Consider the following 57,671-nt stretch of genomic DNA (forward strand, 5'->3'; position numbering starts at 1 on the left):
CCTCGTCAATATCATTGATGCTTTTAGTGATATTGTGATGCAATATGATGAAAATGCACTTGAAAAAGTCTTTCATCATAATGCTAAACAATTCTATCGTTTATGATTGAACAAGATTAAAGTGGTATTTCCAAATGCCACTTTAATCTCATCATTCACTCAAGCATCAAGTTTCAATCAAATTGTGCAAGAAAGGCTTGAATGGCATGTCGAGCAATTTCAGCATCTTCAAATGATTTTACTCCTGATATACCTACCGCACCCACTACATGATCTTGATATAAAATCGGTTCTCCGCCCTCGAGCATGCCTAAACCTGCATTCATGGATAAAAATCCGAATTGACCATTTTTGATCATGTTTTCATAAGCGCTAGAAGGTCTACGACTCAGTGCTGAGCATTTGGCTTTTTCTTGACAAAAATTTGCTGACATTGCCGATGCACCATCCATGCGCTTCATTGCCAATAAATTTCCAGTTTCATCGACAATAGCTATACTGACATTGAACTGATGTTCTACAGCGTATTGTTGTGCTTTGTTCAATAAAAATTCTGCATCAGATAGCGTTAAATAATGTTTAGTTTGCATATTTTCGTCCATAATTATCGTATTTAAAATTTAAAAAAACCCATAGTACAAAGGCTATGGGCTTTTATTCTAAATGAAGCTTTACGAAAAATGACTGCTCATTCTGCTCATTTATTACCGCAATCTACATGGGGTAAAATTGAGTTATCGCTTCATTTCAGCAAAGGTTTCTTTGGCAGCTTGAAGGGTAAAAGCAATATCCTCATCACTATGTGCAGCAGAGATAAATCCAGCTTCAAATGCCGAAGGTGCAAGATTTACACCTCGGTTTAACATACCGTGGAAAAATTTACGGAAAGCATCAATATCACATTTCAAAATATGATCAAAACTGGTAATTTCTGTTTGATCTGTAAAGTAAATTCCAAATAATCCCCCTGCTTGTTGGGTAAAGAATGGAATTCCTGCTTCATCAGCAGCAGCTTGCAAGCCTTGCAGTAATTTATCTAGTTTTGCTGTTAAATCCGTATAGAAGTTGGCTTGGCGAAGTGTTTCAAACATTTTTACGCCCGCGCGCATTGCCAATGGATTACCCGACAAAGTACCTGCTTGATAAACACCACCTAAAGGTGCAATACATTCCATAATTTCACGTTTACCACCAAATGCACCTACAGGTAAACCAGCACCAATAATTTTACCCAAAGTGGTTAAGTCTGGTTTTACATTGTAATACGCCTGAGCACCACCAAGCGCAACACGGAAACCCGTCATGACTTCATCAATGATAAATACAGATTGATATTGATCACATTGTTCGCGGATAGTTTCTAAAAAGCCTTTTACGGGCTTAACCAGATTCATATTCCCTGCTACAGGTTCAACAATTACACCTGCGATTTCATGACCATACTTCGCAAAACACGCTTTAACTGCCTCAATATCGTTATATGGCAAAGTGACAGTATGCTTGGCAAAGTCCGCAGGTACTCCTTTTGAGGTTGGTTCACCCATGGTCAACATCCCCGAACCTGCTTTTACCAAGAGCGAGTCTGAATGTCCGTGATAGCAACCTTCAAATTTAACAATCATGTCACGTCCAGTATAGCCACGTGCTAATCGAATAGCGGTCATGGTCGCTTCTGTACCAGAATTGGTCATACGAACTAATTCAATGGATGGCATGATTTCACAAATTAAATCTGCAAGTGTAGTTTCATGAACAGTGGGTGCACCAAAACTTAAACCATCAACTGCTGCTTCTTGGACAGCTTGGATAATATCAGGATGTGCATGCCCCAAAATCATCGGACCCCAAGAACCAACGTAATCTACATAACGCTTACCATCGACATCATACAAATAAGCCCCTTTGGCCTTTTCGATGAATATTGGCGTACCACCGACGCCATTAAACGCACGTACGGGAGAGTTCACGCCCCCCGGAATATGTTTACTGGCTTGTTTAAACAATTGTTCTTGCTTGGCAGATAACGTCATGAGATTACTCGACTAAAAAACAAATTACAAAGATAAGCTTAGGCTTTGTGAGCAGTAAATAAATCTGCCCATTCTTGGGTACGTACAGTGACACCAGATAAAGTGCGTCCTAATATATCACTAATTACAGCACAAAGGTCGGCGCCGGCTTCGATCACAGGTGCTGAATTTTCAACAGTCAAACCACCAATCGCACAGATTGGTACATCAAATTTAGCTTTGGCTTGTTTTAAGGTATCGAGACCAATATTTCCAGCTTCTGGTTTAGTATTTGTCGCGTAGATTGCCCCAAAAGCAACATAGTTTGCACCATCTGCAATTGCTTGTTCGGCAAGTTCGATCGAATTGTTACAGCTTCGCCCTACGAGGACCCCTTTCGGTAAACGAGCTACCGCTTCAACGATTGAACCATCACCTTGACCTAAGTGTACACCCACACCATATTTAATCGCAGCGTCTAAATCGTCATTTATCACAAAAGGTACTTTGTATTGTGCGCACATGGATTTCATGTACTCAATTTCATAGTCCTGATCTTGTTTTGGCACTTTCTTGCGACGATATTGCAGAACAGCAACCTCATAGGTTGCCATTGCACCTTCTAATTTTGCTAATAAAAGTTCAATTGGATCATCATTGGTGATGAGATAAAGACCGCGCATGAGTTACTCGATTCATAATACACTTTTCAATTTGTACTTTAATGAATAATAAGATCAGAAGCTATACTGATGTTTTACAAGTGTTTATGTTTTTTGAAACAATTAACCGAATAAGCTGAATACAACAGCCTAAAATAACATTGCCATTTCTTTTTTAGTTTAGCTGGCTTGTGCTGGCTATTCTTCGATGAAATGCTCAGATCAATGTTATGTCACTGTTTCAGGTCAGTTTACACATCATAGATCTGAGTTTATTGTATGTTTAATCTACGCTAAAGTTTTTGAATCTAACAAAATCTATATTGGCACTCTTATGAAAGTAAGCTCAAGAAGTGACATGAATCAACTGTCAATTTTATCCAAACGGCGATCCTTCAAACTTAGATTGCCTCGTAAAATATCGGAGAGCATACGCCAATCTGAAATAAAGCTATATAAAGGTTGCTTAAAGCTGGCAGGCTTATTTTTTTCGAAAACGAAATGTCCCACCCAAGCACAGGCATAACCTGAAACTAATCCATATAGCACGTATTTGGCTTTACGTTGGCGAATTGCTTGAGTGAAGAAATAAATACCAATGCTACTTCCCGCTGCATGTAAACGGCGACTCATAATGTTGCGGTGTTCTGTTAGATAAAAACGATAAAACTCCGAATAGTTTTTAATTGGAAGTTCAAATTTAGGGTATTGCTCTAATTCCGATTTAGGCTCTACTTGGGCATTCATGTTCAATCATCCTGTTTTATTTTTAGTCAGCTTAGTTTATTTTATGCTGCATTAAAAGCCAAATTAAATATAGTGTGTTAATTGTGCATTCTTGTGGAAAGGATACGTTCCATCAGCATTTTACCAGCAATTTTGCGTTACAATGTCGAATTAAACATGAAGAAAAAGTTAAGTCTTCAATCAACACGATCATTTTTAGGATTTTCACATGCTTGAAGTTGAATTAAAGTTTCAAATTTCCGAAGCTCGTCGCAATGCAATACTCAAAGCAATAGACCCTAAAAAATCTGAGATCATTCACCTACAAGCAAAATACTACGATACCCCTGATCGTCAACTTTCTCAACAAGGCGCTGCACTTCGCCAACGTTTAGAAGGCACACGCTGGATACAGACTTTAAAAGCGGCAACCAAAAATCATTTAGAACGCTTTGAAGACAATATTGATTTAGGTGAACGATCAGAAACACCAAGTTTAGATCTCAAAATTTACGAAAATAAGCCTGAAGTACTCGCCATACTTAAAAATGCTTTAGGTGATAAAATCCAAGACTTACAATTACAGTTCGAAACTGATATTCAGCGCACCACCCGAGTAATCACTTTTGAAGATGCTGAAATTGAAATCAGTTTAGATATCGGTGAAGTCAGAACTGAAACAGCAAAGCAAGACATTCATGAAGTTGAATTTGAATTAAAAAGCGGTTCAATTCAATCACTTTTAGCTTTTAGCTTTGAATGGGTTAAAAAATACCAACTTTGGTTAGATGTCCGCAGTAAAGCTGAATTTGGAAACCTGTTGCTGCTTGGTCACAAAGTTAGTTCCGCAACACTTGCAAAAGAGCCTCATTTAAATAAGAAAGACACTGCTGATAAAAACTTACGTGGGCTGATTGCCAATCAACTACAACATTTACTACCTAATATTGCCGCAATTTCCGCACAAGTCGCTGAACCTGAACATATTCTTCAAGCTCAAACTGCCCTCCACCACCTCCATTTAACCTTATCATTATTTAAAGATTGGACAGACAGCAAAACAGAAAAATGGGCACACCAACTTTCCGCTTTTGAGAGTCATTTTAAAAATTTACAACATTTTGAACATATGCAACGCACGTTAGGGGCTTTACTACAAAATCCAAAAACGGCTGAGAGCCTAGATAAAGACATTTTATATGCCAATGAAAAGTTAATTAATCTCGTCAAATCTACTCAAAATGTTCAACACTACCTAGAATTATTAATGTTTAGTTTGGGGCAATCAGAAAAGTCCCAAGCACATGATTTGAAATGGTTTGCACAAAATACTCTGCAACATCAGTACAAACAGCTCCAAGAGAGTTTGAATGGTGCTGATCTTTCGGATCTTGAAAGTCTTGAAGCATTGGCACAGCATTTAAATGAACTGAAGTTTAGTTTTCCAATTTTAACCCAGATCTATGATGTTAAAAATTTGCAGAAATACGGTAAATCTTTGAACGATGCTCAACAAGCCTGTGAGCAATATCAAGTATTGGCATCCTCCTCTTCTTATTTACAACAAACTGACTTAGACGCAAGCGATTGGTTTGCTTTAGGATGGCTGACTGCCAAGCAAGAGGTATATGCTGAAAAATTACTCGAAGCCACGGAGCAGTTCTTAGTCAGTCGTAAATTCTTAAAATAATAACTGTAAAGAGATGATTTTTAAAATAAAAATCATCTCTTTACATATTTCAACCAAGAATAAAACACAGTATAAATCTTCAACTGAGCATTTGATTTGTAATCATTTTTTAAAAATTCTCAAAAATACGATTGATCAGATTAGAATCATTTTGATACTAGCGAAAATGAGAAGATTAAGATGTTTGAAATCGAATTAAAATTCCAGATTCCGCAAGAAAAGCAAGATGCTCTCATTAAAGCATTTCAAAGAAAAAATGATCGCAGCTTACATCTACAAGCAAAGTATTACGACACTCCATCTTTTATATTATCAGAACATTCTATTTCGCTTCGTCAACGGCTTGAAAATGATCAATGGGTGCAAACTCTGAAACTTCCAACGGAACAAAAGCTTAAACGTGCTGAGTTTGAACATGTTTTAGCAACAGATGAAACTGAGTTAGATCTTGAAGTTTATTTAAAAAATAAACAGATTGATAAAAGTATTCAAACATTATTAGAACAAAATAAAAGTTTGCTTGAAATTCAGTTTCAAACAGACATTGAAAGAAGATTAAGCGTTTTCCATTTTCAAAATAGTCAAATTGAAGTCAGTTATGACCAAGGACAAATTTTTACCCAAGACGATCGTTTAACTTTGCATGAACTTGAATTTGAACTTAAACAAGGCACAGTACAAGATCTGATTTCTTTTATATTGCCCCGTGTGAAACGCTATGGCTTGTGGTTGGATGTCAGAAGCAAAGCACAACAAGGTTTTCAATTGGCACAAAGCATCCAAGACAATCCTGTAGAATTTCAAACATCTTTACAGCTAGATGCAAAAGACACAGCTGAAATAGTGTTAAAAAAGATGTTCAATAACTGCCTTAATCATTTGCTTCCCAACAGCACGGCGATTGCTTCGGGTAACTTTAACTCCAAGCATGTCCATCAGGCACGTGTCGCTATCCGCCGTTTACGTAGTGCAATTAAAACCTTTTCTGGTTGGTCTTTGCATATTGACCCAACCTGGCAAACGCAATTAACAGAATTGTTTAGACAGCTTGGTTCAACACGAGATTTAGATGTGATTCGTGAAGAACTCTTACCTCAGCTAGAAGCGGTAGGTGCTCCAAAATTTAAGTTGCCTGAATCAGAAACTACAGATAAACAGAAATTAACTAAACTATTTAGGTCATTTAATTTTAACTATTTAATTCTTTCATTGATTCAATTCATCGAACAAGATTCAACTGAAAAAACAAAAACCTCAGCACACAAATTAGCATTAAAGAAAATCAGTAAATTACATCAAAAAATTCAATTAGACGCTCAAAACTACTTAAACCTAGACATAGAAGCACGACACAAAACACGTAAGAATTTAAAACGTTTGCGCTATAGCCTAGAATTTGTTTCATCCTTGTGTGATAAAAAAGCTGTTAAAAAATACTTAAAATCAATAAAACCTGCTCAAGAGAGTTTAGGTCTATACAATGATTTTATTGTAGCAGAAGAGATTTTAACAAAATTAGTCAAAACAGAACCGCAAGTTTGGTTTGCTTTGGGATGGATTGCCGCAGAAAAACAACATGTTTTACAACAGTCTCAGCAAGACTTACTCGACTTTGCTCAAATAAGTACATTGCAGTAAGGAGCTTCCAGAAAAGCCAAATGCTAAATGAGTGCTAGCATAAATTGAGAAATTCCTTTTTAACGAGTAATACATTAAAAATTCTCATCATTTTGCTCTATTCATAGTGTTTAAGTCTGCTCATAGAGCATGATTTCTTGGATAACAATTGCTTCATCACTACAGCTAAATTTAATATTCATCTGTCCAAAACGCATCCCATAAATTCTTTGCGCATCGTCTTGATAGGCTGGACGTGGATCCAATGCCAATACTGACTCAAGTTCAGCAATATATTGCTGATCAATTTTTGCTTGTTGTAATAAACCTGTTCTAGATTGACATGCATGTTCTGACCAACGTACTTGTTTAACAACAGGTCGATCTTGTGCATAACCGCTTTGCGCATCCAACACAGCGTCAGAATACTGGATATAAGGTTTGATATCTAAAATGGGTGTACCATTTAATAAGTCACTTCCTGTCACATAAACACGCACAGTATTGCCCACTTTTTTGACCTGTTTAAGTTGAACAACCGACAATCCAACAGGTGCTGGACGATACATACTGCGTGTAGCAAATACCCCTATTTTCTTATTGCCACCTAATCGTGGCGGACGGACTTGGGGTCGAAATTTATCCAGTTGTTGCTGATTTTTATTGTCATGAAACTGCCAGATCAGCCATAAATGGCTAAATTCTTCAATTCCATCAAATGCCTCCATAACATTATAAGGGGCGAGCATTTCAATAAAAGATTCGACCTGAACCAAATTCGGTTGCCGAGGAATCCCAAATTTTTCCACATAAGGTGAACGCATAATACCAATAATTGGAAGACTCAACTCCGTCATAATCATTTTTTCTGATAAGCTCAATTAAATATATTCAGTTTATCGAGAATGATTTTAGATTAGAATAGCAAGCTGTTCTAATTTGATAATTTATTGAGACCTTTAATGGCTGCTTTCAACGTCGAAAAGATTACTCACGTACACCACTGGAATGACACTTTATTCAGTTTTAAGACCACACGTGATACTGCATTACGTTTTAAAAATGGTCAATTTGTGATGATTGGTCTTGAAGTCAATGGTAAGCCTTTAATGCGCGCATATTCGATTGCTAGCGCTAACTACGAAGAAGAATTAGAGTTTTTCTCAATCAAAGTACCTGATGGTCCTTTGACGTCTATTTTACAAAAAGTAAAAGTTGGCGATGAAATCTTGGTTTCGAAAAAACCGACTGGAACTTTAGTCCTTGACGATTTAAATCCAGGTAAGAATCTTTACCTTCTTTCTTCTGGGACTGGACTTGCACCATTCTTATCAACCATTCGTGACCCTGAAACTTACGAACGCTTTGAAAAAGTGATTGTTGTCCACGGAACACGTTTTATTTCTGAATTGGCATATCAAGATCTTATTCTCAATGAACTTCCAAACAATGAGTTCTTTGAAGAATTAGGCATCAAAGATAAATTGGTTTACTACCCAACAGTAACGCGTGAAGACTTTCATACACAAGGTCGTGTAACGACTGCAATTGAAACGGGCGCTTTATTTGAAAAAATCGGTTTACCACGTTTTAATCCAGAAACTGACCGTGCAATGTTATGCGGTAGCCCAGCATTTCTTGATGATGTTGTGGCACTATTGGATCAACATGGTCTTAAAGAATCACCAAAAATGGGTGTATTGGGCGACTACGTAATCGAACGTGCATTTGTTGAAAAATAAGTTTTAATCGTTAAAGATTAAAATGATAAACCGAGGTCAACGTGTACTGAACCCCAAATCTTGGACAGTTTAGTTAACGCTGGATTGAGTTCTGAATTGAACAGGGCTCAATCCTTTTAGTTTAATTTGTATTCTCTCATGATTATAGTAATGGATGTAGTCATGAATTTGTTGCTCTAAGACTTCAATGCTTTCTGGTTTCTCTAGATAAATCGTCTCTGATTTTAATGTACCAAAGAAACTCTCCATCAAAGCATTGTCCCAACAATTCCCTTTTCTACTCATACTTTGCTTAATCTTATTCGCTTTAAGCGTACTCCTAAATTGGCTCATTTGATAATGCCAGCCTTGATCTGAATGAAGCATAAGCTTGTGTTTTCGTGAGTTTGGTAAATGACTTATGGCTTGATCAAGCATATCTTTAACAAGTTGAAATACTGGGCGTCTTGAAAGTGTATAGCTCACAATCTCATTGTTATAGCAGTCTAAAATCGGAGATAAATATAACTTCGTATCAGCAACTTTAAATTCGGTTATATCTGTCAGCCAACGCTTATTGGGTCGCTTCGCTTCAAAGTTACGTTTGAGTTTATTTTTGACTATTTTATTGGATGTACCTTTGTAGGCATTGTACTTTTTACGCCGAATCAATGAAATTAAACCAAAGCCTCTCATCAACCTAGCAATCAATTTATGGTTATGATGAAGACCTTGTTGCTTCAAGGCTAAAGTGATTCGTCTATAACCATATCTACCTTTATGCTGATCATAAATTTGGCAAATTCGTTGCTTGAGCTCTGCATATTTATCTACGGCATTTAGCTTGGCTTTATGATAGTAGAAACTACTCCTCGATAACTCAGCAATATCTAAAAGCAATGGCAAAGCAAACTCAGTACTCATCTGATCAATCAACCTTGCTTGTTGTCCTTTTTGGGTGGATTCAGCAAGGCGTCGAGCTTTTTTAAGTAAGCATTCTCAGCGCGTAAATAGAGTAGTTCATGCTGAAGCTCAGCAGTTGTTTTTTCATGATCAGGTTTATCAACAATATATTTATGTTTATTTTTAGACATGGGTGCTCTTCCTTTAGACTTTGGTTCTAGTCCAAGCATACCATCGGTTTGATAGATTTTACGCCATACACTGATCAAACTCGGGGAAGAAATACCAAAACGAAGAGCTGTATCAGATAAACTTAATCGCTCATCCTGCATAGTTGTTAATACTTTATATTTAAATTCAGCTGTATAAATTGTCTTATTCTGTTTTGGTTTTATTGCATCAATTCCACCTAAGTTGAATTGAGCCAACCATTTAGAGACATCCTTATCACTAATCGAAAAATGCTTGGCTGTTGATAAACTAGAATGGCCTTGAGCATAATAAGCAATGACTGCTTGTTTAAACTTTAAATTGTATTTCATAAAAATACCCTATAAGTTGTGTCCAACTTATAGGGTTCAGTTCAACGCCTCGGTTTTTTAATGATTAATGAATATAAATCAACACAGCCTGATTTCTGAGTGCCGCTTCTTGATAGAATTGTTTTAAGTCTTTAAAATACGGCAAAATATACTGTAACCCTTCCTCACTGTCTTCATCCCACATATTTGGATAAATATCAGCTTGGTCCAAGGCTTCAATATCATATTGCTTTGAAAACTGATGATCACTGACCTGCTCTACTGCGTTCGCAACTTGCTTCACTTGCTCCGCTGTTAAGTATCTGGCTGGACCGATTCCTAAATCCTCACCAATCTCTTTACCACCGAAAAACACCATTGCTAAAGGACCTTGTCCTCCATAAGCATCACCATTTAAGATAAAATGAATGGAATGCCATGTCTTATCCAAATCCAAAGTTTGTGATTGTTGATCTTTTTGATCACCATAAACATAAGCTTCAAGTAAATTTGGTGACTGAATAAAGTCTTCTAATTGTTGCGTTGAAATACTCAATAAATTGCCGATCATTGACATTGTTTTCACTCTTTTTTCATTATTCTTCGAATTTATAAATCAAAAAACCATATAAGTATAGGGTCTGTGAACAGACCCTATACTTTACTCAAACTAATTTTTAATTTAGGCGATCAATTTATACCTTTCTGAGCTTGCCCATATTGATCAGCCATGACTTCAACCAATTGCTCTGGTTTAATATATTTTTTAATCGCAGCATCAACATCAGCCTTAGTCAGCTTGGCAAATTCTTGATCACGTAAACCACGACTATCCATTTTTTTATTGCGTTCAAGTTGGCTGTTAAGCATACGATGAATGATCCGCTCATCTTCCAATGAGGTTACACGCTGCTTCATAATATTGGCTTTTGCCGCTTCCAACTCTTGACTGGTCACGCCAGTAGTGAGTAAATCCTGCAATACCTTACGAACCACTTGTGATACTTCAGCAGATTTTCCTGCGGTGTAATTGGCTTCGATCGATAAAGCTCCAGCATCATTGAAAGAATCTAAGTTAAGTTGACTGCCAAAACCGTAAACCAAGGCATTCTTCTCACGCAATTCCTGTCCTAAACGAGAAGATAACTGGGAATCGCCAAGAATATAACTAAACACAATTAATGCGGCTGCATCTTTATTGTCTACACCTACAGGTAAAGTCTGTAATGCCTGATAACTACCAAATTCACGTTGTTCTGACAGTGCATGCACTTTTTGTGCTTTGTAAGTATTAAATTCAGTCGATAAGCGTTGGTATGGTTGTTTACCCGTCCAATTTCCAAACTGTTGATTAAGTAACTTTTGCATAGCTTTGGCATCATATTGTCCTGTCACAGAAATGAAGCCGTGATCCATTGCAAAATACTTTTTATACAGGTCAATCACCTGTTGATTGGTCGCTGCCTGAATCTGCTGTTTTGCCAATTCAGGTTCAAAATGATAACGCAAATCTCCTGGTTGATAGGTTTCCAATAGACGCGCTATTGTTAAAGAGGAAACCGTTTCTGGCTCAGTATAGGGACGGTCTAAACTCGAAAGACTCTGTAATTTAATCAGATCAAATTGTGATTGTTCAAATTTAGGATTTTTCATTACAGAAACGATATATTTGAAGAAATCTTCAAATTTTTCTTTTTTCGCTGAAATTTGAATAGTTATCCCATTATCAATGGCTGCTGCAGTTGCATCACCGCCTGCCTCAATGGTTTTATCTGCAATATTCTGTAAGCTATATTGCTCGGATGCGCGCAACAATAAATAAGCCATAAAATCTAAAATTTGCGATTTATTTTTTAAAGCCTCTGCTGTACCAAAATTCACCTCAATTGTCGCATAGGTTTTATCATCACGTGTCGAGGTTGGGAACAAAGCATATTGCATTCCATTTTTCAATGTTCCGCGTTGAATCTTTTTCTCTGTCGCCTCTAAGTACTGTTTTGACTGTTGAACGTACTGAGCAACTTCAGCTTGGTAAACACTGACATCTTTCAATGGTTCAACTGCTGCTGCCTGCTGATCAAGTGTTTTCGGTTTTTCAGTTGCTTGTTTTTGTTCTAAAGCTTTTTTCTGATCTTCTGGTGTAGGTTGAATATCACCATGGAAACGATGTTGTTGGGTGAAGAACGACTTTAAAGTTGAATTGGTTTCATTCACTGTCAAATTTTGAATGCGTTGTTGATCTTTAAAATATTGCGCCCAATCACCATGAGAAGTCACCACATAGTCACTTAACATGCCTCCTACAGCAGTTGCACTGCTCATTAGGTTATCGTGTGCATTCTGAATTAAGTTTTTAACGCGTTTTAACTCGACATCATTAAAGCTTGGGTTCTGCTCCACACCAGAAATCAAGGATTGATCAATTTTTTTAGCGTCATGATTCGGTGCATAAATTGCCCCCATAAACACCAAATTAAAATCATCATCTAACCATGTTGTTGACTGAACGTTGGTCGCTATACCTGTTTCCACCATACTTGAGTAGAGATGACCGCTCGGTTGCAAAGTATAGAGATAAGGAGCAAGTGCGAGTGCTGGTTGAATTTTCTCATTCTTACCATTCATATAAATATTAAATTTGGCAAGATCGCTGCCTTTTTTCACAGTGAAATCACGATTTTTAATTTTTGCAGAATCTAATAATGGCACTTGAGCTTGTTGCGGGGTTTGACGTGCAGAAATCGGGCTGAAATTTTTATCAATCGCTTTTAAAACTTCTACCTTATCAAATTTACCTGAAATCACCATGACCGCATTATTCGGTGCATACCAATCTTTATAGAATTTATTTAATTCACTCATTTTAATCGATTGCAGTTCAGATAAGTCACCAATAGGTAAACGTCCTAAAGATTGATTACCATAAGCTGCTTTCCACATCTGATCCATTAATACAGCAAAAGGCTGATCCATGCGCACTTCACGTTCACGCATGACAATATTAATTTCAGATGGAACAAATTTTTCTTGGAGTACCAATTTATCCATACGCTGTGATTCTAAGTAGATCACTTCATTTAAGATATTTTGGTCTGGGCGAATAATATTGGTATATTTGGTTGAGTAATAATCTGTGCTGGCATTGGTCATCAACGTGTATTGATCTAAACGGCGTTGAAACTCTTCACCTTTCACATCTTGCGTGCCTTTAAAAGCCAAATGCTCAAGTAAATGAGCCAAACCACCTTTACCCTGTGGATCATTTAAAGAACCCGTTAAATATACGGTGTTCATAAACACTTTATTTTCTTTGTCGTTTGGCGCAAGTAAAACCCGAAAGCCATTCTCTAGCTTATATTCTTCAATATTATGATCAGATTTAACCAGAACAGTTTGAGCCAATGTTGACGCACTGAAACCAAGAATACAGAGAGAGAATGTGAGTTTTTTCAACCGCATAAGCATAAAAGAATCCAGAATTTTTTAAATTTTAAACATTTATAAGTGAGACATCTTAAAAAATCCTGAACATAATTTATAGTTAAGTTTTGAAAAAATAGCCGTTTATTTCAACGGCATTTGTAAGCATTTCTGAATAAATATAGTCAAACCGCCTGATTATTCATACAAGTGATTTGGATGATTCATTTATTTTGTACTTTTGAATCATAAACAGTTTTGCTATCACGAGGCTACATGGATGTCGCCATGTTGAGCGGGGGTATTAGGATGTACCCCTCGCTCAACGGAAGATTTTTGTTACTTTTCATCTCCGAAAAGTAAAGGATCGCCTACGCAAAATAATTTAAACTTTAGAGCTAAAGCGTGGCAGTGCAAGCTTTATATCATCAAACAATATATTGATCGCTTTAATTTTATTGATCAAGAGAAATGATATTCAACTGGATGAATTTTTCAACAGATTGACTATACAATTCAGTCTATTTAAATCACGATCTCAGCTTGCATGTAGAGTTGAGCATAACCTGAAATCTCAATACGATTATCTGCTTGAAGATTGCAAAATAATGTTCCACCACGCTCAGAAGCCTGATAACCGATTAATTGATTTTTTGCTAATTTTTCAGCCCATAATGGCGCTAAACCCGTATGCATAGACCCTGTCACAGGATCTTCATTGATTCCTTTGTGTGGAGCGAAATAGCGAGCAACATAATCATATTGATCAGAAGCGGCAGTGATGGTCACATCAAAACCACCCGAACTTGCTGTCAATGCTGTACTCACACTGTATTCCTCTGCAATACGTGTAATGTTGACCAAATTTGCTTGAGCATCAATCACATCTTGTGCCGAATCACAGACCAAAATATAAGCCTGAGCATTTAAATACACTTCTTTAAAAGGCTTATCAATCACATGATTGAGTAATTCAGGATATTCCGTAACTTTTTGCGGTCTGCGTATTGGAAAGTTCATTTGAATCTTGCCATCATCGGCTTGTTGAATGGTAAAAATACCTAAGTCTTTCACATGAAAACGAATTGTTTTGGCTGACGTATAGTCTTTAAATAAAACAAATGCTGATGCTAATGTTGCATGTCCACAAAAGTCCACTTCAACTTTTGGCGTAAACCAACGAATCTGATAATTTTCATCGTCGATTCTTTTTACAAATGCCGTTTCTGCCAAATTATTTTCCAAGGCAATATTCTGCATCAAGGCATGATCAAGCCATTCGTCTAAAACTAAAACTGCCGCAGGATTTCCTTTAAATAATTGTTGTGTAAAAGCATCAACTTGGTACATTTTCATCACAGAGACTCCTTATTTTCACACATTCTAAGTCAAGCAAAAAAATGATTACAGATACAATATAAGCATAAAAATGGGTACAGAATATAGATATTTAATTCATGAAACTTTTCATTCACAAAACGAGCATTTTCATTATAGTATTTCAGGTGAATAATTTTTTTATCCCAAAAAATAGGCAATAATAATGAAGAATAATCAAATGAAGAATCCCCAAACAATGTGTAAAAGCAGCGTAATCACCTGTTGCTTACTCTTTTCTCCTTGGGCAAGTGCATCCAATACCACTTGGATTGCAGGAACAACACATAAAGGAAAAGTTACTGTTCCCATCGAAAATGGTCCAAATGTGGTTTGGAAATGTGATGGTTCTGTTTGTCGAATGACTGGTCCATGGGGCAATCAACTATCGCTTGACTCATGTCAAAGCTTGGTCTCCCGTATTGGAAAAATTAATTTTTACAAAAATAGCGCGGGTAAAATTTGGACAAAAAAATCTAAAGAATTGGCAGAATGTAATAAAGCATCGCGATAGCGTACTCTAAAATTAACACCATAAATTTACAAGAGACGATGACTCCATATTCTTTATCACTTCTTTCTAAGCATCAATGCATTAAATCGGAGTTATATTTTATGTGTATATCCCTCTTCAGTATAGGCAATTGATCGAATCCATTGAGTGTATTGAGAAATTTAAACTTTCATATATGGGATAAATGTATGAAGCAATCTCGTTATTTAGATGAGTTAAACATACTTTTGAATCAATCAAAATTCGAACAAGTCGAAGTGTATCTAAAAGCACACTCAAATTTACCAGGACCTCGCGCAAATTTAGAACTGAGCTATAGCTTTGCCAGATACTTTGCAAATATTTCAATATCTCAAAGCTTATGGGAATTTTTAGAGCAGTTATTAAATACATCAACTGACGGTAATTCGCGCGAAACAATTTTACCTTTCAGTGCTTTACTCGGATTATCTCAGAGTTATTTTTCTCAAGACACAACTCATCAAAAAATCATTTTAAATCAAATTCAAACCATGATGAATGATTCACGTTGGAGACTTCGAGAAGCCGCAGCAATGGCGTGCCAAATTATTGGGGAGCAAGATTTTTCAACTGTCAAAAACTGGTTCGAACAGATATATCCTGATTCTAGTCTGCTAGAAAAAAGAGGAATTTTAGTCGCTCTTGCTCACCCTCCTCTCTTAACAACCGCAGCTAACACTGTATATTGTTTAAATCTATGTGAACAAATCTTTAACGATATTTTTCCGTCTGATCATCAAACAATAGATCAATCAGAAGCCTTTAAAACATTGAAGAAAAGTTTGGAATACGTACTCAGTGTATTTGTTGCTGCAGATCCTTTACTCGGCTTTGATTTGCTTGCAAAGCTTGCTGAGAGAAAGCATCAGCAGATCAATAAAATTCTTAAAGCAAATTTATCAAAAAGTCGATTAACTAAAAAATATATGCTTAAAATCAATAAAATATACGAAATGATGGATCAATAAATAAAAAACACCTAAATAAAATTTAGGTGTTTTTAATGCTCAGACAATCGAGAAAAATGATCAGCTATGTTGCAAATCTTCTTGCTCATCTGAAAGTAAAATAGATTGGTCCGTTTGTCCCATCAATTGACTGGTTACCACACCAGCAGTCATTGAGCCATCGACATTTAAAGCCGTACGTCCCATATCAATCAAAGGTTCTATTGAGATTAACAACGCCACTAAAGTGACGGGTAGCCCCATAATGGGTAATACAATCAGCGCTGCAAAAGTTGCACCACCACCGACACCTGCAACACCAATTGAACTGAGTGTTACCACGCAGACCAAAGTCAAAATCCAAACAGGATCAAGTGGGTTAATCCCAACAGTCGGTGCAACCATGACCGCAAGCATTGCTGGATATAAACCTGCACAGCCATTTTGTCCGATGGTCGTACCAAACGATGCTGAAAAACTGGCAATTGACTCAGGTATCCCTAAACGGCGTGTTTGTGCTTCAATATTTAAAGGAATACTGGCTGCACTTGAACGACTGGTAAAAGCAAAAGTCAGTACAGGTAAAACCTTTTTAAAGAAACGAATCGGGTTAACACCAGTGAATAATAAGATCAGTGCATGTACCCCAAACATGATGGCTAAGCCCAGATAAGAAGCAACAAGGAAACCACCTAGATTGACGATATCCGCTGCATTCGAGCTTGCCACCACTTTTGTAATTAATGCAAATACACCATAAGGCGTAAGCGTCATGACCAAGCGAACCAGTTTCATGACCCAAGCTTGTAAAGTATCAATTGCACTGACAATACGTTGCCCTTTTTCAGCATCATCTCTAATGAGATTTAAACCAGCCAAGCCCAATAAGGTTGCAAAAATAACCACACTAATAATTGAAGTTGGGTGAGCTCCCGTCAATTCTGCAAATGGATTGGTCGGCAAAAATGATAAAATGAAATCTGGCACATTTAAGTCAGTGACTTTACCAATATAATCCGTTTGAATTGCTTCAAGTCGTGCTGTTTCTTGTGTACCTTGTACTAAACCTGCCGCACTTAAACCAAAAAGATTGGTGACAAAAACACCAACCAATGCTGCAATAAATGTGGTAATCAACAATGTACCAATACTTATTACACTAATTTTACCCAGTGATGAAGCATTGTGTAGTTTGATCACAGCACTCAATATTGAAACTAAAACCAATGGCATTACCACCATCTGCAATAGTTTCACATAACCATTACCAACAATGTTAAACCATTGAATAGATTCAGTTAAAATTGCTGAATTTGTACCATAAACCCAATGTAATCCAAGCCCAAATACAACACCCAAACACAAACCTGCAAACACTTTTTTAGCCAGACTCCAATCGGTCTTTCTGGTTTGCATTAACAGTATGATTAAGGCAATGAATATGACAATATTCAAAATGAGCGTATAGTTCATTCGAGTTCCAATAGTTTTGATCGTTTTATTATAAACTTATTGTGAAATATCCAATAGCCTTTAGCACTTTTAGCGATTTAACTGATATTTTTTTGTTGCTCATAATCAACAATAAAAACATCATCTTATTTGCTTCATATGAATTTCATATAAGCATGTGCAAATAATGAATAAGTCCCCAATATAGGTTGTAATATGAATCAACATCTCCAAGCTGTTGAGCTTTCAAAAGCATATCGTCTGCTAAATCATGGTCCAACCGTACTGGTGTCTACGCAGTATGAACATGAGCAGAATGTCATGGCTGCTGCATGGGCATGTGCATTGGAATTAGTGCCTGCTAAAGTTAGTGTTGTTTTAGACAAAAGCACAAAAACACGATTATTAATTGAAAAATCAGGTTATTTCATTTTACAAGTTCCTACCTTAAAACAACTAAAACTGGTGCAACAACTGGGTTCAATCAGTCAATTTAACGATCCAGAAAAACTATCACATTGTGAGACCCCCTTATTCAAGTTTGAAGGTTTTGATCTGCCTGCAGTGGAAGGCTGTGCGGCTTGGCTGATCTGTGAATTGATCCCAGAACCACACTATCAGCAGGAACATGATTTATTTATTGGCAAGGTAATCGCGGCTTATGCAGACGACCGAGTTTTCCGCAATGGGCACTGGTATTATCATGAAGTAGATGCTGAGTGGAAAAGTCTGCATCATGTTGCAGGTGGGCATTATTACACCATTGGTGACCCTGTCGATGCCAACCTCATTCAACCCTAATTTTTATTGCAACCAGAGCCTGAGTGTTTAAGGTATTCGGTTGGGTTCAGTGTTGTCTTTATATTGTTTTTTTACCAATTGATGGATTATTCCCAAACTAAATATTGATTATTTATTGTCATTTTTTTCAATTCGCCTTATGGTGAATTGAGTGAAAAATGGATGATATGTAAGTGAACAGGACTGTTTCAAATAAACTTCAATTGAGTGTCTTTCTCTGTCTAAGTACCTGTTTAGCGATTGGTATATTGCGATTTTCCTATACTGCATTATTGCCCACTACCCGACTCGCCTACCACTGGGATAGTAGCTTTGCCAGTATATTGGGAAGTGCTAATTTACTCGGTTATCTCATCGGTGCATTTTGGTCGATGAAACTTCCCCACACAGCCAATTTGCCTCGTTATCTTGTACTTGCATCCTGTGCAGGTGCAATCAGCTTACTCAGTTGTGCATTTTCAGGTTTTTCTGAACTATGGTATGTATTCTGGCGAATCATCTCAGGCATTAGTGGTGGCTTAATCATGATTCTTGCACCCAGTATTGTGGCGCATTGTTGTCGAGCTGATGAACGCTTGAGTATCAATTTTATTGGTTTTAGTGGTATTGGGATTGGTGTACTTTCAGCCACCTTGTTTTTACCCTATCTAGATCAAATCAGTACCCAATCAGCTTGGATGATTTTGTTTGGGTTTTCAGCACTGATTTGCCTAATAAATGCCTATCTTTTACACGGGTTTAAAGATTATTTACACCAAACAAGTACCCATAACAATTCTATCAGCTCGATGGATGGTATTTATCTGAGTGTGTTAATCGTATATGCATGTAGTGCTTTTGCTTATGTGCCACACTCATTATTTTGGATTGATTATCTAAAAAACACTTTACACCTCAACCTCTACCTGATTAATTTCAACTGGATTCTTTATGGTTCAGGCAGTGCTTTGGGGGCGATCAGTGCTTACTTATTGGCACGAAAATTTGGAAATTTTACTGCCTTAAAAATATTATATAGTATCTATGTCGTTGCAATTTTGGTCGCAGTCTTTTCTATTCATCCGATCTTTACTTATATTTCCTCATTTTTTACAGGGCTTCTCAATCCAGCTGTGGTGTTCTTAACCTCCTATACGATTCTCAATCTTTATCATACAGCCTATAAAAATTTATGGAGTATCGCAACGCTAGGATTTGCCATTACTCAACTGATTGGTGGTTTATGTTTTAGCGCATTGCAACACTGGGGTGTTTCATATTATCAACAATTCATACTCGCTTCAGGGGTGCTGTTGATAGGTACACTACAATTTTTTATCTATACCCGAATGAAGTTTAAATCGCAGGCATAAAATACGATTTTTAGAAGGATGATGACTTAATATTGAACGTATCATCCTACGTTTAGGCCATTCGCTGCGCATGCAGAACCAAATCTATTCATATTTTACCGTTTGGCATACAAATTGCTCATCTAAACCATTGATGAAAAATTCATGAAGGGTTTCATATGAGCACTGAAATTAACAAAATCAAACCTGAAGATGAAGTTTTAAGTTTAGGAAAAAACCTGACTTTTGGTCTACAACATGTACTCACCATGTATGGTGGTTTAATCGCTGCCCCATTGGTAGTAGGGACAGCCATTGGTTTAAATACAGCCGAAATTGCACTATTAATTACTGCCTCGATTCTTGTTGGTGGTTTAGCTACGTTGTTACAAACATTAGGAGTGAAATGGTTTGGTGCAAAACTGCCCATAGTACAGGGCACTTCATTTGCTGCCGTGGCAAGTATGATTGCAATTGGTACTACAGGCGGTAATATTCAAACAATTTTTGGTGCAGCCATTGTCAGTTCTATTTTTGGTTTGTTGATTGCTCCATTTTTCTCAAAAATTGTGCGTTTCTTTCCACCGATTGTCACAGGTTCCATCATTACAATTATCGGAATTTCACTGTTACCCGTTGCTATTCGTTGGATTATGGGAGGAAATCCCAAAGCACCCTCATGGGGTTCATTAGAAAATATTGGAATTGCAGCATTCACACTCACGATCCTACTTTTGGTCAGCCGTTTTGGTACAGCAACCATGGCACGTCTGGCAGTATTGATTGCGATTATCGTCGGTGCGATATTCACCATCTTTTTAGGCGTTGCCGACTTTTCTAAAGTCACTCAAGGTGAGCTGTTTGCTTTGCCACATTTGTTCGCCTTTGGTCTTCCTACTTTTGAAATGTCTGCTATCTTGACCATGTGTATTGTCAGTATTGTGATCCTGACTGAAACTACTGCCAGCCTATTGGCGATTGGTGAAATTGTAGATACAAAAATGGACAGTCCCCGTCTCGCAAATGGTTTAAGAGCCGATATGCTTTCTTCAGCGATTGCCCCCTTATTCGGTTCATTTATGCAATGTGCTTTTGTACAAAATGTTGGCTTGGTCGCTATCTCAGGTGTGAAAAGTCGTTTTGTTGTTGCAACAGGTGGAGCAATTTTAGTGGTTTTGGGTTTATTGCCTATTTTTGGTCGTATTGTCGCAGCGATTCCGATGCCTGTTCTGGGTGGAGCGGGTATCGTTTTATTTGGTAGTGTTGCTGCAAGTGGGATTCGTACACTTTCTAAAGTCGATTATCAAATCCAGTCCAATTTAATCATTGTGGCAGTTTCAATTTGTGCGGGTTTAATTCCGTTGATTAGTCCAGAGTTTTTCAATGCATTCCCAAAAGTATTACAAACCCTATTTCACTCGGGGATTACCACGACCTGTATTACAGCAGTCATGCTGAATATCTTCTTTAATCATCTGTCCTTTGGTAAAAGCTCGGTGAAAGCTCCAGTTAAGACTGTACAAACAGTGACGCATTAATTTATAAAAACAGAGCTTCTATTGAAGCTCTGTTTTTATATCAATAACTACATTTAATCATTAAAAGATTATTTTGTGATTGGCATATGCTTTTTAATAAAAGCAACCAATTCAGCGTTCTTTGCAACAATTGCTCCTGTATGATTTTGGTCATCTACCAGCAAGAACGTCACATCTGTACCCATATTTTTTAAGTCTTGCTGTAATTTTTCAGTCACTTGATAAGGTACTGCCATATCTAATTTACCCTGAATAATCATCACAGGTGTATTAATTTTCTTGGTTGCAGGCTGATTGTCTACTAAGAATTTTTTTACTGTTGAATTTTCTTGGAAGTTATCAATAAGCCCTGGATAATCTAGAACAGTTTTACCGCTATTCGTGTTCAAATATTCACGAATATCTGTAATAAATTTACCCTTCAAATCTTCGAGACATGAACCATTTTCACCCGTTGTGCCCTCTGCCAATTCTACAATCAACTTAGAACGATCTTTGAATACTTCTCGGTAATTAAAACGAGGCTCATAAGCAGTGATTCCTACAGTTGTATAAGCAGCATAAGCCAATAATTCTGCATAGACATCGATTGCTGTCTCGACTTTGCCAGCGAGAAGAAGGTTCCGAATTGCTTGTGGTGCAACGACAGAAATGATATAGCCTAAACTTGAAGCAGGTGCACCTGCTACTGCGCCTCTATAATTGGTATCACTATTAGAAAGTTCTGCTGTCCCTAAAGAAGCATGACCACCTTGAGACTGCCCCACGGACATCCATTGACCATTGATCTGACTACCATAATGATCTTTATAGGCTTTTACCGCATAAATCGCTGAATTTGCTTCGCTCTTTAAATTCAAATATGGGTGCATACCCGGTGTTCCTAAGCCCTCATAGTCAGGTGCAACCACCACATAGCCTTCTTTTAATAAGCTTTGTGCCATATTTTTAAAACGTGGGTTAAAGCCATTCTTACTCGGCGCACAGCTATCACCTACACCTACCGTCCCATGTTCCCACACCACGACTTTCCAACCTTCCGCAGGTCTTGTTGTTTTAGGCACAAAAACCATGGCTGTGGCTTTTTTAGTTTCCCCTAAAACATTCGGCATATTATAGGTCATGACTTTGACTGAGGATGCTTCACTCATACTGTCTAAATTATATGAACTTTCCGATACATAACTTTTATTACTATTCCAATTATCCCAGTTGTCATCATCATTACATGCGCTTAAAAATAAAGCTGAACCACAAGTAATAGCCAATAGTGTCCGTTTAAATAATACTTTCATTACCCATTCCTCAAATTTTTCTTTTTTGAACAGCTCCGTGTTCCCCTCTAATTAAACATAAAAAAAAGCATCTTGCTAGAATGCTTTTAACCAAAGAGTAAAATAATATAGAAATACAAATAATTAATTTTAATTTATGTGATTTATCACACTTTAAATCAAACTCAATCAGCTTTAACCAAATCAAATGAGTGCAATAAAAATGCCTGCAAAAATAATCAGTCCAACCCAACGATTGTGTCTAAATGCCCAGAAACATCTTTGTGGATCACGATCTTTGGTTTTACTCCACTGATAAATAAAGTCTCCTGAAACCAATAACAATGCAATCAGTCCTATTGGGATCAGAATATTTTCCAAATACAGCGCTGCACCAATCAACACCACACTGCTCAACTGCAATAATGAAATAATTTCTATATCATAGCGACCAAACAGGATAGCTGTAGATTTCACCCCAATTTTTAAATCATATTCTCGATCTGTAATGGCATATTGCGTATCATAGGCTACGGTCCAAGCGAGATTGCCAAAATAAAGTAACCAACATGTCCAGCCTAAAGGTTTGCCCATTGCAGTAAAAGACATGGGAATTCCCCATGAAAATGCCATTCCCAACACCACTTGGGGTAAATGGGTATAACGCTTCATGAATGGATAAATAAATGCCAGAAGCAAACCTGCTAACGCACAATAAAATGTTGCAATCGGTAAAAAAAATAAAGTGCAGGCGCTTGCAGCCACCAACCCGATAAAAACCCAAACTGCTTCTTTTGCCGAAATTACACCCGTTGCAAGAGGACGGTTTTTAGTGCGTTCAACGTGGGCATCGACTTTACGATCTGCAAAGTCATTGATTGCACAACCAGCCGCACGCATAAAAATTGTCCCTAAGACCATCGCAACCAAAGTAACAATATCCGGGATTCCTTCCGCAGCAATCCATAATGCCCACATGGTTGGCCAAAATACCAGCTCTGTTCCGATAGGTTTATCAAAACGACATAGATAATAATATGCTTCTAACCGTTGTTTCCATGTGGTTTGTTGCTCTATTGCCATGACAGTCCTTCAGTACACTATTTTGAAATATGCTGTTGTTGTAAAAATTGTTCAAAAGCAGGTAAAAAAGTTTCTTGAACTATAAATTTACAACCATGCCAAGTATAACAACTTTGGCGTGTCCAACCTTCTGCTAATTTTAAAACACGTCTTTCACATAAAGGATTGGTTCTTTGGAACAAAAACTTTCCAATTGGTTTGGTTCGGATGTGTTTAAACAAACGTGCTTTGCTGTGAATACTTAAAATAGGAAAGATACTTTTTGCTTTAACCCAAGGTTGTGCATCACAACCATATAAATAGCTTTCTCGCACCCATGAGGTATGTTGGTGAGGCATTGACATCCATTGACTGTCTAACAATGTCATTCTTTGATAGTGCTCTTGGATAGGCTGGACTTTGAAAATACCACCTGCCGCATCTGTCAATTGCTGGGTCAGGGAACCTTGTGCAAACAACCATGTTTTTAATTCAGGAGGAAATTTATGATCCCGTATTGCGCATGATTGTTTCAATGTTCACCCCTTCCATTTTTTGGATGACTCAGTGTAACCGAAATTTTTAACTTTGTTTGAGCTGATCTTTAAAATGTTCAGAATTAGTTGAAAAATCAATAAAAATTAAATCCACTCGAAAAGAACTTAATTTTCAATAAATCTCTTGATCAGTGATAAAGCATCACAAACATTGGGCTTTTTTAGTACGACTTAACTATTTTCGTTTTGATTTATCTTGATTTCTGCTACATTTTATAAATTAAAATCAATTGTAATGATTTCAGGACAAGCATAAATGAATATAAAAACTGCGCTAAAATTTAGCTTACTGTGTCTGCCTTCGACTTATAGCTTTGCACTCAACTTATCCAGTTCTCCAATCCAACAAGTCACCCTATACCCAACATTGGCAAAAATCGAACGAACCATTCCTGTGCAAGCTGGGGAACAGTTGGTGAGCTTGAGTGGACTAGCTGCCAATTTCAATATCGACCAACTGCAATATCAAAGTAGTAATATCGAAGTGAATGCAGTTTCTCACACTGACAGTGCATTAGATAAGCCTGCTGGCAATGAGTCTTCACAGTTACGCGACCATATCGACGCGATTAAAAAGAAAATTTCAGAACAAAATTCAATTATTCAAGCTGCTGAACTACAGAATAAATTCTTGGGCAATGTGACCGAAGGTTCTGCACCCAAAGTCCGTAAGCAAGCTTATGAAGCGTTTATCGCCATTGATCAAGCCAAGATCGAAAAAGAAAAGCTTGAACAACGTTTAGATGAGTTGGAACAAGATTTAAGCGCCATTGGTGACAGTGAGTTTAATCAAAGAACCCTTAAATTTTATGTCAATGCACCACAACGGGGTGAAATCAAAATCAGTTATATGGTGCCTTATGCACGTTGGCAACCGATTTATAAAGCTGAATTGGATACCCAGACGAAGCAAATTAAGCTCACACGTATGGCAATGATTGCTCAAAAAACAGGTGAAGACTGGAATAATGTGAAGCTGGCACTGTCTACGGCAACACCGCAAAACTATGTTCAACAAGTTCAACCACAACAATGGTGGGTAAATTATTTTGAGCCAGAACCTGTTGTACGCCCTATTTATGCTATTGCTCCTGCACCAATGGCTGAAATGAGCTATGACCGAAAAGAAAAAAGTGTCAAAAAAGCGCCCCAGTTTCCACAATTCCAAGCAGCCGATCTAAACTTTAGTACTGAATTTCGATCAGAAACCAAAGCCTCAATTCCAAGTAGCCAACAGCAAATATTCTTACCTTTAAGCACAGAACAATATGCAGCAAAACTCTCAGTGTGGGCGATTCCTAAAAATAGTACCCAGGCAACGATTAATGCTGAGATTGCAAAATTGGATCAGAATTGGCCTTCAGGTACAGTGAAACTCTATCGTGACGGCGACTATATCGGACAAAGAGCTTGGAACAACAGTGTAGATGAAAACTTACAAATGAGTTTTGGAACCGATGATCAAATCCAAATCAAAGTCACTGATTTGTCCGACAAGAAAAACCCTGTCAAAGGGACACAGTCAGAAACTACACAGAAACAGCAATATTCTGTGCAAAACTTACATAACTATCCAATTCAAGTGACTATTTTTGAATCTGAGCCACAAAGTCAAAATGGAAAACTGACCACTCACTCAACTTATAGCATTCCCCCAACGGCGACCCAATGGAATGGACAACCGAATATCAACTTATGGCAAGTGGATTTAAATCCAAAGCAAAGTTATAAGTTGGACGTACAACACCAGTTTAAATATCCAAGTAAAGGTAGAACCTCTGGTTTTTAATATTCTCTTCTCCACCATAAATAATGAAGCCCAGTCATCACTGGGCTTTGATTTGCAACATGCTCATCCGGCATAGACTAAAGATAGTCACCCTCACGTTCAGGCTGATACAATACTTTTTCAATTTTAACTTTCATTAAGTGTCCATCAGGTTGCGGCCACTCGATTTCTTGCCCTTCAGCCAAACCTAAAATAGCGGCGCCAACAGGAGCAATGACATTGACCTGCCCTTTATCACCACGGAAATCATGTGGATAAACCAGTGTAATTTCAGTTGCTTCAGTTGATGGTGCAATCGTGATCAGCACCTTTGCATTCATGGTCACAACATTTGCTGGAATGGCATCAGGTGCAACCACTTCTGCACGTGCCAATTCTTCTTCTAAATGCTGCATGGTGATCGTCAACTTTGACTGATGTTCTAACATCGTTTCCAAACGATGCAAATCCTGTTCTGAAATAATAATATTGGGTTTAGTCATGTACCGAATTCCTTTGCACTATTGCATTACCACAAGCGTATTGATAAAGCCGATCTTACAGTTATACATCAATTCGCTTGCCAACTAAATTGACAAAGCAAGATATAAACTGAAATCCATAGCTTTTCATCACCGATTTCTTTTATAACAGATATTTAGTCGTATATTACCGCTTTTTATTCAACCATAAAAAAAGCCTCCTTGAGAGGAGGCTTTCTCAAGTCAATGCTTATTTTGCATAAACTGGGAATTTAGCACATACCGCTTCAACTTTAGCTTGTACTGCTTTGATTACCGCTTCATCACCTTTAGCGTCTAGGATATCAGCAATCCAACCTGCCAAATCACGCACTTCCGCTTCACCAAAACCACGAGTGGTTACAGCAGGTGTACCGATACGGATACCTGAAGTAACAAATGGAGAACGTGGATCATTTGGTACAGCATTTTTATTCACTGTAATATGCGCTGCGCCTAACCATGCGTCAGCATCTTTACCTGTCACATCTTGTTTAATCAACGATAACAAGAATAAATGGTTTTCTGTACCACCAGAAACAACATCATAACCACGTGAAATCAACACTTCAGCCATCGCTTTAGCATTAACAACCACTTGTTTTTGATATTCTTTATATTCAGGTGTCATTGCTTCTTTAAAGCAAATTGCTTTTGCCGCAACAGCATGAACCAAAGGACCACCTTGGTTACCTGGGAATACAGCTGATTGAAGTTTTTTCTCAATCTCTTCATTTGCTTTAGCAAGGATCAAACCAGAACGTGGACCACGTAAAGTTTTATGCGTAGTCGTCGTTGTTACATCCGCAATTTGTACTGGGCTTGGATATACACCAGCAGCCACTAAACCAGCAACGTGCGCCATATCAACAAATAAATATGCACCAACTTTATCCGCGATATCACGGAAACGTTGCCAATCAACAATTTGGCTATACGCAGAGAAACCAGCAACGATCATACGAGGCTTGTGTTCTACAGCCAAACGTTCAACTTCTTCGTAGTCAATTTCACCAGTTTCAGGGTTTAAACCATATTGCACTGCATTATAAGTTTTACCTGAAAAGCTTACTTTTGCACCGTGGGTCAAGTGACCGCCATGCGCTAAGCTCATTCCTAAAACAGTATCGCCTGGGTTTAAAAGTGCAAGATAGACTGCTGAGTTTGCTTGAGAACCCGCATGAGGTTGTACGTTAGCGTAGTCAGCACCAAATAATGCTTTAGCACGATCGATCGCCAATTGTTCGATCACGTCTACATATTCACAACCGCCATAATAGCGTTTACCAGGATAACCTTCGGCATATTTGTTAGTGAGTTTTGATCCTTGTGCTTCCATTACTGCAGGTGAGCAATAGTTTTCAGATGCAATTAACTCAATGTGTGCTTCTTGACGGGCATCTTCTTGAGAAATTGCTTGAGCGATTTCTGGATCAAATTCAGAAATAGAGATATTGGCGAACATTAGCGAGGTCCTATGAATTAGGGCTTTTAAGCCGTGCTAAGATTGCGCGTATTGTAGCATGAAGTTTGTAATTAAACAGAATGAAGTTTGCTCTGTTTTAAATAAAAATAGCTAATGTATCGTACATTAGCTATTTTTTTGATAATGGCAGTTTAAAGCGTTATTTTGCTGCAAACATAGCTTTGACATCTGCAACAATATTATCAATATTTAAAACATACGCAGAACTATGATCCCAAGTAGGTTCAGGGATATAGCGAACCTGTGTACCAAATGCTTTTGCGGTAGCATATAAAGTATCTGTCGCAATTTTGGGTACAGTAGTATCCGCCCCCCCCTGATAAATTACTACAGGTGTTTTGACTTGAACTTGTAGTGGTTGTGAGTCTTCATTTAAAAATTTTTGTACAGGCGCTAGGGTCATAAATCCGTCAGTTGTTCTTGGATAATTCTTTAATGAACCATTGCTACCAACATATTGCATCATAGCCCCTGCAAATTGAGTTCCAAGATCACAGCTTGATTCTGCATTTCTTGCAATTGCATCCGTCGGTACTTTAAATACTTGGCTATAGTCTAAAGTAGGGTTTGTATTGCGTAAGCCCGCAGCAATTAATGCAGTAAAGGTATCTAAAGATGCATAAACAGGTATCTGCTGAGTTGGTGTAGCATTTTCAACTGAAAGATTTCCAACACTTAAAATTAATTTCAATTGTGAAGCTGGTGCAACAGCGACGGTTCCTTTATAGTCTAGGTTTGCACGCGCCGCATATTGCGCAGCGCCTAATGCTGCTTGACCACCTTGAGAATGTCCAACTGTGACCCACTGATTAGACGCTTTACTGCCTAGCCAACTCCGTGTCGCCACTACCGCATCAGTAATCGAATAAGCTTCACTTTTTAAATTTAAAAATGGGTGTAATTCTTTACCACCAGGCTCGCCCAAGCCTTCGTAATCAGGTGCGACCACCACGTAGCCTGCTGCAAGAAACTTAGAAATCATGCCTTTAATATGGTCATTCATCACATTACGACTTGGTGCACATACATCTGCAACTCCTGTTGTCCCATGTGCCCAAACCACGATTGGCCAACCACCTGCTGGTGCTACAGTTTTCGGTGTAAAGACCAGTGAGGTTGCTTGAACTTCGGTACCATTAATACCTTTCATTTTATAGGTCATCACGACACTATCCGTTGCCACAGCAGAAAAGTCAGTTGCAGTATATGCGCTTGGTGTTCCCACAACAGGATTGGCAATCGTGTTGACATCTGTATTATCTGGAGAAGCTCCAGATGAACTCCCTCCACCACCGTTATTACATGCTGTTAAAGCGATCCCAGAACTTATAATTAAAACTGTTAGTAAATTCTTTTTCATGTGATTTATCCTTAAACACAATTTTTTAAATATTTTATATCACTTATTACACATAAGTATTTCATGAATACGTCAAAAAAATATGTTAGGCAAGTCTTTTGCTCATTATTTTTAAGGGATGAATCAACTGAATAAATCATCAATAATGGCATCAAACCACACAAGGCATCATGTTTATTGTTAACACATTGAACAATATATAGAAATCTAAACTGCCAAGAAATGGCTATTTATTGTTTATAAAATTAATATCAAAGTAGCTTAAAGATTCGTTTAAAATTTCAATTTAATCTTACTTCAACGACGCTAACTTTTTCTCAGAATAAGATTCAACAGCATATCGCCAATCTGTTGAAAAATGCATATCGCAACATATAATTTCTTGATCAATAAAATCAATGCAATAAAGATCGTTTTGAATGATGTGAAGCTTTCCTAACCAAACTGTTATGCTGTACATCTAAAACCTAAATAAATTTACCTAGATGATGCTTCACTTTGTCTGACCCATTTTTTGTTTAACCGTATTCTTGCGATGCAAAAAAGGTAGTGCTTTGTTTTTTGCTCATATACGCATATAACCTCACTCAACATGGCAACATCCATGTCACCTCGCGATAGCAAGACTATCGATGATGCAAAAGTACAGAATAAATGAATCACAAAAATTTTATAAAATTTGCATAAGAAACAAAAAATTAACTCAGCATAAATGATTAAAATGAAAAATCACTGGTATGAATACTCAAGAAATGTTGAATGCATACCCTATTGATTTAAATATTTAAAAAAAATTTGACTACAGGACAATGAGAGATAGATTGACTCAATCTTTTCGCAAACTAACTATTTCACAAACTAAAAACTATAAAAGTCATTGCTAAAAACCTGAGGATTTCCCTCTGCCTTTGCATATATTAGATGAAACAGGATGCTAACAACGTTATTGCTGAATGAAGATGCTAATCATGTTGCATTAGATAAATAAAGCAAGTTGAGTTATTCATAAGCTACCACTGTTCGATTGAACAGTGGCAAAATTTAAAAACGATACTGGTCAATATTTAAGGATTAGTTTGATAGCAGTGTTTTAATATCCGCCAATAAGTTTCCGTTTTTAGCATTTACAGTATAAGCGGTACTATGGTCCCATTTTGGATCGGTTCGATAATCAATTTTTGTGGTTAATGCTCGTGCTTGCGCCACTAATGCGTCTGTTGCCTGAGGCAACACCAATGTATCTGCACCACCTTGATAAATAATAATTGGTGTTTTAACCAAGACTTGAAGAGGTTGTGAATCTTTCTCCAAAAATTGTTTGACGATCGGATCATCCATATAGCCCACATTTCGACGTGGATAATCTTTTATACTGAAGTTATTTTTATAAGCGTATTCCCCTATTCCTCGCGTAAATGCAAGTCCTAGATTAAGCACACATATAGACTCTGCTTGTTCTGCAATTTTATCGGTAGGAGACTTAAAGACCTGACTATACACACCGCTTACACCATAAGTAGCCTTAATACTTGCTGCAATTAACGAAGTAAACCCATCTGTAGCAACATAACCTAAGACTTTACGTTCGTATTCCGGGTTTGTTTCACCATTTTCATCCAGCATATTATCAGGTAACCCTTCTAATTTAAATTGAATTAAAGTGTCAATCATTTTTAAATTAGACGCTGGTGCAATTGCCACTGCACCTTTATAGTCCATATTGGCACGTGCTGCATATTGTGCTGCACCCAATGCCGCTTGCCCTCCTTGTGAATGCCCCACTACTGCCCATTTATTAGAGACCTTATCACGTAACCAACTTTTGGTTGCTACCACTGCATCCGTAATTGAATAAGCCTCACTTTTGACATTGAGAAAAGGATGGAGTTCTTTATCGCCAGGCTCACCCAAACCTTCATAATCAGGTGCGACAACCACATAACCTTCTTTAACAAAACTATCAATCATGTCTTTAATCGTTGGATCACCTGGACCAAAAATACCTTGTATCGTCAATTTATTAACACTCGGTGCACAAATATCTGCGACACCCGTTGTACCATGCGCCCACACTACGATTGGCCAGCCCCCTACAGGCGGTGCTGTTTTAGGTGTAAAAACTAAGCTGGTTGCGAGTGTCTCGGTTCCTTTGATGCCTTTCATTTTATAAGTCATCACCACACTTTCTGCAGCATTTGGTGGTGCATCATCTTTAATATATTTATATGCAGCAGGTGTTCCCACCACAGGGTTTTGAATATTATTGATGTCTACATTTGATGTGGTTGATGGATCTCCATCATCATTGTCATCTCCTCCACATGCCGTCAAAAATACAACTGAGCTTGCTAATAATATCGAAAGCGTATTTCTTTTCATTTTATTCATCCTTGTTGTCTATCTTGTTTTAATGCTTCAATGTGAATAACTCCAATTTATCCACACCGATCATTCGATTACCTAGCTTTTGGCGGGGTATTCTTTTTAAATTATCCTAAATCGAATAATTAAGATAATCTACAATATAATTATCTTATTAAAATAAATTTGCAAGTGATATTCGATAGTTATTTATTTTGATATTCATTGGAAAATATTTAAAAAAGTAGATAAAATCGATTTTAAACTAAAAAATGAGGTATGCTTCACTGTATTCAATAGAATTTATAATCTTTACCATAAAAATATCAACAAACCCAAATATTAAGATGTTCTTATAAATTTTTAAGTAAATGATGATAGCCAGTCTCAACTAGATATAATTTATATTTTAATCATGCAACCACCATACAAGGACAGAACTGCTTGAGAGTTAAACAAAAACAAATCAAAACTGACTTTCAAATAACTTTAAATTGTATTCAATGCTTAAAAAAGCTAGGGTATTCAAAAGCTCCTGGTCAAAGCGGTGAAGGAATAAAAGATGCAAGCTATTATTTTAGATACAGAAACACATACACTCAATGGTCTACCTATTGAAATTGCTTATGCACCTATTCAGATTGAAGCAGGAAAACTTAGTTTAGATCGTAAGCAAATATTTGATCAGCTTTACAGCATAGGCAATGAGAAAATCTCTTTTGCCTCTATGGCGGTTCACCATATTTTAGAAGCAGATATTGCAGGACAACCCAACTTTTCGGACTTCGAGCTTCCTAAAGAAACCACATATATCATTGGTCATAATATTGATTATGATATTCGTGCCATTGAACAATGCGGTGTGGATACTTCAAAAATCAAAGCTATTTGTACGCTGGCACTGGCTCGTTTAGTTTGGCCAGATGCTGAAGCCCATAATATTTCTGCGCTGATTTATATGATCAGTAAAGGCAGTGAAAAAGCACGTGAAATGCTGAAAAGTGCGCATCGCGCAGATGCAGATATTATTTTAACAGCCAATATTTTAATGCACATTATTCATCATTTAAAAATTCAGACTTTAGAAGAACTCTATGAAGCCTCTGAAGATGCACGTATACCAAGAACGATCAACTTTGGTAAACACCGCGGTACTGCAATTTCAGAATTACCCTCAGACTATGTGCAATGGTTATTACGCCAGGAAGACCTAGACCCTTATTTACGTAAAGCCTTAGAGAATGCAAACCTAATCACACTTTAACCTTGTGATTTGTAACAAGAAAGTCATATTAGTGTAATTTTCATTCTTTATCCTTGGGTCAATTTATTGGGGGAATAACTTGACTCATGGATCAATATTTTAAAACTGACTTGGGAATTCAGGCATTAAAACAGCGGTCATTTCAACTGAATGCGCGTCAAAGACAGTTATTACTCCTGATTGGTACTGATGATTTTAAAATCTTGAACAGTGCTTTAAAACAACGCTTGGCGACCCCTGAACTGATTCAACAATTAGAAGAACTTGGTTTGATTTTTCAGGATAATGCGCCATCCGTAGATAAAAAAAATAATACCCCCCTATCAAAAGTGACAAATTCAGTTGCATTAGACACAAACCAACAACCAACTTTGGCTCAAACAGCAAAAAGTCAATCTTCAAAAGAAAATATTATTTCCTCAATTAGCATCAGTGAAAAATTAACAGAAGTATCCTCACCCGACAATCTCCACACCAATGAGCCAACCCATGATTTAAAGCCAGAACTAGAAACACCAGCACAGAAGGAAAATAAACTCGAACATATCCATATCAGTTTTGATGAGATCAAACAAAAAATGGCACATCTATTACAAACTCATTGTGGACTCATGACTAAACAATTAGTGATACAGATCCAGCAAGCAAAATCTATCCGTGATATTAAATTTTGCCAAATGCAATGGATTACCGCATTACAAGAATCCAGAATTTCGCCACTTGAACTAAATCAAACCATGCAACAAATTAATTATTCTTTACAACATCTACAATCATCATAGTTTAAAAGCCTTACAAGCGTGAGACTTAGCATTTAGATTTAACCCCCTTAGAATGACACAATTAAGTGTTTTAACGTCATTCTAAGTTTTTTAATCTAAACAGATTAATATTTTTTAAAAGATGGATAATAATCAGATTTGGCAGATCATCGCCCTTGAAGATGATCATTATTTATCGGAACAAAAGCTGAATTTAGAATTAAAATCTGCTTTGCTCACAGAATTCCTTCAACACTTACACATTGAATTTCAACATTATGATGTAGAAATACAACATTTCCACGTCTAAAATCAAATGTCTTATATCACCTAACTTCACCAGCATATTTCATTGATATTAATGATGAATTAACTTCAGTCCATATGTCTTATTATATCTTTTTACAAAATCAAATTGTCTATTTTTACATCAGGCTATACAATAAACACTCAGCTAACTTGTTCAAATAATTACACAATTATGACTACTTATATTACCAAATCGACCAATCAAACAGCATTAGCACTTTCAAATTTTCATTCAACTTTTGAACAGTGTTTGACGGCTGTTTCTAATATTAAGCATAAAATAGATTTACGAATCAAAGATGATCCAATGTCCTCACAACATGTGTTGGTACAAAGTTATCAATCTGGATCACTCAAAGGTGATTTAAGAATTGAAAAACGCGCTGTTGTTCAAGCCAATCGAGACCGCTTAGCCCTTTATCATTTAGTTGCTGTTGTTCTTGATCATTTTAAAACTGCTTGATTTTTTTAGTAGAAACTTGGTTATTGCTGTTCAGCTTTAGACGTTTTAATGTTTAGCTATAATAAAAATGTGTTGGATAAATACCTCCAACACATTTTTTTAATTGTCACATCATTGGTCTAGTTAAAAATTAACTCACCTGTTCAATGATGCGATAAATACTATCACTTTCTTTACTCTCAAACAGTAATTCAATACTCGGCAATATCTTTTCGCCATCTACCACAATATGATCTATCTTTTGGAACAAGGATAAATTTTCAGCATCTTCATGCTCTTGCAATTTGTTTAACCATGCCATTGCATTTAATTCGTTGCTATATTGATCCTTCACCTTGACTGTAATCATTTCAGACATTTTCCTATCCTCTTTTTTATATACTGTTTTTCTTATAGCATGACATTGAATAAAATTTCTTGTGAAGTTGTTAGATTTTATGGCAATGTTAAAGCATTGCAACTTATGAATATTTTTCAGTTATAAAACAATCAATTACTTTGAATATTTTATGTAAATTCTGCCTATCTTAATTATTTCATCAGATTTCAAAATGAAAAAGCTCACATTCCTGTGAGCTTTTTGATGTTGGAAAGCTAGTGCTTATTTTTTATTTGAACTGGAGTCACAAATTCAATAAGCCGTCATTGATCTGTCCAACTACTTCGTAGCATCTTATCGATCTACTGTAGTTATAATATAGGCAGAACTTTGACCATCTGCAAGAAGCAGTAACATTATTCAACCTAATTACAGCGATTTTAAAATTGAATTATTTTAAAAACAGCAGATAATAGTTAAGCCTAAATTGATGATCAATTTTTCAATCTTTAAAGAATAATGGCTGCTAAGCACTAAAATGAAATTAAACTTTGAAAGTGCTTTAAAATGATCATTTTTCCGAATTAAAAATTCAGATAAAAAGTATAAAATTTTTTGAAAATAAATCATTTATATGAAAAATTATGCGGTTTGAATATAAATGATCAGAAATTTACACGATCAATTATCACTTAGTATGTTTTCTTTATCGGATGAAAATTTGAGTTATGGCGATAATGTACTATATTCATTGTCTTTGAACTTCTTTACATTTTACCAATATTACCTAAAGTTATCGTACAGCTACATTTATAGTGCAATTATGTTCTGAGTCTTTTGCATTACGAAAATTTAATTGGTGCTTGAAACACTGACAATACGCTCTAGACTGAGTATATTTTATTTTTTCAGGAATATTTACACCCAAACATTCAGATTCAATATGCCCCATTTGTGATAAAGGAAACTCACCTTTAAGTATTAATCCGACTGCGCCAAATACAATCAACATCACAAAAATTATCAATATTATATAAGTTCTCATTATTCTGAATTTTCATCTTTTTATAACTCAATAAAAATTAAGCAGATCTGTCAACAAGACTGTACTGCTCAATCATCATCGACCGTCTCATAAAACATACGATTTATTATTTTTTTACAACAGAGGATTTAGTGGCATATTCAACCCCATGTTTTTCTAAATATTCACGAATTAATTGGCGAACAACTTGAGAAGGTTTTAAGTCTTGACGGTTACATAATTCTTCAAATGCTTCTTTTTTATTTGGATCGATTAAAATTGTTAACCTTGCCGTTTTATTTTCCATACCCCATTTCCTTAAATTTCTTAGAAATAGAATTGTAATAATATTTAGAAGATTTTCAATGATAATTTTTTATCTCGCCAACCTTACAAGATAAGACATATACATATGATTTATAACACTTTATTTTAATAATTTTAATATTTAAATGATAAATCGATCATAATTTTTTGTGAATATTATCAAATATTTTAATTTTAAAGCTAAAATTTACACAAAAGGCTATCACAACAACGCGAAGTAATAGCCAAGTCTCTATTTTTAAGAGAAATCTAATTCTTTTTCAAAAATTCTAAGTTCGTGTCTAGCCATTGCTAAATTAGATTTTTGACGATCCAATACTAAATATAAAAATAAATCACTGTTTTTCTCTAGCGGTCTAAGTAAATGATACTGTTTACCTAAAGTAATCAAAATATCATCAATAGTATCTTTCAAGTTCAACGCATCAGCAGTTTTCATTTTCGCACGTAAAACCTCAGTATTCCCCGCAGCTGCAAGCTCCAAATCAATGCCTGTTCCTTGTGCTGCCAATGAAAGACCACTTGTACAATCAACAAGTGCTGAAGCTGTAAATCCGTCAATATCTGCTAATGGTGTTAAGTCAATTTTAGCCATTTATATATACCTTTTATTAAGTAAAAACCGTATGAGCCATCTGAGGAGTCTGGCTCATGTTTAAAAGTATCATAGAATTATAATAAAATATTATTTTATGATAATAATATGTGATTTTTTTAGTCTAATTAAAAAAAAGACAATATTTCTTTTCAGAAGGCATTTCTGATTTACTTTAAAATTCACATGTGAATCGACACGATTCATATAAATAAAGATGATTTGGAAAATAAATTTAATTTTTCTTATAAAAATATTAAAAAAATATTGACAAAAAATAATTTAAATATAAAAACTTATGTGTTTATCATTTTCTTTGCAGCATACTTGGGTAGATGTTTTATGTATAACTTGCTCCACATATATGCTTTATGTATTACAGCACTTTTCATTAAAATGTTTGCGATATCATGTTATCAAGGTTATTTCCGTATTAAAAATAAGGCTTTTAAAAATAAAGAAGATGCACAATATCTAAACATGAATGCCCATCCCGAAGAACTTCCGCAAGTGGTGAGAGCAAGTCAAGCGTGGGCTAACGATTTAGAAAATATTCCTGTGTTTTGGGTACTTGGTGGCATTTGTATCGCCTTGAATTTGAACACAACATTGATAGCATGGACGTTTAGTGTTTTTACCATTGCACGTATTGCTCATACAATAACCTGGCGAATTCAAACATGAGGTGCGACAGTTTGAAAAGTCTTATGATAATCAACAAGCTGAGCAAATTTCTCTAATGGTGTAAGCCAATCTAACGCTTTTCTAGGACGAGTATTCAGTGACATGGCAACTTGATTTAAATAATGCTGATCTGCCTGATTTAAATCAATCCCTTTAGGTAAATATTGCCTAATTAAACCATTCATATTTTCGCATGTGCCTTTTTGCCAGGGTGAATGTGGGTCACAGAAATATACATCTATGCCTAAATCTTCTTCAAGTATTTTATGTTCTGCCATCTCGCGTCCACGGTCATAGGTCAACGTTTTACGCAGTTCTGCAGGTAAATATTTCAGAGCTTCAGTTAAAGCCTTGCGCACTGATTCTGCCTTTGCATCAGGTAATGTTGCCAAGATACAGAGCCGTGTATTTCGTTCAATAAGTGTTGCTATCGAACTTTTATTGTCTTTACCTTTAATTAAATCAGCTTCCCAATGACCCGGTATTTTTCTTTCTTGAACTTCGGCTGGGCGCTCATGAATAGTTTTAATATCCTGTAATATAGAATCTTTTTTAGGTTCACCGTTAGCTTTTCGCTTTTTATTTTCATGACGCAGACAGGATAATAAGTCTTTTTTCAACTCACCCTTTGGTAATGCGCGTATCGTTGAATAAATCGTTGTATGGCTTACATTCATTGTTTGATCCAAATCAGGAAATGTCTTTAAACGCTTTGCTATTTGCTGAGGAGACCATAAACAACGGATCGCTTCAACAATAAATTTCCAGAGGATTGAATCGATTTTGAGTTTTCTGTGACCACGTCTACGTCTAGCGAAGGTGTTATCAGAAGCATATCGAGCTTGATAAACGTCATTGATGCTATTTCTTTTAAGCTCACGATAGATCGTACTAGGATGTCTTTTAATGAGTTCAGCAAATTTTCTGGCTGAAAAGCCTTCTTTTCTTGACTCAAGCATTAATGCAGTACGATCTTCAAAGTTAAGATGATGGTATGACAATTTTATATACTCCATAAACCCTTTAAATTAATTAGGTGGTTTATGTCGCACTTCAAGTTTTACTCTGCCCCTATTTAGTAGGAATACAGCCTTGGAGAACGATCTCTTATATAACTGGTATCGTTTGCCTATTTATTTTAACCTTTATTATTATACTGGCTTGTTTATGACTGATCTAAGTGTAGGATGCTTCTAAATCAATCGCCAACAACATATTATGGTTGTGATAACGATCACAATATAACTATTTATTTGATGCAGATAAATGCAAGATATGGTGCAATTTATAATTAAATTGAAAAATAAAGTGCTTGATATAATATAAAAGCTAAACTGTTATATAAATGCAGATTGACATTAAACTCATGCAAAATTTAGAATGATCAAAATATATCATCCCACTATCCAACAAAAATGTGATCTAACTAAACCCACACATACTAAAAATATATTCTTATTGCGATTTATCTTAATAAAAGTAGATGTGACACAACCCCGTACTGTATCGCTATTTTAAGTATAAACATAAACAACACTTATGCACTGTCACGCAAGCCCAATATACATCATCGTAATACACCTGGATCTGAGAACATAACCACGACGTAAAGAAAGCAAGAGAATTGGTTAGGAGATAGACTTAACTCATCCTGATGGTTGGTGACCTTATCCAAATGTTATTTTCAAATGCTCAGCTTTATATAATCAGAAAAATATCCAGCCTCAATCTGCATAATTTTAGCTGGAAAATTGGTCATGCTAAATGCTTCGACACTACATATTGCATCGGTCAATAAAGTTACCAACAAAGATAAATCTCTAAATAGCAACAATCTTACAGCAATCCAATACCACTTTATACTCACACCCCCATATTTTATTATCTAATTTGCCAGGCTTGGATATTTTCCTGTTTTTTATCAAATGCTTATTTATCTCAACTTAGCGTTCATTTTTTATTGTTTCTTCATCCTGAAAAATAGCTTCTATAGATAAACCAAAGAGTCTTGCTATTTTAAAGGCTAAAGGGAGACTTGGATCATAACGCTCTTTTTCGATAGCATTGATAGTTTGACGTGAAACACCAAGTAATTCCGCAATTTGTTGTTGCGACCAACCTTGCTTCATTCTTAATTCAGATAAAATATTTTTCATCGATAACGCCAACTTCCAATTGCGATCCCCATTCCCCACAATGTTGCCATTAATGGCCAAACAAAAAACATCGATAGTAAAGGAAATCCAATATTTTCTAAAAAGCCATAGCTAAATGTGATGAGCGCAGTACCAACAAAGGCGATTCCAAAAGCTTGTAGTTGAATTCGATGTTGCATTTCATCTAATTGCGATAACTGTCTAATCACGCTCCAACATACGAATACGCAAGGAATGACGGGCAATAAAGTTACAATCATTTGTGTTGAATCATCAAGTTGATTATTTTTTAAATATCTTAGAGAAAAAACCAACACAACAATATACAGCAAGATAGATAAAACCAATTCAAAAAGGTGTCTAAATTTATTCATAGCGCACTCATGTAAAGTAAACTTTACACAAGCATAATTAATTTCAAATTAAATGTAAAGGATACTTTACATCAATGATGATTGATGTGAGTAAACTAATTAAAAGCATCGTACGCCTGATCTACTCTTTTTGAAGTAACCCAATTCAATAAAAATATATTTTTTTATTTAAAATCAAATATATAAATTATATTTAAACTTTATAGCAATGATTTTAGATCGTCTAAGATATTTAAAGTGAAAAAAATTATGGGGTATCATAAAAAACCCCACCAAAAGGTGGGGCAATTTATATCCAAGCTTATTTAACTTCTTTCACCGAAAAAGACTGATCTTTTGCAAGTTCAATTGTTGCTTCCTCACCTTTGGAATGAATTGACACACCATTTTCACCTTCTAGACGCATACCACTGCCAGCTGGAACTTCTTTAAGTGAATAGTTATGCCCTTCACTATCTGTCAAAGTTGCTGTAGCAAAATTATCAGTTGTTTGAAGTGTGAATTGCTTTTTATCTTCAGTTTCATATTTCACTGTTTTTTGGTTCGACTCATTGCTGTCTACCTGAGCAACAGGACTACTTGCTTCTCCTGTTGAGGCATTGGTTTTTTCTTTGTCTTTTGCATTACATCCAACTAAAAAAACAGCAGTTAAAATAGAGGAAATTAATAATATTTTTTTCATGATTAATCTCAGTAGAAATAAGAAGTTTAAGTTCTACCACAGGACTTGAAGCTCATCCAACCAGCGATTGCGAATTCACTACTGGTTCCGTACAGAAATCATAAACATTATTTATAATACTATACATTTCATATTTTATTTTTAACTATTTATATGCTAACCAGCCATAGATTTTAAATTAAGATTTATTTGAATAATAAATTAATGCAATGATTGCGATGAACACGATGCTGATTTGGAGAAGCAAAGAAAACATCAATTTTCCTAGGAAAATACAAAAATTTTCATTGAATTTAAAAGTTGTAGCTTCATCACTTAACATCGATATTGCTAATTTTTCCGCATTTACGGCATTCTTTTATGTAGCTTATATTAGGATATTCAAAAACATGAATACAAAGCAATTGTCTAATTCGCAACATCATAAAAATATGCCTTAAAAAAAGCCCACATGATTGGATAATGTGGGCAACTATATGAAAAGCTTCTATTAGGTAAAGCTTGAAACTACAAAGTAATTTCTGGCTCAAATTTTAAGGCAAAAACAATCAAGAACATTGGCATTAAATGACAATTTTTAAAATTTTCTTTTAAATCAACACTTAATATTAAAAATACTAAACAATGATTAAATACTATAAATGTTCAATAATTAATGGACGATACTTAAAAGATTAAAGGTGCACATTGAAACATCTGAGATTAAAAAATACGGAGATAAACAAATTTTTAAATTTATTGTGAATAGTTCAAAATCACGCTATAAAATTACTTCTTATTATCCAACAAGCCCCTTAAATCAGAGACTTGATGGAATAGATAGTTACAACTGAGGTTGAATGTCCTTCTCATCATTCTTGTCGTTTTTGCTTGTCTTGGTCAGATTTTTTGTCTTGGTTTTATCAGCGCCATTTTTATGTGACTGATAATAACAACCAATTGCGATCCCAGTGCCTAATAATGCTGCAGTCTTAAACATAACATTCCTCGTACTGAATAAAAAAGGTCTAATAGGAATAACATCAAATTAAAACCTGTGTATTTCAACATGTTAGTTGTGAAAGAATATGTGAAATTTTATAACATTAGATTTCAAAAATCATTTTAATTTTAATATTTTTCAATTGGTTAGAATTTATTTAATTTATAAACTGTTAACAGAACTGTCACACTTTGGACTATTTTCATTTGAATCATTAATTAATCAGCATGTCCCTAAAAAACAATCCATAAAAAAGCCCATCCTCAGATGAGCCCTTTACTTAGATTACACTATTTTAAAACCCACATCCCTGATGGAATATTTCCAAAGAGATGTACTAACAATGTAAGAACAACAAACATAAATATGAAAAAAGCGATGTTTATTGATTTATATATCATATGATCACCCTCATTTTATTGTTGTTCTTTTTTTATACACTAATAACATAAAATTTACAAACTTTTTCAAAAAAAACCCTATATTAAAAAGATTTATATAGTTATACCTTTTCGGGCTAACAATCAGCAATCTTGTTGATTTTTCATTTTATTAAACCAATAAACACCAACATACATTTACTCATTGTAGCTCTTGATAGAACGTTCATTTCATGATTTCATTGTGTAACCATTTTAAATAATTTGCTTTGTCATGAAATTGAGGAGACTGGTTTACATTCAAAGCAACTTCTTTCCCATCAACTAAAATTACATAATTTTTTGCCATCTGTGAACGCTCATCATCAGGTCGCGCAAGAATAAAAAAATATTTTAGAAACAGGGTATTATAAAGTATATTATCCATGATTGATTTAAGATCATTTAACTGTCTATTTTTCTTTGTGAATTTCTGATGATCATCTTTTTCAGGAAAATGCTGACTTGCCTTAAACGCTTCATATTTTTCATCTTATTCATTAATATTCATATTATTTATCACCAAAATTTTATTCCTACTTTAAATGAATGCAGTCAACCTGTTCTACATTCACCATAAACATGTTTTTATAACTACTTTGTATCAACCTGCGATCCGTTCCATAAGTATGAAGAATTAAACATTAAATTCGTTTCATACTTTTCTTGAGCAAATCAATCATCATATATTCATTTCAAATTTTTCATTCATTTATCCTTATTTTAAAGACTATGAATAAAATCACTTAGACTCATTAAAATTCTCCTTATTTATTAAATTCTTACAGTAATTAATATGATCATTGTCTTTTTTATTATGCACCATTTTCATACACGAACAAAAGTGCTCAGATCGTCCATACTGGATATCATCTGGAACATCAATTCCATAACATTTCGCATCAATTTGATTCAATTTAGGTGCAACAATCCATTTTCCAGAATAAAAAGGATAGCCAAAGCCACCAATAACAATCATCAACAGAACAATAATTGGAAAGTTATTTTTAATATATTGAATCATTTTTAAAAATCTTTAAGGTCTAAAATCCAATTCTACAAAAAAATGATTATTCAACCAAATCAATACACTTTAATGGTACTTTTTAAATTTTGTCAGCAAATAAAAGATATTGTCATGATAAAATATTTTAGAAAGTTGCTCAATCGTCGTTAGGAAATTATTTCATGAAATTTATAGTAGTTTTATCTACTTTTACTGTTTTACTTTCAGGCTGTACGGCAATGAGTATTGAGCAATGCAAAACTGCAAACTGGTTTAATGTTGGTGAAAAAGATGGTTCAGCTGGTTCCAACCCACATCTAGATCAATACTACTCTGCTTGCCAAAAAGCAAATATCATTCCAAATCAGAATTTATATGAAAAAGGCTACCAAAAAGGTTTGAGTGCTTATTGTCAACCTGAAAACATTTTCTATGAAGCCTTAGATGGTCGTGGTAATTATCGAATTTGTCCTATAGAAAAGCGTGAATCTCTTCGTAGTTATTATCAAGTCGCAAGTCAGTACTTTTCTGCAAATTCAGATTTTAATAAATCACAAAATGATATGAATTATTACCTTGAAAGATTGGAGTATAAAAACCTTTCTGATAAAGATCGCGATAGCTATAAACAGAAATTATATGATCTCCGTATCAATAGCAGCCAAGTGCAATCTCGTTATCAAACAGCTCTGCGAAATTTAGAACGCTTCAAGGCTGAACATGATCTTGATTAGATTGAAACAAATACTTTATATAAACCTATGTTATAGATGTAATTTTCATGTTTTTTAAATAACATTTGAATAAAAATTTGTATTTGATTGATGCTAAATACGGTCTAGGATTATGCAATTATTTTAAAGCGATCTATACAAAATTGAAACTACTCGAAAATCTACTTATTTTTCGTTCTCGATTTTAAGCGATCTATAAGGCTGTGACCAAAAAACAAGTCGTGAGCAAAAAATATGATGAGATTTAAAATTATTTTGCTATAAAAAAAGCCTCACATTTCTATGAGGCTTACCTTAATTTTGCGCTGATTAAGGTTTTTTGTTATTTATTTTTAGTAAAATAACTATTTAAATTTAATTTAAAATATCTAGTATGTCAATGATATTTACTGGCTCAAACCAAAGTTTAAAGTTAAAATCTATTAGCAAGTGAATGTCTCACTTTGTTCAACTACATTCTTGCTTATATGAAAATATGAAAAAAATCTTCTGGTAGGTGAGGTCGAAGTCCTATTCCCTCACCTAATATATTCACTTTTAGTTATATATTGAATTATTATGGAAGATTCAACCTACGGCAATCTTGATAAATAATCTTACATTGAGATTCTGGAAAACCATCAGCACGACATGCGTCTACAACTTTCTTGCGTCCTAATGCCTTTCTGCTCCCAGGAACGAGTACTGGAATAACATCTTTCACTTCACCAGCTGTTGTACGTGCTCGATAAAGTCTATTGGTTCCTTCAGCCTGTCCGACTGTCGCACAATGATTATCATCATAAGTAAACCAAATTTGACAACCTGTACCCCCTTTTTTTTCACAATCTTGTAGCGCTTTCTCTTCTAACTTTCCTCGGAAAATTTTTGCCGTTGCGACACCAATGACTCCATTTGTTCCTGCTGCAACATAACCTTCTGTCGTTGGTGAACGATAGCTTGGCTGGGCATATCCACCTCCACCACCATAATTTGGAATCGGTGCACAGCCTTGTACACCCTGACCACCTACTGGATAATAGCCAGGAGAACAGTTACCTTCAGCCTTAGCAACGCTAGAAATAATAGAAAGTACTGAAAGACAAATTAAGGCGATAAAAAAGTGTATGTTCTGTTGTCTATAGTGTTTCATCATGATTGGCACATCCATGTTTGTGAATTATTTTGTGAAAAGTCTATCATTTATCGGTGATATTTTAATCATTTTAAATCTTAAAATAATTCATTGCGAAACTCAAATTTCGAGTCAACATCTATTATTTTTCTATTTGAGGTATATGTCTTAGACAATCCTATCTATGTATCTAAGACATTAAATTTTCTAAATATTTTTTATAAAATTGATATTTAACAATGCTTAACAAACAAAACCAAATTATAGCTTTTATGGAGTGAAAGCGCCTTGCTGATATGCTGGGAAAGTATTTTGATCAATTTTGTGATATAAGGCATACCCATTTATCTTTTTTCCTCTATGAGGTTTTATATGAAAAATACACCATCATCTGATGATCTAGAATCAACAGCATTGGGTTGGAAATTCATTGTTATTGTTGGTATTTTAACTTCTATCTTTTTTACTTTCCTGTATCTGGCGATGTCTAGCGAACCAGACTATATGCCAAGTCAGAAGCAGAAACAAACCTCCATACAACATAAAAACAGCACATCATAATCTTTTGAGCAATCAACTAGAACTTTATCAAGTGAATTATAGAGTATTCATTTTTTATTGTTGATGCTTGGTTGAATAAAAAACTCGCTAAATTAAACCGCATCCGAAAGTTGGACACTTTTAATCTAAATTTGGAGGGTGCCTTTTTATGACCAAATATTCTTAAAAATAACGCTGAGATGTCCTATCAACAATCGTCGTTACCGAAACGGCTTCATCATCTTGAGGCTCCGCTTGTAATAGTTTCGTTGCGGTAAAAGCAAAAGTTACCATCAACAAAATAAACATGGACAACGAAAAAAAACCATTTTTTTACCTATATCACATGATTGACAATGATTTTTTTCAATCATTGTGGATCTATTGCACCTTTTACAAAAATTTTGACTCATCGCCCTACGACAATCCTGTTACACAAGACTCTTTTAACATATCAATATTAGTTGATTTCGAGTAAAAATTACTGAATTGTTATTTTAAATAAAGAACCTCCTCTTTGTTGATCTACTTCAAATAAGGAATCTATATTTTAAATAATCAAAGAGTAGGTTGCGGAATCGGAATGTCTTTTGATATTTTCTTGGCATTATTCAAATTCAGATCACAACGAGAGTGCCCCCACTTCACTATGATACCCTTTTCAAGCATAAATTTTTCTTCACAATAACGCCCTGGATGAACAAATGTTTCATAAGAAATTATTTTTCCTCCATTTGTTAAGGTATAGCTTTTATCTGGTAATCCCCATTTTTTAATTAGTTTTTCTTCTGACGAACCAACCCATGATTGCATTAGATCATTGAGTGTTTCATAGCGCTGTGTACTGAGACTTGCACAAGCTAGAAGTGATTGGCTGATTACAATAATTAAAAGTATTTTCTTCATTATTCATGCCTAAAATCATAATATAGATCAATGCTATATGATTAAACCATTTTTACAAAGATTAAAAGTTAAACTATTTCTTATTTCATTAAACTCAGCATGATTAACTTTCGCACCACTCTTTACTCTAATACTTAAAAAAGTGAGCAGTGCAGATCGCTAAAAAACTAAACATTTTACGGTACATTTTTATTCGATTTTACAGCATGCCCCCAAATGTACCCTTATTATGAAGGTATACAGAGGAACAAACTGCGACAATAAGAATGCCTAGGTGCTTTTAATATAAAGGGTTTTGAGACAAATTGGAATAAGGAGGAACAGCAAGATGGTACGCCCAGCGGGTACTTCGGAAAGTTTAGGATTTTCTTATTATTCCTCATTATTATCTATTTTTTCTTTTCTTATTAATCAGTTATCTTGATTATAATAAGTCAATATTTGTTTTTATCTTATTATTCCTTATGATTGTGCGTAAAGGCATTACGCCAAATTTACGCCACGAACCTTCTGGAAATAATAATGGCCTCATTTAGACAAAGAGGTGATGCTTGGCGTGTTGAGATTAGTGTCAATGGTACTCGGGAAAGTGCGACATTTGATACAAAGACTCAAGCACGCGCATGGGCATCTAAACGAGAAACTGAACTAAGAGAACAAGCGCTCGGGAAACTCCCCGATTATACACTTAAGCAAGCTGTTGAGCGATATATAAGCGAGGTTAGTCCAAAAAAGAAATCTCATTTACGTGAAGCTAATCGTTTAACTGCATTTTTACGCATGTATCCAGCTTTATGTAAAAAGCCTATAGCGAAAATTACAACTGATGATTTAGTCAAATGGCGTGATGATCGATTAAAGCAGATTCAAGGATCATCTGTAAGACGTGATGCAAATGTACTTTCATCTTTGTTTAAGATTGCACGTAAAGAGTGGAAATGGATCCATGAATCGCCAATGGCTGATTTAACTATGCCGCCTCAAGCTAAGCATAGAGATAGGCGTGTTTCTGATGAAGAGGTTAGAAGATTGGTTTTAGCTTCGGGATGGGATGAATCAACACCTAACAACTTTACCCAACAAGTGATAATTGCATTTTTATTTGCTTTAGAAACAGCAATGCGTGCCAGTGAGATAAAAGGCTTAACTTGGGATCGGGTATTTTTATTTGATCGTTATGTGGCGCTGCTTGAAACCAAGAACGGAACAAAGCGAAATGTACCCCTTTCTAAGCGTGCTATAGAGTTAATTGGATATCTCAAGGGAATTGATAGTAAACGCGTATTTACTATCAATGATGCTAGTTTTGATACTTTATGGCGAAAACTAAGAAACCGATGTGAAATTGAGGATCTACATTTTCATGATTCACGGCATGAAGCCTGCACAAGACTTGCACGAAAAATTGAAGTATTAGATTTGGCGCGTATGATTGGACACAAAGACCTTAAAAGCTTAATGATTTACTACAACCCTACCGCTACAGAAATTGCAAATAGGCTAGATTGATATATGAATTCATCAATTGATTATATAATTAACTCTAATATTTATTAACAATAACAACCAATTAAAAAGGGAAATTGGATGCTAAGCAGAGCTTTTGAAGTTCATGATAGTAAAAATGAAAACTTTATAGGGCATTTATTACTTACCATTAATGAGAAAGTTGAAGTTAGTGTTACCTACAAAGATTTTTATTTAGAAATTAATAGTTACTTTTATGAAAACCTAAAAGCACCAAGTCTAAAAAATTTTTATGCTTCTTACCGTGTTAGTTTAATCAATGAAAATGATCAAAATTATGCCAATATTTCATATTTAAATCCACCTGAAGGTGGAGATATAATACTATTTGATGGTATGAGAGGCTTTAGGATAGGTTCTCTTATCATGTACATAAAAATTCAATGGCTTAAAAATTTAAGTGCTGATTATAAAGTTAAGGGTATTTTTTTTCGTCCAGATGGTGACCCTGAAATTGCTAAACAATTTTATAAAAATTTTGGCGTGAGAATTGATGGTTTACCTTTCAAAATTTCTAATTTATGCCTCCATGATTCATGGAAAAAAAATATATTTGAGATTGATCTTAGTAAAATTGATAGTATTATTCAGAATTTAGTAAATGAATTAAATTTTATTAATTCTAAAATCAAATATTTAAGAGAAATGAATTTCGAGAGTAATGATAAATATAATAAGATTAACATCTTGAATTTTTGGATTTGCAGAAACTTTTATGCTGACTTATCAAATTCTCCAATAAGCTTTGATTATGCATATCTAAGTAAAGTTGATTTAGAAACCAAAACAGAACTATTAAGTAAATACTATTACGAAAAAATTGCTATAAATCAAATTTTAGAAGATAAGAAAATGGAGCATCAAAAACAAATAAAGCGCTGGGATTTTTCCCATATCCCACACAGATTCTTACAGGCAATTATCAATATATTTAATATGTTACTCCCTTACACTATACTATTAGTATTTTTATATCTTATATATAAGTATCTATTTTAAAATTTGGTAACAAGCAACATTAATGAAGCTCGTTACCATGTTATTACATTTCAGTAACTTTTGTTGCAGTCACGCCACTCAAGGCTGGTAAATCATAACGAAAATCTGCTGGTCTACTTGCTTTCCCATACCAACGGAATTCCTGAAAATCAGCATCATTGTATAGGGCATACGACACGGCATTACTCTGATTACCACCAATGCAAACCAATTTGCCAGTCTTACTATCACGCCCTGCTACAAAGCAAACGTGACCACCTCCACTTCGGGTTTTAATAGCAACACAGCCATATCAGGATTGTTGAATTATGTTGTTTTCCAACAATTTCACGTAAACCAATATGTTTTTTGGCTTCAACCATCCAATCTAAATCATTTTTATTTATAACTGATGCTGAGATAAGCGTATTAACACTTGATAAGTTTAATTGTGGTTCATGTAATTCTGGCTGTTTCTTCAAGCGCGCCAAAATCATTGCCACACCAACAAAAGCACCAACATATTCTTTCCAATTTTCAGGAATAGAATTTTTAAAATCTTCTGGAATTAAATTCCACACAGTTAAAAAATGCTCAGAGAATAAACTTAAAGCAAAAAAAATGGCGCTTAATGCGCCAATTTGTACAGATTTAAGTTTGTATGACTGTTTCCAGTTATCGATTAATTTCATTGTCTACCTTCTTTTCAATTAAATTACTCACAAAATGAGTTCCCATATAGCCAATACATGAGGCTAATCCTACCGCGACAATTTGAGGAATATTAAACCACTCAAGGAAAGTCCATACGCCAACTGCAAAGAGACCACACATGATTGACTCTGCAAAATCCCCCTTACCAGCTTTCTTTTTTGTTCGTAAATAAGCCATAACGAACCCCATAAAAAATGAAGTAACTGCCGTCCCAAAAGTACCAATTAACTCTTGGACCCATTTCCAAAATTCCATGCCACCCCCTGATTTGGGCAATAAAAAACACCCTTTCGGGTGCTTGTAGTCATATAAGTTACGTTTCAGTTGTTGCTTGTGTTATACGTGTAGAATAATTCCAAGCTGTTTCTTTCCATACATCACGCGCTGCAACTCTCACATAATATGTAGTAGTTGATTGAAGTTTATTTATAGTGCAAGCATTCTCAGTACCCGTCCAACTTGCCGTCATTATTTCAGGATCAAAATTGGCATTTGTACTTACCCAAACCTGATAGTCTTTTAGATCTGGTGCTTCACTTGGAATCCATGTGACTGTGATCGAATCCTTGGTAGACGATGTATAAACATTTAACAATTGGCTTGGAATTGGATTGCTTATGTTTAACTCAGCAAAGGAACTTATCACTTCTCCATTTTTACTTGCAACACGAATTGTATATGAACGCTGTACACCATCTATTTTAGCCTCCTCCATTGAGTAGCTATAATCAGTGTTCGTCGTATCTACAGTTCTAAGTAATGTACCACCAGACAAGATTTGGACAATATAACCAGAAGCGCCTGCAGTATTTTGCCATTGAACTTTAAAACTTGTCCCAACAAATGTCGACTGCAAAGATAAACCTTTAACACCTGAAGGTGTCCCACCACTAATTGTATGGCTGTAAGCTGTAACTTCATCTAAAGATTGCTCTTTTTGTTCAAGACCATTAAAACTAGTAAATTTTAAGTATGCCTGTTTACCAATAAGGTTTTGATTAAATTCATATTCAAAAATAGCTCGATCGATACGCACAAATGGTTCACCAGCTAAATGATACTGAGCATTAGTAAATCTGCCACGATGTAAACCACTTAATGTATATAACCCAGAACCATTTAATGTAGCTTCTTCATAATTAAAGTATTCATCACCCACTTTACACAAAGTTGCATCAATTTGAGCTTCCGCAGCGGTACCACTAAATATTTGACTGGAAGTATTCAACTGGACTTGTAGAGCAGTATCACTTTGATTAATGCCTGTTGTTAATGCTCCATATCGAGCTGAACCATATATGGTACCAATTCGTTCATAAGTTGTATTGTCGAGGCTTACCCAAACATTACAACCACCCCAATTGCTGCCACCTGAGGCTGCTACCCAAATTTGATTTAATCCATTGGTTAAATCTAAAGGAGGCTCAAAAATTACAGGTGCATTTACATTACCTGGTTCTTCATTTCCACCTTGATACCCATTGGATGACTGCAGATCATACTCAACTGCGGATCTTGAACCGATTGCCAACTCCTCTGCAGTAATTGTCAGCATGCCGTCTTCATCTTCTTCAACACGTGTAATGCGCACTAAGAATTTATCTAAACCTAGTGATTCATCTGTGATTGTTACAATATCCATCGGTTCTAACCGACAGTACTTCCAGCCAAGATTAAATTCATACTCATTACGAACATATAAAAGCCGTTGCAAACGTAACTGAACTGCATGCCGTGCGATTTTTGGCTCACAAAACATTTCCAATTTAACCGGATCTTCGGTGCGTAGACCGTACATTTCAATGTTTGCTTGGTCTTTCGCCTCTACAGTTTCAGTATTATATTGATTGAAGCGATTTACATATTCAATCTGAGTGTGGTTGAAAGCATCCGTATCACGACTACGGCGAACACGTACCGGTTCATCTTCACCAATAAAATCATCATCAGTTAAATGATATACAGGTTCTAAATTAGGTGTGAATATATGGCCATTACCAGAAATAGCAGAATCTCCGAATGATTTAATTTTTAAACCATCTGGACTTGGTACCACCGCACAATTAACAGCTTCAACAACTTCATTAATAATTTCATGTGCTTCACGTTGCTCCGTTAAAGCTGGACTAATGAGCAAATTAGCCGCAGCGCAGTAGGTCCTGAACTCTGATAGATCATGCATATTCAAATATGGCGATGCGCCATAGCGGGGATTCGTAATTAAATCCTCTATCACATCTGCTGGATTCGCATCATGAATCATATCTGAAAAAGTAATATCACTAATGACTTCAAAGTTATGATTTGCAAGGCTAGCGCTACCTCCTAATTCATAATTTGCACACGCTACATATCCAAGGAAAGGATAGTTTATGGCTTCATCGGGATGTTTGCTCTGCAAATATCCCCAAATAGGATTTCCATCACCATTAAAAAGTTCAAAGCCAATCTGATCAATAGGCGTTAATTGGACTCCATTTTCAGTTTTGGTAACAATTTGCTCTTTATCACGCCAAATGATGCCAATTGATCTAATTTTGTTTTCACAAAGTCCAAGCATTAAGGAAGCATAATATGTGAAAGTGGTATTTTTAGTTTTTGAGCTACCCCCTTTCCCACCTGACTTTGTTGTTGTGGTTTTAGCGATGGAATGAAAATCACCATACCAAAACATATTTGCAGCCATACGATTTTTACCGTAAACCAAAGGCTGACAAAGCCCATAAGCAGATTGCTGTACACGCATTGAATTAATACGTGTATCAGATGTACTCATGGTAGAACCACCAAATAATCCACCCATATTATTCTTTTAGCCTCTTCATACGATAAAAGCCCGCAACACGGCGGGCTAAACTTCCTTTTGTACCATCTTGAATGACAACGCCAATACCAAGATAAGAGTGGATTATTGTTGGCCATTCAACAACAATGGCACCATGACTTACGCATTTACCAATTTTATAAAGAACTATGTCACCTGGTTGTGGTTCATCAACTTCAAAACACACACTTTTGATATGTTCTAAATACCGCTCTCCCATCTGGTGCATATGCCAATCAGGTGGGTAAGGTCGTGGATCTAAGTGGTCCATCAGTCCTACTTTTTCATACACTTCACAGATCAGCGTTCCACAGTCTACACCAACACCTTTTACACGACCCTGATGATGGTATGGGGTACCAAGCCAAGTCATCGCTTCGTCAATAGCCGCTATATTTTTAGATAACATTAGCTAACCATCCTGCAACAACTTCAGCATATTGGTCACGACCAACTTGATCGTAATGCACCCAATCATTAATCGTCCCAACTTGAACATCACTATCTACTGATAATGCTTGGTTATTTACTATTGGATACCCCATATCCCTGTTCATATGCATATAAACCGGAATAACTTCTAGATTTGAATGTGATGATTTAAGTTCATCGACTTTTTTTAAACACAATTCAATCCAAGTTGCAGTATCAGCACAAAACGTATTAAATCCGTTTTCAGTTGCTGACCATGCGGGACAAGGTACTATTCCAATGGGAACATTAGGCAAAACCTTATGAATTTGCTTTACCATAATTTCCAAACCAAGCTGCATAAAGCGCATTACTTCATCACGAGAATAAGCACTGCGATCAAGATTTATGTCATTAGTAGAAAGCGCAATTGTAATAAAATCAGGCGTTGCAACGTTATGCTGAGTCTTATACCAGTCAAAATCGAAAATGTAGAAATTTCCAGTTTTATCGGTATCTTCAGCATATGACAGTTCTTTTTGAGCACCAGTAAAGCGGAAACACCATGTCGGATGATCTGTTTTATCTTGAGTTGTCGCTAATTTTAAAAACGGATTTTCAAATTTAGCTGTACGAGTTTTTCCACCCTCACTTCGAGTATGAATGATGCCGCCTGATTCATTGTCTTTCCCAATAAATTCTCGATAATTCCACCATCCGCGCCCCTCGCTAGGCACTTCATTCGGGCTTTCAGTAGACCAAAAAGTCCCGACTGGTGTGACAGTGGCTCCCAAGCTTTCAAGCTTATTTTTAAGTGTCGATGGTGTCCCTACTTGCGTTAATGAATCGCCAAAACACAACATATTGAAGTTTCGATTTAGCTTAGATTGTGGCGCTTTACTTACTGCAATATTTTTCCAAAAACGCTTATCAGCTACACTTGCATGCGCGTAAACGAATTGAATCGTATTTGATAAATCTTGAGGATTCAGAATAGTTTGCTGTAAAACAGGTACATAACGCTTGATTGTTTCAACGTGATTTGTATCAATCCAAGTGCGAACTTTTTCTAAACCCTTTCTTGGATTTGAAAAGACTGAATCTTTGTAAAGCGGTAATGCTCTGTTTTCAATAAAAAAAAGCTTATTTGGCAATAAAGCTCTTTGATTTAATTCATTAAAATCAGCTGAATCATTACTATCATCAACTATAGATCCGCTTACATTCACGATTGTGATTTTATTTTTAAAGTCACCAAAACCATAGAATTTATAGTTGTAAACGTATCCAAGCAATACTTCTTGATTTCCCAAATTTTGAGGTCTTGTCTGTGACAAATTAAATTTTAAATCACTGATTATTAAAGATAAATATCGAACGTAGGCAGGGTTGAGTACGTCAAAAATTGCATTTTTTGAAGAGTCAATTGAGATAAATCCGCCATTACAGAACAAAAATCCAGAATGTAAAATTTCAAGCTTGGCTGTACTAAAATCAATTTTTAATCTTAGATCATCAGACATAAAAGCAGGTTCGGAAGATAAATGACGACTATCAACTTTCCCAGAAATTTTAAAACTCTGAGTACCTTCTTGCAGAAATGCATTATTTAGCGAAGTTGTAAAAATATAATCTCCAACAACTTTTGCAATTACAATATGAGATGGCGATAAAACATCAGTATCAGTCAACGCTTTAACTTCATTTGTGGTTTTATCATAAACAATTGCTGTTAGATCACCAGAATAGCTAATATCAGCAACCAGCCAACCTCTATATTCTGATGAATATAAAGTAAAAGTACCTGAAATTTTTTTATTTTCTTTATTTATTAAAAGTGCTCCACCTACAATCTCACCATCTGCAGCATATTTTAGGTCAGCAATACTACCTTTATATGTTTCAATCCCATTAGCGATGATAGTTGGTTGCTTTGGACCGTTTGAAAAAGTCATCCATTTCCGTTGCCATAAAACACCGAGTAATAAATATTCCGATGAGTTTTTTTCTAAGCTATTAAAAATTTTAAACTGCTTGGTTTGCTTATTTATACAAATTTTACGCAAACCCAAAGGATATTCTTCGTCTTCTGGCTCTAAAACTAGACTTTGTCCGACTGGAATACCATCAATATAAACAGAACCGTTTGCTACAAGCCCCCCACCACCATTTAGTCTATTATTTATAAAATCAATTACAATATTTGTATCAATAACTAAATTTTGATTTGCAACTTCTAGATCGAGTGTCTCTATTAGTTGAGCATATGCTTGTTTGAATTGACTCTCAGTCACAGTGGTGCCGATGAATTTTTCAATTTCTGGAATTGACATGAGCTTAGCCTCATTAAAAAACCCAGCAAAGCTGGGTCATGTATATAACTATTAAACTGAAGTTTCAGGTACTGGTATGAAAGGAGAACCGCGAAACATGGCTTTGTTGTTAAATCTGTTCACACAGGTTTCAAGTCGTTTATCGCACCCTGGATAAACTTTGATGCGCTCTCCTGTTTCTGGTACAGAGAGCAAAGGCAATGTAAGCAGTAAAGTGCCAGTCTCATGTAATCGAATTGTTCTCTTTAGACCAGCATTTTCACCGTCTAGAAACTCCACCACACCTTGTGTGAACCAACCTTGTGGCTGAGTGACATTACACAATATTCTTGATTGAGTACTGTTTGCATCTATTACAGTACTTACAGCATGTGCACTTCTATTTAAGCCACAAGCACTATCGAACAGCGTATTGGAACAACTTGGTTGATATAAATTACGTGGCATTTGCACACTTAAATCATCTAGATCAGAGGCAACATTAAAATGAATTACATTGCGATCAAATTCAGGCTCAATAATCCGCCCTTCAAACAATAATAATGCCTCTGCACTCGTATCGGTTGGTGTATTGATATCCATAAAAATACGCTCTAATTTAAATCGTGCACCATCCATTTGACCATTGTGAAACGCTTGGGCAACCGGGATTAAATTAAACTTATTTTCATCTGTAGATTCGATTGATACGGATAAGTTATCAACTTCAACACCCAACGATAGATTAAACCCCTCACGGCTAATGATAGGACCATCTGCAAAATAGGTATTGCCAACTACATTTAGATCATAATCGTAATTTGTGAAACGATGTATTTGATTTTGGACAGTTGTAATTGTGTATAGATCAGCCATAAGAAACTGATCTGCATCCAATAAAGCGATTAACTTATCTGAAGCTGCTCTCATATTTTCTTTCCTAATGATCCAACCATCTCAACCTTGGATGCTTTCCAAAGTTTTGACAAGAAATTTGTATATTGCTGTTCATCATCTTTGAAACGACAACGATAAAAATAAGTGCCTGATACAGAAATTTTTTGTCCCTCGTCCAAAGGCTCTGAAAGCACAAATTTTCCGTCTTTTGTAATTCCGACTGTATCAGCACTCCACATGGGCTTTTGATCAGCTGAAGCCCACATTGTTTTTGATTCAACCTGATTCCACATATCAGGATTCGATGGCTGCGTAGATTCGAGAGTATTTCCTACAGCAACTTGGCTAGAACCCTGAGTTTTATATAGTTGAAAAGTCGTCGAAGCACCATCACCTACAAACGTGCAATTAAATTCATTATCATCAGGTGCTTTATATAGAAATGAATCAAAAGCACCACGGCGAGCCTCGAAAAAGCTTTGTAAAATCTGCAATTCTTTACGACCTTTGTTTTCACGCAGAAAAGCATAAGACATTGTAAATTCATACTTTGGCACAGCTTGATAACTTGCTCGAAGCTCACGACCATTGACAGAGGTCATAATTTTGGTATTAAAAATGGGAGTCTTTGTAAGCTCCCATTCTAGTCCTGGTAATTCAGGAAATAATTCATCTGACATGTAAACTCCTTATTTGCCAAAATTACGGTTATACCCTTTCAATCCACCAGCCAATTCACGACCATGTTTGCGCATAAACCGCTTAATGTCTTTAGAATCCCATGCTTGAATATTGACCTGTGGCATCGCACCCATATCACCTGCATAAGCGGGCTGCTGAGCCATAGAGCCATCACCCATGACAGATTTACCCAATGCACGTATGGTATTGGCATGTTGTTTAGGTAAAACCATCTCTTCCTCATGTAGTTGGGTCATAGGATTTACACCTGAAGGAATATCGTAACCTCCTCGAGCAGATGCAACCTTGCCAACAATCGCCGACACTCCAGCGAATGCGGCAATACCTGCTGCAACACCCAATGCAGGTCCAACAATTGGAATTGCTGAAAGTGCCGCCCAAGCTGCTGCCATAGCTTCCCATGCCGACATCATGATGGATTTGATAACTTCCATGAGTTTTAAGCCTAATCGAGCAAATACACCTGTAGAAGTTGCTGCGGTTTTCATACCCTCACCAGCAACTACAGCTGTAGTTTGAGCTGCTTGACCAGACACTTCTGCCGCAGTTTCAGCCTTTATAAATCCGAACTTCAAAGCTAACCGTCGCGCTAAACCGATTCCATACTCTTTTAAAGGTGCTGTAACGGTCTTTTGAATAAACTCCATTGCAAGCTCTGAAAATACAGCATTCATAGCATTACGCCATGTTAAAGTGCCATTCATCATGGCTTGCATGCCCTGATCCCAGAGGTTTGACATTCTTGAAGTCAAGCCACCAAACTTCTTCTCAAAGTCTTTCATTTGAGCATCACTTATTAGATTTGGTGCTCCAATGTCATTAACTGCTTTTTGATTGTCTAATTCAGCTATATTATTGCTGATTGTTGCTTGCCCTGCTCCCTTGCCTGATATTGACGATTGTTGGTTCTCTAGATCCAATCGAGCCAGCAACCCATCACGCTTAATCTGGTAAAGCTGATCTTCTAATTGTTTTTCAAGTTGAACTTTTTCAACATTAGAAATACGA

At 35.8% G+C, this 57,671-nt stretch carries 55 protein-coding genes and 1 pseudogene (2 of these 56 only partly in view); 18 read left to right on the top strand and 38 right to left on the bottom strand.

What is annotated here, in order from left to right:
- Positions 1–106 carry the 3' end of an amidohydrolase family protein gene (locus tag F938_RS05410; protein WP_005030082.1) on the top strand. Its footprint begins 959 nt before the window's first position, so the window shows 106 of its 1,065 coding nt (coding positions 960–1,065); the start codon falls outside the window, past its left edge; it ends in the stop codon at positions 104–106.
- Positions 107–173: 67 nt separating this feature from the next.
- Here F938_RS05410 and F938_RS05415 read toward each other — a convergent pair whose 3' ends face one another.
- From F938_RS05415 to F938_RS05430, 4 genes are all read right to left on the bottom strand, one after another.
- A complete protein-coding gene (locus tag F938_RS05415; RefSeq protein WP_005030085.1) occupies positions 174–590 on the bottom strand; it encodes a GlcG/HbpS family heme-binding protein in 417 nt (138 codons plus the stop codon).
- A gap of 144 nt (positions 591–734) precedes the next feature.
- Positions 735–2,030, bottom strand: a complete 1,296-nt coding sequence (hemL, locus tag F938_RS05420) for a glutamate-1-semialdehyde 2,1-aminomutase (protein WP_005030087.1) — start codon at positions 2,028–2,030, stop codon at positions 735–737.
- Positions 2,031–2,068: 38 nt separating this feature from the next.
- Positions 2,069–2,692, bottom strand: a complete 624-nt coding sequence (gene thiE / locus F938_RS05425; RefSeq protein ID WP_005030089.1) for a thiamine phosphate synthase — start codon at positions 2,690–2,692, stop codon at positions 2,069–2,071.
- 342 nt (positions 2,693–3,034) lie between these two features.
- A complete protein-coding gene (locus F938_RS05430; protein WP_004831545.1) occupies positions 3,035–3,418 on the bottom strand; it encodes an Mpo1-like protein in 384 nt (127 codons plus the stop codon).
- 208 nt (positions 3,419–3,626) lie between these two features.
- On the opposite strand from F938_RS05430, the gene F938_RS05435 reads away from it, so the two are divergent.
- Both F938_RS05435 and F938_RS05440 read left to right on the top strand, forming a co-directional pair.
- Entirely contained in the window at positions 3,627–5,087 is a 1,461-nt protein-coding gene (locus F938_RS05435; RefSeq protein WP_005030091.1) for a CYTH domain-containing protein, read from the top strand.
- Between the two features lie 180 nt (positions 5,088–5,267).
- The gene (locus F938_RS05440) at positions 5,268–6,725 is read left to right on the top strand and encodes a CYTH and CHAD domain-containing protein (RefSeq protein ID WP_005030095.1); all 1,458 of its coding nucleotides are present in this window, start codon (positions 5,268–5,270) and stop codon (positions 6,723–6,725) included.
- Between the two features lie 110 nt (positions 6,726–6,835).
- On the opposite strand, the gene tsaA is transcribed toward F938_RS05440, so the two are convergent.
- A complete protein-coding gene (tsaA, locus tag F938_RS05445) occupies positions 6,836–7,567 on the bottom strand; it encodes a tRNA (N6-threonylcarbamoyladenosine(37)-N6)-methyltransferase TrmO (RefSeq protein ID WP_005030097.1) in 732 nt (243 codons plus the stop codon).
- Positions 7,568–7,666: 99 nt separating this feature from the next.
- Between tsaA and F938_RS05450 the strand changes: the two genes are divergently transcribed.
- Complete coding sequence (locus F938_RS05450; RefSeq protein ID WP_004831549.1) at positions 7,667–8,446, top strand: ferredoxin--NADP reductase; 780 nt, start codon at positions 7,667–7,669, stop codon at positions 8,444–8,446.
- 69 nt (positions 8,447–8,515) lie between these two features.
- On the opposite strand, the gene F938_RS05455 is transcribed toward F938_RS05450, so the two are convergent.
- The 5 genes from F938_RS05455 to F938_RS05475 all read right to left on the bottom strand — a co-directional run bounded on the left by F938_RS05455 (position 8,516) and on the right by F938_RS05475 (position 14,625).
- Positions 8,516–9,361 carry an IS3 family transposase gene (locus F938_RS05455; protein WP_010591792.1) on the bottom strand — a complete coding sequence of 282 codons (846 nt, stop codon included), beginning with the start codon at positions 9,359–9,361 and terminating at the stop codon, positions 8,516–8,518.
- Positions 9,358–9,870, bottom strand: coding sequence for a helix-turn-helix domain-containing protein (locus F938_RS05460; RefSeq protein WP_005029281.1), 513 nt, complete (start codon positions 9,868–9,870; stop codon positions 9,358–9,360). Before F938_RS05460 ends, F938_RS05455 begins: the two co-directional genes overlap by 4 nt.
- Before the next feature lie 64 nt (positions 9,871–9,934).
- On the bottom strand, positions 9,935–10,426 hold the full coding sequence (locus tag F938_RS05465) for a YfbM family protein (RefSeq protein ID WP_005030099.1): 492 nt from the start codon (positions 10,424–10,426) through the stop codon (positions 9,935–9,937).
- Positions 10,427–10,539: 113 nt separating this feature from the next.
- Entirely contained in the window at positions 10,540–13,314 is a 2,775-nt protein-coding gene (locus F938_RS05470) for a M16 family metallopeptidase (protein WP_005030101.1), read from the bottom strand.
- A 480-nt stretch (positions 13,315–13,794) separates the two neighbouring features.
- On the bottom strand, positions 13,795–14,625 hold the full coding sequence (locus F938_RS05475; protein WP_005030103.1) for a PhzF family phenazine biosynthesis protein: 831 nt from the start codon (positions 14,623–14,625) through the stop codon (positions 13,795–13,797).
- 220 nt (positions 14,626–14,845) lie between these two features.
- Here F938_RS05475 and F938_RS05480 point away from each other — a divergent pair, with 220 nt between their 5' ends.
- Together F938_RS05480 and F938_RS05485 are read left to right on the top strand one after the other, a co-directional pair.
- The gene (locus tag F938_RS05480) at positions 14,846–15,160 is read left to right on the top strand and encodes a DUF8200 family protein (protein ID WP_026040347.1); all 315 of its coding nucleotides are present in this window, start codon (positions 14,846–14,848) and stop codon (positions 15,158–15,160) included.
- A gap of 152 nt (positions 15,161–15,312) precedes the next feature.
- Complete coding sequence (locus tag F938_RS05485) at positions 15,313–16,149, top strand: hypothetical protein (RefSeq protein WP_228129507.1); 837 nt, start codon at positions 15,313–15,315, stop codon at positions 16,147–16,149.
- 60 nt (positions 16,150–16,209) lie between these two features.
- Here F938_RS05485 and F938_RS05490 read toward each other — a convergent pair whose 3' ends face one another.
- Positions 16,210–17,601: an L-cystine transporter gene (locus F938_RS05490; RefSeq protein WP_005030108.1), complete on the bottom strand. Its 1,392-nt coding sequence runs from the start codon at positions 17,599–17,601 to the stop codon at positions 16,210–16,212.
- A gap of 195 nt (positions 17,602–17,796) precedes the next feature.
- Between F938_RS05490 and F938_RS05495 the strand changes: the two genes are divergently transcribed.
- From F938_RS05495 to F938_RS05505, 3 genes are all read left to right on the top strand, one after another.
- On the top strand, positions 17,797–18,381 hold the full coding sequence (locus F938_RS05495) for a flavin reductase family protein (protein WP_005030109.1): 585 nt from the start codon (positions 17,797–17,799) through the stop codon (positions 18,379–18,381).
- A gap of 173 nt (positions 18,382–18,554) precedes the next feature.
- Positions 18,555–19,733: a YbfB/YjiJ family MFS transporter gene (locus F938_RS05500; RefSeq protein ID WP_005030112.1), complete on the top strand. Its 1,179-nt coding sequence runs from the start codon at positions 18,555–18,557 to the stop codon at positions 19,731–19,733.
- A gap of 158 nt (positions 19,734–19,891) precedes the next feature.
- Positions 19,892–21,250, top strand: coding sequence for a nucleobase:cation symporter-2 family protein (locus F938_RS05505; RefSeq protein ID WP_005030114.1), 1,359 nt, complete (start codon positions 19,892–19,894; stop codon positions 21,248–21,250).
- A gap of 68 nt (positions 21,251–21,318) precedes the next feature.
- Here F938_RS05505 and F938_RS05510 read toward each other — a convergent pair whose 3' ends face one another.
- The 3 genes from F938_RS05510 to F938_RS05520 all read right to left on the bottom strand — a co-directional run bounded on the left by F938_RS05510 (position 21,319) and on the right by F938_RS05520 (position 24,122).
- The gene (locus tag F938_RS05510; RefSeq protein WP_005030116.1) at positions 21,319–22,545 is read right to left on the bottom strand and encodes an alpha/beta hydrolase family protein; all 1,227 of its coding nucleotides are present in this window, start codon (positions 22,543–22,545) and stop codon (positions 21,319–21,321) included.
- A gap of 183 nt (positions 22,546–22,728) precedes the next feature.
- Complete coding sequence (ubiA, locus tag F938_RS05515; protein WP_005030119.1) at positions 22,729–23,607, bottom strand: 4-hydroxybenzoate octaprenyltransferase; 879 nt, start codon at positions 23,605–23,607, stop codon at positions 22,729–22,731.
- Between the two features lie 17 nt (positions 23,608–23,624).
- Entirely contained in the window at positions 23,625–24,122 is a 498-nt protein-coding gene (locus F938_RS05520; RefSeq protein WP_005030122.1) for a chorismate--pyruvate lyase family protein, read from the bottom strand.
- Between the two features lie 277 nt (positions 24,123–24,399).
- Here F938_RS05520 and F938_RS05525 point away from each other — a divergent pair, with 277 nt between their 5' ends.
- Positions 24,400–25,932 (top strand): DUF4139 domain-containing protein, encoded by a 1,533-nt coding sequence (locus F938_RS05525; protein WP_005030123.1) that lies wholly within the window; start codon positions 24,400–24,402, stop codon positions 25,930–25,932.
- A gap of 77 nt (positions 25,933–26,009) precedes the next feature.
- Here the strand turns inward: F938_RS05525 and rnk are convergent, their stop codons facing one another.
- From rnk to F938_RS05545, 4 genes are all read right to left on the bottom strand, one after another.
- Positions 26,010–26,414 carry a nucleoside diphosphate kinase regulator gene (gene rnk, locus F938_RS05530; protein ID WP_004831562.1) on the bottom strand — a complete coding sequence of 135 codons (405 nt, stop codon included), beginning with the start codon at positions 26,412–26,414 and terminating at the stop codon, positions 26,010–26,012.
- A 229-nt stretch (positions 26,415–26,643) separates the two neighbouring features.
- On the bottom strand, positions 26,644–27,897 hold the full coding sequence (gene glyA / locus F938_RS05535; protein WP_004831563.1) for a serine hydroxymethyltransferase: 1,254 nt from the start codon (positions 27,895–27,897) through the stop codon (positions 26,644–26,646).
- A 160-nt stretch (positions 27,898–28,057) separates the two neighbouring features.
- A complete protein-coding gene (locus F938_RS05540) occupies positions 28,058–29,278 on the bottom strand; it encodes an alpha/beta hydrolase family protein (RefSeq protein WP_005030126.1) in 1,221 nt (406 codons plus the stop codon).
- A gap of 1,071 nt (positions 29,279–30,349) precedes the next feature.
- On the bottom strand, positions 30,350–31,657 hold the full coding sequence (locus F938_RS05545) for an alpha/beta hydrolase family protein (RefSeq protein ID WP_005030128.1): 1,308 nt from the start codon (positions 31,655–31,657) through the stop codon (positions 30,350–30,352).
- A 544-nt stretch (positions 31,658–32,201) separates the two neighbouring features.
- On the opposite strand from F938_RS05545, the gene F938_RS05550 reads away from it, so the two are divergent.
- From F938_RS05550 to F938_RS05560, 3 genes are all read left to right on the top strand, one after another.
- Entirely contained in the window at positions 32,202–32,903 is a 702-nt protein-coding gene (locus F938_RS05550) for an exonuclease domain-containing protein (protein WP_004831566.1), read from the top strand.
- 86 nt (positions 32,904–32,989) lie between these two features.
- Entirely contained in the window at positions 32,990–33,685 is a 696-nt protein-coding gene (locus tag F938_RS05555) for a hypothetical protein (RefSeq protein ID WP_005030131.1), read from the top strand.
- Between the two features lie 460 nt (positions 33,686–34,145).
- A complete protein-coding gene (locus F938_RS05560; RefSeq protein WP_005030135.1) occupies positions 34,146–34,436 on the top strand; it encodes a hypothetical protein in 291 nt (96 codons plus the stop codon).
- A 130-nt stretch (positions 34,437–34,566) separates the two neighbouring features.
- Here F938_RS05560 and F938_RS05565 read toward each other — a convergent pair whose 3' ends face one another.
- The 3 genes from F938_RS05565 to F938_RS05580 all read right to left on the bottom strand — a co-directional run bounded on the left by F938_RS05565 (position 34,567) and on the right by F938_RS05580 (position 36,701).
- The gene (locus F938_RS05565; protein WP_004831570.1) at positions 34,567–34,794 is read right to left on the bottom strand and encodes a hypothetical protein; all 228 of its coding nucleotides are present in this window, start codon (positions 34,792–34,794) and stop codon (positions 34,567–34,569) included.
- Between the two features lie 1,112 nt (positions 34,795–35,906).
- Positions 35,907–36,086 (bottom strand): ribbon-helix-helix protein, CopG family, encoded by a 180-nt coding sequence (locus F938_RS05575; RefSeq protein WP_004831572.1) that lies wholly within the window; start codon positions 36,084–36,086, stop codon positions 35,907–35,909.
- Between the two features lie 258 nt (positions 36,087–36,344).
- Positions 36,345–36,701 carry a hypothetical protein gene (locus tag F938_RS05580; protein ID WP_004831574.1) on the bottom strand — a complete coding sequence of 119 codons (357 nt, stop codon included), beginning with the start codon at positions 36,699–36,701 and terminating at the stop codon, positions 36,345–36,347.
- Positions 36,702–36,923: 222 nt separating this feature from the next.
- On the opposite strand from F938_RS05580, the gene F938_RS05585 reads away from it, so the two are divergent.
- Positions 36,924–37,385: an MAPEG family protein gene (locus F938_RS05585; protein WP_228129508.1), complete on the top strand. Its 462-nt coding sequence runs from the start codon at positions 36,924–36,926 to the stop codon at positions 37,383–37,385.
- Here the strand turns inward: F938_RS05585 and F938_RS05590 are convergent.
- The 7 genes from F938_RS05590 to F938_RS05620 form a co-directional block, all read right to left on the bottom strand.
- Positions 37,376–38,401, bottom strand: coding sequence for an IS30-like element ISAba125 family transposase (locus F938_RS05590; protein WP_010326927.1), 1,026 nt, complete (start codon positions 38,399–38,401; stop codon positions 37,376–37,378). The two genes, F938_RS05585 and F938_RS05590, sit on opposite strands and share 10 nt — an antisense overlap.
- A gap of 927 nt (positions 38,402–39,328) precedes the next feature.
- Positions 39,329–39,541: a helix-turn-helix transcriptional regulator gene (locus F938_RS05595; protein WP_005030142.1), complete on the bottom strand. Its 213-nt coding sequence runs from the start codon at positions 39,539–39,541 to the stop codon at positions 39,329–39,331.
- The gene (locus tag F938_RS05600) at positions 39,538–39,915 is read right to left on the bottom strand and encodes a hypothetical protein (protein ID WP_005030144.1); all 378 of its coding nucleotides are present in this window, start codon (positions 39,913–39,915) and stop codon (positions 39,538–39,540) included. Before F938_RS05600 ends, F938_RS05595 begins: the two co-directional genes overlap by 4 nt.
- A 301-nt stretch (positions 39,916–40,216) precedes the next feature.
- Positions 40,217–40,597: an MliC family protein gene (locus tag F938_RS05605; protein WP_004831578.1), complete on the bottom strand. Its 381-nt coding sequence runs from the start codon at positions 40,595–40,597 to the stop codon at positions 40,217–40,219.
- 823 nt (positions 40,598–41,420) lie between these two features.
- On the bottom strand, positions 41,421–41,576 hold the full coding sequence (locus F938_RS24465) for a hypothetical protein (RefSeq protein WP_005030147.1): 156 nt from the start codon (positions 41,574–41,576) through the stop codon (positions 41,421–41,423).
- A 609-nt stretch (positions 41,577–42,185) separates the two neighbouring features.
- A complete protein-coding gene (locus F938_RS05615) occupies positions 42,186–42,386 on the bottom strand; it encodes a hypothetical protein (RefSeq protein WP_005030149.1) in 201 nt (66 codons plus the stop codon).
- Between the two features lie 354 nt (positions 42,387–42,740).
- Positions 42,741–43,022, bottom strand: coding sequence for a hypothetical protein (locus F938_RS05620; RefSeq protein ID WP_005030151.1), 282 nt, complete (start codon positions 43,020–43,022; stop codon positions 42,741–42,743).
- Positions 43,023–43,186: 164 nt separating this feature from the next.
- Here F938_RS05620 and F938_RS05625 point away from each other — a divergent pair, with 164 nt between their 5' ends.
- A complete protein-coding gene (locus F938_RS05625; protein WP_005030154.1) occupies positions 43,187–43,738 on the top strand; it encodes a DUF2799 domain-containing protein in 552 nt (183 codons plus the stop codon).
- A gap of 556 nt (positions 43,739–44,294) precedes the next feature.
- Here the strand turns inward: F938_RS05625 and F938_RS05630 are convergent.
- The gene (locus F938_RS05630) at positions 44,295–44,873 is read right to left on the bottom strand and encodes a DUF4189 domain-containing protein (protein ID WP_005030156.1); all 579 of its coding nucleotides are present in this window, start codon (positions 44,871–44,873) and stop codon (positions 44,295–44,297) included.
- 351 nt (positions 44,874–45,224) lie between these two features.
- On the opposite strand from F938_RS05630, the gene F938_RS05635 reads away from it, so the two are divergent.
- A complete protein-coding gene (locus F938_RS05635; protein WP_005030158.1) occupies positions 45,225–45,413 on the top strand; it encodes a hypothetical protein in 189 nt (62 codons plus the stop codon).
- 537 nt (positions 45,414–45,950) lie between these two features.
- On the opposite strand, the gene F938_RS05640 is transcribed toward F938_RS05635, so the two are convergent.
- Positions 45,951–46,298 carry a hypothetical protein gene (locus F938_RS05640; RefSeq protein WP_004831587.1) on the bottom strand — a complete coding sequence of 116 codons (348 nt, stop codon included), beginning with the start codon at positions 46,296–46,298 and terminating at the stop codon, positions 45,951–45,953.
- 522 nt (positions 46,299–46,820) lie between these two features.
- Here F938_RS05640 and F938_RS05645 point away from each other — a divergent pair.
- Entirely contained in the window at positions 46,821–47,807 is a 987-nt protein-coding gene (locus F938_RS05645) for a tyrosine-type recombinase/integrase (protein WP_005030162.1), read from the top strand.
- Between the two features lie 78 nt (positions 47,808–47,885).
- The gene (locus tag F938_RS05650) at positions 47,886–48,824 is read left to right on the top strand and encodes a hypothetical protein (RefSeq protein WP_005030165.1); all 939 of its coding nucleotides are present in this window, start codon (positions 47,886–47,888) and stop codon (positions 48,822–48,824) included.
- A gap of 43 nt (positions 48,825–48,867) precedes the next feature.
- Here F938_RS05650 and F938_RS05655 read toward each other — a convergent pair.
- From F938_RS05655 to F938_RS05690, 8 genes and pseudogenes are all read right to left on the bottom strand, one after another.
- Positions 48,868–49,495, bottom strand: a pseudogene (locus F938_RS05655) (DUF7940 domain-containing protein).
- Positions 49,479–49,772 (bottom strand): phage holin family protein, encoded by a 294-nt coding sequence (locus F938_RS05660; protein ID WP_005030170.1) that lies wholly within the window; start codon positions 49,770–49,772, stop codon positions 49,479–49,481. Before F938_RS05660 ends, F938_RS05655 begins: the two are co-directional and overlap by 17 nt.
- A 58-nt stretch (positions 49,773–49,830) precedes the next feature.
- The gene (locus tag F938_RS05665) at positions 49,831–52,320 is read right to left on the bottom strand and encodes a phage tail protein (protein WP_005030172.1); all 2,490 of its coding nucleotides are present in this window, start codon (positions 52,318–52,320) and stop codon (positions 49,831–49,833) included.
- A gap of 1 nt (position 52,321) precedes the next feature.
- The gene (locus F938_RS05670) at positions 52,322–52,750 is read right to left on the bottom strand and encodes an NlpC/P60 family protein (RefSeq protein WP_005030174.1); all 429 of its coding nucleotides are present in this window, start codon (positions 52,748–52,750) and stop codon (positions 52,322–52,324) included.
- A complete protein-coding gene (locus F938_RS05675; protein WP_005030176.1) occupies positions 52,740–55,085 on the bottom strand; it encodes an alpha-amylase family protein in 2,346 nt (781 codons plus the stop codon). Before F938_RS05675 ends, F938_RS05670 begins: the two co-directional genes overlap by 11 nt.
- Before the next feature lie 51 nt (positions 55,086–55,136).
- Positions 55,137–55,994, bottom strand: coding sequence for a DUF2163 domain-containing protein (locus F938_RS05680; protein ID WP_005030180.1), 858 nt, complete (start codon positions 55,992–55,994; stop codon positions 55,137–55,139).
- Complete coding sequence (locus F938_RS05685; RefSeq protein ID WP_005030183.1) at positions 55,991–56,641, bottom strand: DUF2460 domain-containing protein; 651 nt, start codon at positions 56,639–56,641, stop codon at positions 55,991–55,993. The genes F938_RS05680 and F938_RS05685 overlap by 4 nt, the downstream gene beginning before the upstream one ends.
- Positions 56,642–56,650: 9 nt before the next feature.
- A protein-coding gene (locus tag F938_RS05690) for a phage tail family protein (protein ID WP_005030184.1) crosses the window boundary here: on the bottom strand, positions 56,651–57,671 show its final stretch. 2,498 nt of this gene lie beyond the right edge of the window; the window shows 1,021 of its 3,519 coding nt (coding positions 2,499–3,519); its start codon lies beyond the right edge, outside the window; its stop codon occupies positions 56,651–56,653.

The organism is Acinetobacter bereziniae LMG 1003 = CIP 70.12, assembly GCF_000368925.1.
Classification (GTDB): domain Bacteria; phylum Pseudomonadota; class Gammaproteobacteria; order Pseudomonadales; family Moraxellaceae; genus Acinetobacter; species Acinetobacter bereziniae.

Bases quoted from the DNA above. Each gene is read 5' to 3' on its own strand.
- F938_RS05415 (WP_005030085.1), bottom strand. From the start codon at position 590: ATGCAAACTAAACATTATTTAACGCTATCTGATGCAGAATTTTTATTG.
- hemL (WP_005030087.1), bottom strand. From the start codon at position 2,030: ATGACGTTATCTGCCAAGCAAGAACAATTGTTTAAACAAGCCAGTAAA.
- thiE (WP_005030089.1), bottom strand. From the start codon at position 2,692: ATGCGCGGTCTTTATCTCATCACCAATGATGATCCAATTGAACTTTTA.
- F938_RS05430 (WP_004831545.1), bottom strand. From the start codon at position 3,418: ATGAATGCCCAAGTAGAGCCTAAATCGGAATTAGAGCAATACCCTAAA.
- F938_RS05435 (WP_005030091.1), top strand. From the start codon at position 3,627: ATGCTTGAAGTTGAATTAAAGTTTCAAATTTCCGAAGCTCGTCGCAAT.
- F938_RS05440 (WP_005030095.1), top strand. From the start codon at position 5,268: ATGTTTGAAATCGAATTAAAATTCCAGATTCCGCAAGAAAAGCAAGAT.
- tsaA (WP_005030097.1), bottom strand. From the start codon at position 7,567: ATGATTATGACGGAGTTGAGTCTTCCAATTATTGGTATTATGCGTTCA.
- F938_RS05450 (WP_004831549.1), top strand. From the start codon at position 7,667: ATGGCTGCTTTCAACGTCGAAAAGATTACTCACGTACACCACTGGAAT.
- F938_RS05460 (WP_005029281.1), bottom strand. From the start codon at position 9,870: ATGAAATACAATTTAAAGTTTAAACAAGCAGTCATTGCTTATTATGCT.
- F938_RS05465 (WP_005030099.1), bottom strand. From the start codon at position 10,426: ATGTCAATGATCGGCAATTTATTGAGTATTTCAACGCAACAATTAGAA.
- F938_RS05470 (WP_005030101.1), bottom strand. From the start codon at position 13,314: ATGCTTATGCGGTTGAAAAAACTCACATTCTCTCTCTGTATTCTTGGT.
- F938_RS05475 (WP_005030103.1), bottom strand. From the start codon at position 14,625: ATGAAAATGTACCAAGTTGATGCTTTTACACAACAATTATTTAAAGGA.
- F938_RS05480 (WP_026040347.1), top strand. From the start codon at position 14,846: ATGTGTAAAAGCAGCGTAATCACCTGTTGCTTACTCTTTTCTCCTTGG.
- F938_RS05490 (WP_005030108.1), bottom strand. From the start codon at position 17,601: ATGAACTATACGCTCATTTTGAATATTGTCATATTCATTGCCTTAATC.
- F938_RS05495 (WP_005030109.1), top strand. From the start codon at position 17,797: ATGAATCAACATCTCCAAGCTGTTGAGCTTTCAAAAGCATATCGTCTG.
- F938_RS05505 (WP_005030114.1), top strand. From the start codon at position 19,892: ATGAGCACTGAAATTAACAAAATCAAACCTGAAGATGAAGTTTTAAGT.
- F938_RS05510 (WP_005030116.1), bottom strand. From the start codon at position 22,545: ATGAAAGTATTATTTAAACGGACACTATTGGCTATTACTTGTGGTTCA.
- ubiA (WP_005030119.1), bottom strand. From the start codon at position 23,607: ATGGCAATAGAGCAACAAACCACATGGAAACAACGGTTAGAAGCATAT.
- F938_RS05525 (WP_005030123.1), top strand. From the start codon at position 24,400: ATGAATATAAAAACTGCGCTAAAATTTAGCTTACTGTGTCTGCCTTCG.
- rnk (WP_004831562.1), bottom strand. From the start codon at position 26,414: ATGACTAAACCCAATATTATTATTTCAGAACAGGATTTGCATCGTTTG.
- glyA (WP_004831563.1), bottom strand. From the start codon at position 27,897: ATGTTCGCCAATATCTCTATTTCTGAATTTGATCCAGAAATCGCTCAA.
- F938_RS05540 (WP_005030126.1), bottom strand. From the start codon at position 29,278: ATGAAAAAGAATTTACTAACAGTTTTAATTATAAGTTCTGGGATCGCT.
- F938_RS05545 (WP_005030128.1), bottom strand. From the start codon at position 31,657: ATGAAAAGAAATACGCTTTCGATATTATTAGCAAGCTCAGTTGTATTT.
- F938_RS05550 (WP_004831566.1), top strand. From the start codon at position 32,202: ATGCAAGCTATTATTTTAGATACAGAAACACATACACTCAATGGTCTA.
- F938_RS05555 (WP_005030131.1), top strand. From the start codon at position 32,990: ATGGATCAATATTTTAAAACTGACTTGGGAATTCAGGCATTAAAACAG.
- F938_RS05560 (WP_005030135.1), top strand. From the start codon at position 34,146: ATGACTACTTATATTACCAAATCGACCAATCAAACAGCATTAGCACTT.
- F938_RS05565 (WP_004831570.1), bottom strand. From the start codon at position 34,794: ATGTCTGAAATGATTACAGTCAAGGTGAAGGATCAATATAGCAACGAA.
- F938_RS05575 (WP_004831572.1), bottom strand. From the start codon at position 36,086: ATGGAAAATAAAACGGCAAGGTTAACAATTTTAATCGATCCAAATAAA.
- F938_RS05580 (WP_004831574.1), bottom strand. From the start codon at position 36,701: ATGGCTAAAATTGACTTAACACCATTAGCAGATATTGACGGATTTACA.
- F938_RS05590 (WP_010326927.1), bottom strand. From the start codon at position 38,401: ATGGAGTATATAAAATTGTCATACCATCATCTTAACTTTGAAGATCGT.
- F938_RS05595 (WP_005030142.1), bottom strand. From the start codon at position 39,541: ATGAAAAATATTTTATCTGAATTAAGAATGAAGCAAGGTTGGTCGCAA.
- F938_RS05600 (WP_005030144.1), bottom strand. From the start codon at position 39,915: ATGAATAAATTTAGACACCTTTTTGAATTGGTTTTATCTATCTTGCTG.
- F938_RS05605 (WP_004831578.1), bottom strand. From the start codon at position 40,597: ATGAAAAAAATATTATTAATTTCCTCTATTTTAACTGCTGTTTTTTTA.
- F938_RS24465 (WP_005030147.1), bottom strand. From the start codon at position 41,576: ATGTTTAAGACTGCAGCATTATTAGGCACTGGGATCGCAATTGGTTGT.
- F938_RS05615 (WP_005030149.1), bottom strand. From the start codon at position 42,386: ATGGATAATATACTTTATAATACCCTGTTTCTAAAATATTTTTTTATT.
- F938_RS05620 (WP_005030151.1), bottom strand. From the start codon at position 43,022: ATGATTCAATATATTAAAAATAACTTTCCAATTATTGTTCTGTTGATG.
- F938_RS05625 (WP_005030154.1), top strand. From the start codon at position 43,187: ATGAAATTTATAGTAGTTTTATCTACTTTTACTGTTTTACTTTCAGGC.
- F938_RS05630 (WP_005030156.1), bottom strand. From the start codon at position 44,873: ATGATGAAACACTATAGACAACAGAACATACACTTTTTTATCGCCTTA.
- F938_RS05635 (WP_005030158.1), top strand. From the start codon at position 45,225: ATGAAAAATACACCATCATCTGATGATCTAGAATCAACAGCATTGGGT.
- F938_RS05640 (WP_004831587.1), bottom strand. From the start codon at position 46,298: ATGAAGAAAATACTTTTAATTATTGTAATCAGCCAATCACTTCTAGCT.
- F938_RS05645 (WP_005030162.1), top strand. From the start codon at position 46,821: ATGGCCTCATTTAGACAAAGAGGTGATGCTTGGCGTGTTGAGATTAGT.
- F938_RS05650 (WP_005030165.1), top strand. From the start codon at position 47,886: ATGCTAAGCAGAGCTTTTGAAGTTCATGATAGTAAAAATGAAAACTTT.
- F938_RS05660 (WP_005030170.1), bottom strand. From the start codon at position 49,772: ATGGAATTTTGGAAATGGGTCCAAGAGTTAATTGGTACTTTTGGGACG.
- F938_RS05665 (WP_005030172.1), bottom strand. From the start codon at position 52,320: ATGGGTGGATTATTTGGTGGTTCTACCATGAGTACATCTGATACACGT.
- F938_RS05670 (WP_005030174.1), bottom strand. From the start codon at position 52,750: ATGTTATCTAAAAATATAGCGGCTATTGACGAAGCGATGACTTGGCTT.
- F938_RS05675 (WP_005030176.1), bottom strand. From the start codon at position 55,085: ATGTCAATTCCAGAAATTGAAAAATTCATCGGCACCACTGTGACTGAG.
- F938_RS05680 (WP_005030180.1), bottom strand. From the start codon at position 55,994: ATGAGAGCAGCTTCAGATAAGTTAATCGCTTTATTGGATGCAGATCAG.
- F938_RS05685 (WP_005030183.1), bottom strand. From the start codon at position 56,641: ATGTCAGATGAATTATTTCCTGAATTACCAGGACTAGAATGGGAGCTT.